Consider the following 41322-nt stretch of genomic DNA (forward strand, 5'->3'; position numbering starts at 1 on the left):
ATCCTGCACCCCGAGGCGCATCGCAACCCCTTACCGGATAACTGCAAGTCCCTAACGCTTCTGGTGGGACCGGAAGGGGGCTTCAGTGATGAGGAGGTCACGGCTGCAGTTGATCAGGGCTTTTGCGCCCTGCAAATGGGACCGCGCATCCTGCGCACCGAAACCGCGCCGCTGGTGGGCCTCGCCCTGGCACAGGGACGTTGGGGTGATATCAGCCTGTGATGCTTGCGACCATGGATAGCTTCTCGTAGATTGAGTGTTTAAACACCGAGACAACGGCATGAGCATCAAATTAGGCGTGGTGATGGATCCCATCTCCGCCATCAGCTACAAAAAAGACAGCACCATGGCCATGCTGTGGGCAGCAGCTGATCGCGGCTGGACGCTTTACTACATGGAGCCTGGCGATCTCTCCCTGGATCAGGGCGCTCCTTTAGGTCGCATGGCCGAATTGCAGGTGTTTCGAGACCCTGATCACTGGTTCGAAATAGGCGAGGCAAGTCATCGCTCCCTGGCGGATCTGGACGTGATCCTCATGCGCAAGGATCCACCCTTCGACAACGAGTACGTCTACGCCACTTACATTCTTGAGGCCGCGGAGCGTCAGGGCACACTTATCGTCAATCGCTGTCAGTCCCTGCGTGACTGCAACGAAAAAGTATTTGCCACCCAGTTTCCCCATTGCTGTCCACCGGTGCTGGTGAGCGGCGACACCGCCCAGCTCAAGGCCTTCCATCAAACCCACGGTGATGTGATCTTCAAGCCCCTGGATGGCATGGGCGGTACGTCGATATTCCGTGTCAAGGAGGACGACCCCAACCTCAACGTCATTCTCGAAACCCTCACAGAGCTGAACACTCAGACAATCATGGCGCAGCGCTATCTCCCGGAAATCAAAGAGGGAGACAAGCGGATTCTCATGATAGAGGGCGAGCCCATTCCCTACGGTCTCGCGCGGCTGCCCATCAAGGGAGAAACCCGTGGCAACCTTGCTGCCGGCGGGTCCGGCCGCGCACAGCCGCTGTCCGAACGGGATCTTTGGATTGCAGCCCAGGTGGGCCCTTCACTGGTGGAAAAAGGGCTCATTTTTGTGGGCCTCGATGTCATTGGTGATTACCTCACGGAAATCAATGTCACCAGCCCCACCTGTATCCGGGAAATTGATGCCGCCTACGACACAGACATTGCCGGCAAACTCATGATTGCTATCGAAAAACGCCTGGCAAACCGCGGCTAGGGAATGACCACTGCGGTAGCCGATGGCAACGACCGACTCATGCTGGCGGTACTTATCGCCAGCACGCTCCACGTGCTGCTGATCTTTGGCGTGAGCTTTGATGTCTGGCGGGGTCAGCAAGCGCGCCACCAGGTAGAAGTCACCCTGGTTCAAACTCCTGGCCGACGTCCCGTCACTGCCGACCATATTGCCCAGGCGGATCAGACCGGGAGCGGCTCAGAAGCGCTCAGAGAGCGCGCCTCCGGTGCGCAAAGCGTCTTGCCACAAGCTATTGCCCAAAGCGCCCAGCGCCAGACTACTGCGAATGCGGGTCGCGAAAGGCTAGCGGCGCCGGCGATAACCTCCAGCAGCGGGGAGCGCAAGGTCGTGGATCGCAGCGGTGAGAAGCAAAACCTTGAAGACCTCCCGGAAGCTGAGAGGGAGCTCGCCCGCCTGCAACAGAAGCTTGCCCAGTTGCAGGCAGACCTCAATGTGCAGCGCCAGCAATACTCCAACCAGCCCCGGGTAAGACGCCTCACTGCGGTATCTGCGCGGGCCGCGGTGGATGCCGCCTATCTCGCAGACTGGCGCTCCCGGGTAGAGAGTGTCGGTAACCAGTACTACCCGGAGGCGTCCCTGCGCTACGGCATCTACGGGAGCCTGGAAGTGCTGGTGACCGTGCGCAAGGACGGCAGCCTTGAAGGCATCGAGATTTTGCGGTCGTCAGGCTATGCGGTACTGGACGAAGCGGCCATGCGCATCGTGCGTCTTGCCGCCCCCTACTCGCCCTTTCCTGATGAGTTACGCTCCACCACGGACAAGTTGGAGATCGTGCGCACGTGGCAATTCGAGCAGAACCCGCTAAGCTCAAATTAGCGTTATTTTGCAGCCAAACCATTCAGCACGGGACACTTGCTCAAGGGCATCGCAGGAGGTAAACGCTTGAAAGTATCAAGCAGTGACAGCCTTCGGGACCATTTCCTCCTGGCGATGCCAGGTCTGGACTCGGGGCTTTTCAGCGGCAGCATCACCTATATCTGTGAGCACGGCGAAGCCGGCGCCATGGGTATCGTGATCAACCAGCCCCTGGACCTGTCTCTCGGTGAAATCTTTGATCATCTGGAGATCGACTGCGCGTCTCCGTTCCACGACCAGCCCGTGCTCGCTGGCGGGCCGGTGCAAATCGATCATGGTTTTGTGCTCCATCCCAGGGGAGAGCAGTCCTGGGACTCTTCGCTAAGGGTGACGCCCGAGGTACAGCTCACAACCTCCCGGGACGTACTCACTGCCATTGCTGCCGGCGAGGGGCCCGATGATTTTGCGGTGGCGCTAGGCTACGCGGGATGGTCTGCCGGCCAGCTGGAAGAAGAAATTGCCAATAACAGCTGGCTTACCCTGCCGGCAGACAAAAGCATCATTTTTCATACCGCTATCGGGGACCGGGTCGCAGCTGCCGCCGCGGCGCTGGGCATCGATATGAATCTCATGAGTGCAGAGGCGGGTCACGCCTGAACACTGCCAACACTCCCCGTCGGGTTCTCGCCTTCGACTATGGACTGCGCCAGATTGGCGTGGCCGTGGGCAATTCAGCCCTGGGGACCACCCAGCCCCTGGCGATTCTCAAGGCCCGCGATGGTCAGCCCAACTGGACCGAGATAGCCGCGCTCTGCAAAGAGTGGGAACCGGATCTGCTGCTCATCGGGGACCCGCTGAACATGGATGGCACAGTGAGTGAGTTTGCCCAGCGCGCGCGAAAATTCGCCAGACGCCTGGAAGGACGTCTGGGTATCGCCATAGAGATGGTCGACGAGCGCCTAAGCAGTTTTGAAGTAAAGCAGCAGCAAAAAGAAGCGGGACACTCTGGCGATTATCACGAAAGCCCCGTGGATGACCTGGCTGCGGAACTGATCTTAAAGGACTGGCTGCGTAAGCTGTAGTACAACTATCGAAGGTTCAGCGATCAACCAGCAGGTCTACAGTGTAGTCGTAGCTGCTCTGCTGTTTATCAAACATCTTGATGCCCAGACGCACCTCATTTGCCGAATCCGCACAGCGAATCGCCTCTTCGGCGGTCACATCGCCGGCACAGTAACTGGCGAGGAGAGACTGATCGAGTGTTTGCATACCCTGCTCCGTCGACTTGGCCATGACTTCCTTGATGAGATGTATCTGACCGTTACGGATGTGGTCGGCAATCAGGGGCGAATTGAGCAGCAGCTCCATCACGGGTACCCGTCCCTCTCCCGTTGCCCTGGGCAACAACTGCTGCGCGATCATAGCGTTGAGGTTCAGGGAGAGATCCATAAGCACCTGGTCATGACGCGCCACGGGGAAAAAACTCAAAATGCGGTCGATGGCCTGATTGGCGTTATTGGCGTGGAGGGTACAAAGACAGAGGTGACCGGTTTCCGCGAAGGTCAGGGCCTGGGCCATGGTTTCCGCTGACCGGACCTCGCCAATCAAAATCACATCGGGCGCCTGACGCAGGGCATTCTGCAACCCTGCCTCGAAGGTGTCCGTGTCGATCCCCACTTCCCGCTGGGTTACCAGACAGCCAGCGTGGTCGTGCAAAAACTCAATGGGGTCCTCAATGGACAGAATGTGTCCACGGCTGTTGCGGTTGCGATGCCCCACCATGGCCGCAAGAGACGTCGATTTACCCGTGCCGGTCCCCCCGACAAACATCACCAAACCCCGTTTGGCCATGGCGAGCTCTGTGACAATCGGCGGTAGACCCAGCTCCGCAATTTTGGGGATTTCGTCCTTGATGCGCCGCAGCACCAAGCCATGCTGTCCCCGCTGCACAAAAGCGCTGGCGCGGAATCGCCCGAATTTGTCGGAGTGCACGGCATAGTTGCACTCCTGATTGCGAAGAAACTCCTGCTGTTGAGAAGGGGACATGGTTTCCAAAACGATGGACCGTGTCTGGTCTTCGGTGAGTCCGTCTTTACCAACGGACCGGATTTCTCCATCCACCTTAATTGAGGGCGCGGCACGTGCAGTGATAAACCCGTCCGATGCACCGGCCTCCACCATCTTGGCCAACAGCTCGTCAATTTGCATCAGCTACACTCCCCCAGTCATCGGTGTCAGGTACCCATGAACGCACGGTGATTTAGAAACTCCCCGGCATGCGGGCTTTCTCCCGCGCAACGTCGCGGGTAATCACCCGCTTGTCCACCAGTTCCTTGAGACTTTGATCCATAGTCTGCATACCCACGGCGTGACCGGTCTGGATGGCAGAGTACATCTGTGCGACCTTGTCCTCACGAATAAGGTTTCGAATCGCCGAGGTGGCGCGCATGATTTCATGAGCCGCCACGCGGCCCCCGGAGGTGCGCTTCATCAATGTCTGTGAGACCACCGCCTGCAGGGACTCTGAGAGCATGGAGCGAACCATGGATTTCTCTGCCGCAGGGAAGACGTCAATCACGCGGTCGATGGTCTTGGCTGCCGAGGTGGTGTGCAGGGTGCCAAACACCAGGTGACCCGTCTCTGCGGCGGTGAGGGCAAGCCGAATGGTTTCGAGATCACGCATCTCGCCCACAAGAATAATGTCCGGGTCTTCCCGCAGCGCACTGCGTAGCGCCTCCGCAAAGCCCAGGGTATCCCGATGTACTTCCCGCTGGTTGACCAGGCACTTTCGGCTCTCATGGACAAATTCGATAGGATCCTCAATGGTGAGAATATGCTCGTACTTGTGGTCGTTGATAAAGTCGATCATGGCAGCGAGCGTTGTGGATTTACCGGAACCGGTCGGCCCCGTCACCAGAACCAGCCCCCGGGGCATCATGCTGATATCCCGAAACACCTGTCCCATGCCCAGATCTTCCATGGTGAGCACCTTGGAGGGAATGGTCCGGAACACGCCGCCAGCACCGCGATTCTGGTTGAAGGCATTCACACGGAAACGCGCCACACCGGGAACTTCGAAGGAGAAATCTGTTTCCAGAAACTCCTCAAAGTCCTTGCGCTGCTTATCGTTCATGATGTCATAGATGAGTTCGTGCACCTGCTTGTGCTCGAGGGGCGGCAGGTTGATGCGTCGCACATCGCCGTCGACACGAATCATGGGAGGCAATCCGGAGGAGAGGTGTAAGTCCGAAGCACCCTGTTTGGCGCTGAACGCCAGCAGTTCAGTAATATCCATAAGCCGCCCCTACACTCCCTGTTTGGACTGGTGAACGTCGACCTAGTGGAAACGACTGGCAGCGATAGTGTCGCCGCAGGCCAGCTCCGCTACCATAGCGGTATGGACAACGATCTTATCGCCGCCAATATAACAAAGGTACTTCAACAGGTAAGTAGTGCGGTGGAAAAATACCAGCGCCCTGCGAACAGCGTCAGAGTCATGGCTGTGAGTAAAACCCGGCCTGCAGAAGCCGTGCGCCAGGCAGCGGACGCCGGCCTGACAGATTTTGGTGAAAATTATCTGCAGGAGGCTCTGGAGAAAATCGAGAGCTGTGCAGATCTCGGACTCACCTGGCACTTTATCGGCCCTATTCAATCGAACAAGACACGCCCTATCGCCGCGCACTTTGACTGGGTGCACAGCGTCGATCGCGAGAAAATCCTCCGCCGCCTAAGCGAACAGCGAGACTCCTTGTTGGCACCCCTCAACGTGTGTATACAGGTCAACGTGTCCCGGGAAGAGAGCAAGTCCGGCATAGCGCCACAGCAGTTGGCGCCGATTCTGGCCCTGGGCGCAGAGTTGCCAAATGTTCGCCTGCGGGGTCTTATGGCCATCCCCGCACCCGCTGAAAATTTTGCGGCACAGAAAGCGGCCTGCGACAGCCTCGCGGCTTTGTTCGAGGAAGCCCGGCGAGAGCACCCGACCCTGGATACCTTGTCCATGGGTATGTCGGCAGATTTGGAGGCTGCAGTCGCAGCAGGGAGCACCATGGTGCGCATCGGTACGGCCATCTTCGGTGCACGGCGGTGATGAAGCACCCCGTGGCCAGGATGTATACTGTCGCGCCTTAATTCACAGCTATTCAAGGCATTTCCGTGAGCGAATTTACTACGGCATTTATTGGTGCCGGTAATATGTCACGCAGCATTATCGGCGGACTGGTCGCCAGCGGCGTTGACCCCCGATCAGTGAGCGCCAGCAACCCGAGCAAGGGGCCCCTCGAGGAGCTTGAAGCCCTCGGACTCACACAGCTCGGCCACAGCAACGTGGATGTTGCCTGGAGCGCTGATGTGGTGGTGCTCGGCGTCAAGCCAAAACTCATTCAGGCCGTCTGTGAAGAGCTGTCACCAGTGATTCGCGACGATCATCTGGTGGTTTCAGTAGCAGCAGGCGTTACCGCAGATAACCTTTATCGGTGGCTGGGCTCAAAAAGCGATGTTGTGCGCTGTATGCCCAACACCCCTTCCCAAATCGGCGCCGGAGCGAGCGGCCTGTTCGCCCTGGCATCGGTGGGAGAAGCCAATCGCCAGCGCGCAGAAGAGGTCATGAGCGCCGTAGGCGTGGTCCGCTGGGTCGATGATGAATCGCTGCTCCACGCGGTCACCGCCGTCGCCGGATCCGCCCCGGCATATTTCTTTCAGTTTATGGAAGCCATGATTGCCGAGGCCGGACGTATGGGTCTGGATGAAGAAAGCGCGCGTACACTCTGTGCCCAAACCTGTATCGGTGCCGGTCGCATGCTCGCAGAGGGAGACCTTGATGCCGCAGAGCTGCGGCGCCGGGTATGCAGTCCCAACGGCGCCACCGAGCGTGCCGTGGAGGCCTTTAGCGCTGGTGGCCTGGACAAACTGGTGAGCCAAGCCATGGAGGCCTGCGCTGCACGTTCCGAGGAGCTGGGGCAGGAATTTTCCTGAGCCTTTCAAACAACCGGCGAGCGCAGCTGCATTTGCCAACGGCCGTCATAAACAGCGGATAACTATGAACGCATTTAACGAAATCACAATTTACCTGGTTCAGACACTTCTGGGCATCTACCTACTGATCATGCTCATGCGTTTCGTACTGCAGCTGTCGCTGGCAGATTTCTACAACCCCATATGCCAGTTTCTGGTACGTGCAACAAACCCCCTGGTGGTGCCTCTGAGGCGCATCATTCCCGCACGGGGCCGACTGGACTTTGCCTCCTTCGTGTTGGCGATCGTGATTCAGCTGCTGGGCATTGTCGCCATGCTCCTGCTTAACGGCGTGGGTTTACCGCCGGTAAGCCTGCTGCTGGCCTGGTCCGCGGTGAGTGTTATTGGCCTGCTGGTGAAGATCTACTTTTTCGCCCTGCTGGGCATGATCATCCTCAGCTGGATTGCGCCAGGCACCTCCAACCCCGCCGCCTACCTTATGTTTCAGATTACCGAACCGGTCATGGCCCCCTTCCGGCGCGTGTTGCCCGCCATGGGTGGCATGGACTTCTCGCCGATCCTGCTTTTTATCCTCATCAATATTATTCAGATTGCCCTGCGCAATTTTGCCGCGGGCCTGGGGCTCCATCCCGCGTTGGTGATGGGTATCTAAGGCCGGGAATACACCGTGCAGAAAAGCTCTGTTGGCATTGTCAGTCCCCGCATCGAGCGCTTCGAGGAGCCGCTGCACTTTGCAGGCGGGGGCAGCCTGCCGGCCTATGAACTGGTTTTTGAAACCTATGGCGAACTCAATGAATCGGCTAGTAATGCCCTACTGATTTGCCATGCTCTTTCGGGGCACCACCACGCTGCGGGCTATCACAGTGAAACAGATCGTAAACCGGGGTGGTGGGACGCCTGTATCGGCCCGGGGAAACCCATCGATACGCGGCGTTTTTTTGTGGTGTCGCTCAATAACCTTGGCGGCTGCCATGGGTCCACGGGCCCTGCAAGTGAGAACCCTAAAACCGGCAAGGCTTTTGGTCCTGAATTTCCCCAGCCCCAGGTGGATGACTGGGTAGATGCCCAGGCACGCTTGGCAGATCGACTCGGCATTGATTGCTGGGCCGCGGTCGTGGGAGGCAGCCTCGGCGGCATGCAGGCCATGGCCTGGTCCCTGCGCTATCCCGAGCGCCTGCGCCACTGCGTAGTAATAGCCGCCGCCATGAAACTGAGCGCGCAAAACATTGCCTTTAATGAGATTGCCCGAAGAGCGATCATGTCGGATCCGGATTTTTCCGGTGGCTACTATCTTCGTGAGGGCAAGCAGCCCACCCAGGGGCTGGCCCTCGCCCGCATGGTGGGTCATATCACCTATCTGTCTGACGATGCTATGGCCTCGCGCTTTGGCCGGGAGCTGCAGCCTGGAAGCGGCGACGATACGGAGGACGGCGCACCGCAGTTTCAGATCGAAAGCTATCTTCGCTATCAGGGGCAGCAGTTTTCCTCGGTGTTCGACGCCAACAGCTATGTACTCATGACCCGCGCCCTCGATCAGTTTGACCTGGCTGCCGCCTACGGCGGAGACGCTGTTGCCGCGTTTGCAAAGGCGAGCTGCGATTATCTGGTACTGTCTTTCTCCACGGACTGGCGGTTTTCTCCAGCGCGCTCAAGGGAGATCGTCGACAGCTTACTCGCCGCAGAGCGCCCGGTGAGCTACGCGGAAATTGAAGCCGACGAGGGACACGATGCCTTCCTGCTCCCCGTACCCCGCTATCTTGCGGTGCTCAACGCCTATCTGAAAAGGGTGCAGGCCTGATGCGCCAGGACCTTACTCACATTCTCCGCTGGATAAAATCCGGGGCCAGTGTGCTCGATCTGGGCTGCGGAGACGGGCAGTTTCTGGCGCTCATTCAGAAGGAGCGCCGTGCCCGGGTCATGGGCATCGAAATTGATCCGGATGCGATTACCGCGGCCATGGGGCGAGGACTCAATATTATCGAGCAGAACCTCGATGGTGGTCTGGCAAACTTTCCCGACCAGAGTTTTGACATGGTGGTCATGGCGCATGCGCTGCAGGCGGTGCAATACCCCGATCAGGTTTTGGAGGAGATGCTTCGCGTAGGGCGCGAATGCGTGGTGACCTTTCCCAATTTCGGGCAATGGCGCAGTCGTTTGCACCTGGCTACCCGGGGACGCATGCCCGTGTCGCGATTCATGCCCTACAGCTGGTATGACACACCCAACATCCACTTTTGCACGGTGCGGGATTTCGAAACCCTCTGCGACCACCGGGGCATCAAAATTCTCGGGCGGGATATGATCGGGGGCAATGATCGCGGTACGAGTCTCGCCCGGCGCTGGCCCAATCTTTTTGCAACAACGGCGATCTACCACATCAGCCGATGACTCGCAGGAGTGCTCGACCCATGAACAAACTCCCTTCCTTTTCGCTCAGGTGGCTAGCCCACCTGTCCGTGCTCTGTCTCGCCGTCTGCGGATCGGTCCAGGCACAGCTTTCTGAGCGCTTCGGTGACTACGAGCTGCATTACAGTGTTGTTAATACCACGTTCATAGAACCCCAGGTGGCCGCGCAGTACGGGCTGGCCCGGGGCAGCCGCCGAGCCATTATCAACGTCTCCCTCCGTGAGCACCTGGAGGACGGCAGCACCGTGGCCAGAAAAATGAATCTGGATGGACGGAGCTGGGACCTCACCCAGGCCCAGGTGGATTTTGACTTTATTGAAGTGCGTGAGGGACCCGCTCTGTATTACATCGGCGAATTCAAATTCATCAATCGCGAGTGGCGCTTCTTTGACATCAGCTTTACCCCCGAAGGTTCTGAAGAAACCCTGAACATCGATTTCAAACAGCAGATGTACATCAATGACTGATGCACCCTCAGCTCCGTCAGCACCATCTTGGCTCTCGGGAGACATCGTGGTGGCCAGTGGTAATCAGGGAAAAGTCGCAGAACTTGCGCGACTCTTCGGCCATTTACCGGTGAATCTGAGGCCTCAATCGGAGTTCACCGTCGTTCCTGCCGAAGAAACCGGGCTGACTTTCGTGGAAAATGCCATTCTCAAGGCCCGTGCGGTGGCGGCGCAGACAGGCTTACCGGCGCTGGCCGACGACTCCGGGCTAGAGGTGGACGCGCTCCGGGGAGCTCCGGGTGTGCGCTCGGCCCGCTATGCCGAAGGCAGTGACGGCGATGATGAGGCCAACAAGAGCAAACTGCTATGGGCCATGTCTGATGTGGCAGACAATGCCCGCCAGGCGCGTTTTCATTGCGTACTTGTCCTGTTGAGGCACCCGGAGGACCCCGTGCCCCTCATCGCCCAGGGTCGCTGGGAAGGCGTGATTCTTCGCGAGGCCCAGGGCGAGGGCGGCTTCGGCTATGACCCGCTGTTTTTTGTTCCCAGCCACGGACTCAGTGCGGCGGAGCTGGACTCCGCCGACAAAAACGCCATTAGCCACCGCGGTGTGGCCGCCGCCGAGATGCTGACTCTCCTTGGCGCAGGCTGAGTCGGCGCCAGTCCATGGAAGCACCTCAGCTTGGCCTCTACGTGCATCTTCCCTGGTGCGAACGTAAGTGCCCCTACTGTGATTTCAATTCCCACGAGGCGTCGGACATACCCGAAGCGGCCTATGTGGACGCCCTCATCGCCGATTTACGGGCTGAGATCGCGGATCAGCGTCGGGATATAGAAACCGTCTTCATTGGTGGGGGCACGCCCAGCCTGTTCAGTGTCGAAGCAATCAGCCTGCTTATGGATGCGGTGCAAAGCGCCGGACTGGCACCGGGGGCGGAGGTCACCATGGAAGCCAACCCCGGGAGCGTCGAGGCAGGCCGACTTAAGGGCTATGCGCAGGCGGGGATCACGCGCTTTTCCCTGGGCATACAAAGCTTTAACGATGGCGCCCTGAATGCCCTGGGCCGCATTCATGATAGCAACCTGGCGCGCAACGCCGCGGCGGCGGCCCGAGAGTCCGGCGCAAGGAGCTATAACATCGATCTCATGCACGGTCTCCCGCATCAAACCCTGGAACAGGGGCTGGATGATATTCGCTCTGCACTGGCACTGAATCCACCCCATCTGTCCTGGTATCAACTCACCATCGAACCCAACACGCGCTTCTACTCGCAACCGCCAACGCTTCCCGAGGACTCGATTCTTGGCAGCCTTGAGGAGGAGGGCAGCCGTCTTCTTCAATCAGCAGGCTTTCATCGCTACGAAATTTCGGCCTGGGCGCTGCCGGGGCAGGAGTGTCAGCACAATCTCAACTACTGGCGCTTCGGCGACTACCTGGCCATCGGTGCCGGCGCCCACGGCAAGCTCAGTACGGCGGAAGGCAGGGTTTTTCGCTACGCCAAAACCCGTCAGCCGGGTGACTATCTGGCGACCGGAGGGACTGAGCGTCGCAGTTTACGGGTCCTGGACGATGCCGATCGCCAGGGGGAGTTTGTGCTCAATGCCCTGCGCCTCGCCGAAGGATTCAGCCTGACGCTCTTCGAAGCCCGTACGGGTCTCAATGCTAGCCGAATTGGGCATATTATCGACGGGCTCGTGGATCGCGAATTGCTGGCACTGGACGGAGAGCAGGTGCGCACCACTGAGCTGGGAAGACGTTTCCTGGACGATGTGGTGGCGGCTTTCTTTCCCGGGGACCCGGACTAGAACCTAGTCTTCAGACGGGCGGCGATACAGTAAATCCCAGACGCCGTGACCCAAACGCCGACCTCGGAGCTCAAACTTGGTACGGGGCCGCTCTTCAGGGCGGGGCACAAAGCCGCCGTTTTCGCCACAGTTCTCCAGCGCTGGGCAGTTATCAAGTACCTCCAGCATATGCTCGGCATAGGGTTCCCAGTCGGTAGCCAGATGCAGGACTCCCCCGGGGCTCAGGCGGCTGACCAGAAGCTCAGTGAATTCGGGCTGAATAAGACGACGCTTGTTGTGACGCTTTTTATGCCAGGGATCAGGGAAGAATATCTGAATGCGCTGCAGGGAATCCGGAGCGATACAGTTTTCCAAAACGTCCACGGCATCGTGGCACATCGCCCGGACATTGCTGAGGCCCATCTCCTGGACCCCGTGGAGCAGTCGCCCTACACCGGGTCGGTGAACTTCTACACCCAGGTACTGGCTTGAGGGTCGGGCGGCGGCCATGTCCAGCAGCGACTGGCCCATGCCAAAGCCGATCTCCAATACCCGTTCACCGGGGCATCCAAAAAGCGCATCGAAGTCTAAAAGCTCGGGACGATAATCGATGCCCCACTGGGACCAGCCCTCATCAAAGCCGCGCTGCTGAGCCTCCGTCATGCGTCCGGCTCTCAATACAAAGCTTTTGATGCGCCGCCGGGGATGCTGCGGAGTATCAGTCATAAACTTACTGGCCCAGGAGCTGCCACCCGGCGGCAGCCATACAGGCCCAGGCCGCGATAAACGCCAGACCGCCAAGAGGTGTCACCGCGCCCCACCAGCGCACGCCACTTAAACTCAAAATATACAGGCTTCCGGAAAACACCAGGATCCCGAGCACAAAGAGTACGACGCTGGATTTAAGGAGCATGGAGGCAGGAAATTGGAGGAGAAGCAGTCCCGCAATCAAGAGCGCGAGGCTGTGATAGAACTGGTATTGCACGGCGGTCTCGAAGACCCCAAGGGAATAGCTGTCGAGACGGTCCCGGAGGGCGTGGGCACCAAAAGCACCAAAGGCGACGCTTAACAGGCCACCCAGGGCTCCCAGGAAAAATCCAAGCTGTGCCATAAAAAACTCCGGCGCTATTGCATCACGGACGCAGTGCCTTCAAGCAACCAGCACCTTGCGGATTTTTTTCATGGCGGCCTGCTCAAGCTGACGAATCCGCTCCGCGGACACGTCGTATTCTGCGGCCAGCTCATGCAAGGTGGCTTTATCGTCGGTGAGCCAACGCTGGGCAAGAATATTGCGGCTGCGCTCATCCAGCTCGGCAATAGCTGCGTGAAGCTGGGCCTGGCTATCCGCCTGCCACTCACTGTTCTCGACATCAGTGGCCGGATCTACGGACTGATCCTCAAGATAGTACTGCGGTGCCTGCCAGCCTTCTTCGTCGTCAGCCCCTAGCGGCGCGTCGAAGGCAAGGTCGTGGCTGCTCAGTCGTCCTTCCATGCGATGCACTTCCTGCACATCCACACCAAGATCGTCGGCAACGGCTTTTGCCTCATCAGCGCTCAACCAGGCCAGACTTTTCTTGGCGCCACGAAGATTGAAGAACAATTTGCGCTGGGCCTTGGTCGTGGCGATCTTCACGATGCGCCAGTTACGCAGAATGTATTCGTGTATTTCAGCCTTGATCCAGTGCACCGCAAAGGACACCAGACGCACGCCCTTGGTGGGGTCAAAGCGTTTCACCGCCTTCATGAGGCCCACGTTACCCTCCTGAATCAGATCCGCTTCCGCCAGACCGTAACCGCGGTAACTGCGGGCTATGTGTGCCACAAAGCGCAGGTGAGACATGACCAACTCGCGGGCAGCCTGCACGTCACCGTCGTAAAACAACTTTTCGGCAAGCTCATGCTCCCGATCAGCGCTGAGTACAGGTACTTTGGCCACGGCCTGCACATAGGCAGCGAGGTTTGCACCGGGTACCATCTGATCAACGGCCAGCATTTGCTTACCGGACGCTGCGGTATCGCCCAGGTCATCATTGCCGAGGTAGCTATCGAAATCACCTGCGGCACCTGCTGTCATCGTTGTTGTCATCGCATTAGTCATCGCATTAGTCATCGCATTAGTCATCGCGTTGGTCATAGCTGTTGTCACGGTTTACTCCATAACGGGGGCACGGATTCTAGCACTCTAGAGATTAGACTGCTAAACCCGGAAAAGTTCCCTTTTTCCTACGTCTTATACGATTTTGTTATATCTGCGGATCAGGAGATTAGCGGGGCTCTATGGCTGTGAGATGCCGGGCTACGGCCAGCCATGCACCCCCCAGCCCAAGGAAGGCGCCGACCAGCACCAGCTGCAGGCTATCCACGATACCAAGGCCCCGAAGTACAAAGGCACTCTGGTAAGCGGCCGACAGCGCATTCACCGGCGACGCGAGAACAAAGGTCCCCGCGGCGACCAGTAACGCGGCCACCACGCCTCCGCCCAGACCAAACCACAGTCCCGTGTAAAGAAGGGGACGTCGCACGAAGGCGTCGCTGCCACCCACAAGCTTCACAATCACTATCTCGTCCCGCCGACTCTCGATGGCCAGGCGAATGGTGTTGCCCAGTACCAGCACCACCGCGGCGAGGAGGAGCAGCGCCAGTAACTGTACGGCCCTGCGCCCCAGGGTCATGAGCGACTGAAGGCGCTGTAGCCAGAGCGTATCCAGCAATGCCTCCTCCACCGCTGGCAGGCCCTCAAGCTCCCCACGCAAATCACCGAGCGCCTCCGGCGCTGCGGGCCGGGGGATGACAAGGAGAAGATGAGGTAGCGGATTTTCGGGCAACCCCTGAGCCAGCTCCCCCATACCCGAACGCTCCACGAACTCCGCCAGCGCCGCGTCGCGGTGAACAAATTCGGTGCTTTGGATGTCATCGCGTAGTGCCAGATCCAGCGCCAGCCGGGAAGCGTCATTGGCCTGCACGTCGCCCTTGAGAAACAGCGACAGCTGCGCCGGTCGCTCCAGATGATCGCCCAGCTGCGATACGTTGTCCAATACCACCCACAGACCACTGGGAAGGGCGATGGCGATCCCGATCACCAGCCAGGTCATGCAACTGGACAGCGGCTGTTGCAGGACCTTTGCCAGGCTTTCCGCCGCGGACTGACTGTGATGGCGGCGCCAGCCGCGCCAACGCTCCGCCCAGCGAATCCTCCGGGGCCGGGCATTACCCGCGGCTCCTGCCGTTTTGCGGCTTCTAAGGGCCATCGATGGCAACCCCCGGCGACACCAGCCGTCCGTCTTTCAGGGTCAGAATACGGTGGCGCAAGCGGGATATGAGCGCAAGATCGTGACTCGCGATGAGTACCGTCACGCCCACCTGACTGAAGTCCACAAAGAGCTGCATGATTTCCGCGGACAGCTGAGGGTCGAGATTACCCGTGGGCTCGTCGGCGAGAAGAATGGAGGGACGCCCTACCACCGCACGGGCGATTCCCACGCGCTGCTGTTCACCGCCGGAGAGGCTCATGGGCATGGCCTGCACACGATCCAGCAGACCCACCTTATCCAGAGCAGCGTTAACCCGCCGATCAATATCTCGATATTCAAACCCCGCGATCTGTAGAGGCAGCGCCACATTATCGTAGACCGGCCTGTCCATCAGCAGCTTGTGGTTTTGAAACACCACACCTATGGATTGCCGATGCCGGGGTATGTTGCGCCGGCTGAATTTGGACAGGTCGGCGCCGCCCACCACAACACGGCCGCGGCTGGGCCGTTCCATAAGCATGATGAGACGCAGCAGGGTACTTTTGCCCGCACCGGAGTGACCGGTGAGAAACACCAGCTCTTCGGGGTCTATGGAAAAACTGACTTCGCGCAGCGCATCATGGCTGTTATCGTAGCGTTTGCTGACGCGCTCGAAGCTGATCATGGTTTTGTCATAGCTTTTCTATTTCGGCTTTGTCACAACATCGGTCAATCGCGATCAAACAACGCCTGAATAAACTCCTCGGCAACAAAAGGCCGAAGATCCTGGGCTGACTCACCGACGCCGATAAACCGAATGGGGAGTCCCAGACGCCGCGCGATGGCGAAAATCACGCCACCCTTCGCCGTGCCGTCCAGCTTGGTCAGCGTCAGCCCGGTAACACCCACCGCCTCACGAAACTGTGCGGCCTGGGCCAGGGCGTTTTGTCCTGTTCCCGCGTCGAGCACCAGCATCACCTCATGGGGAGCCTCGGGGTTGAGCTTGCCCATCACCCGCACCACTTTGCTGAGCTCATCCATAAGATGACTTTTATTGGACAGGCGACCGGCGGTGTCGGCGATGAGCACATCCACGCCCCGGGCCGTCGCCGCCTGTAAGGCATCGTAAATCACCGAGGCACTGTCGGCGCCGGTATGCTGGGCTATCACCGGCACATCGTGGCGCTCGCCCCAGTGCTGAAGCTGCTCCACGGCAGCGGCCCGGAAGGTGTCCCCTGCGGCCAGCATCACAGAACGACCCTCGTCCTGAAAGCGCCGGGCCAGCTTACCGATGGTCGTGGTTTTACCCACACCGTTTACGCCTACCATCAAGATCACGAAAGGCGCCCCCGCGCCCATAGCCATGCTTTTTTCGCAAGGAAGCAGGATGCTCTGCAGCTCCCCGCGCAGCGCCTGCATCAGGGCTTCCGGGTCAGAGAGCTCCTTGCGCGATACCCGGTCCGTAAGATGCTCAATAATCTCACTGGTCGCCTCGATACCCACATCAGCGATGAGGAGCTGAGATTCCAGTTCCTCCAGCAATTGCGCATCGATGGTTTTGCGGCCCAGAAACAGATTGCCAAAGCCCGCGGCAAGACTGTCGCTGGTGCGGCCCAGTCCCCGCTTGAGGCGCCCAAAAAACCCGGGGCCTGAGCTATTGTCGGTGTCCTTGGATAACTCGTCTGCAGTAACCACCGGCTCTATCGATGGGGCGTCGGACGCCTCCGGTTTATCCCCTTCAGGCTTGGATTTAAAAAACTTCATTGATAGGAACGTCTGGCTCGGGCGTGTGTGGTTATCGGATGTCTATCGTATCATCGCGAGGATTCATGCTGCGATGGGACAGGCATTTTGGGAGCAACAAAAAGTACGGGGAAGCTGCGGATTATTGCCGGCGAGTGGCGCGGGCGAAAACTCCCCGTGGCCGACCTTCCGGGCCTGCGACCTTCCACCGACCGCAGTCGCGAAACCCTGTTTAACTGGCTCGCACCCGAGATCGCGGGCGCGCGCTGTCTTGATCTATTTGCTGGCACCGGAGCCCTGGGGCTCGAAGCGCTATCCCGGGGAGCCGCCTATTGCCAGTTTGTGGAGCAGCAATCGCAGGCTGCAAGGCTTCTTGATGACGCCTTGAAGTTATTCGGAGCCAGCAACCGGGGCAGGGTATGGCAGGGCGACGCCCGGCAGTTTCTCAACGGCGCAGACACCGGGAACTATGACCTGGTGTTTCTGGATCCACCATTTGCCAGTGACCTACTGCAGCTGGCTCTGGATGAACTGGAAGACAGCGCTTTGCTGGCAGCGGACACCCTCGTCTATGTGGAGTACGCTCCCGATCATGCCCCTTCGATACCCGTTCATTGGGAGCAACAGCGAAGCAAAAAGAGCGGCGGCGTTGTTTACGCGCTGCTTCGTGCGGCGCAGCAGGGAACAAGGGGTTGATTGAGGGGGCGAAGTCGATTGTTTAGTATCCCCTCTCCTGGGACAGCGGAAACCTACTGTGGACAATCGAACTATTATTTACCCCGGGACTTTCGATCCCATCACCATCGGCCATGTGGATCTGGTGGAACGGGCGTCAAAGCTGTTCGACCGGGTGGTGGTTGCCATCGCTTTCAGCGAAAAAAAAACGCCCCTTTTCAGTCTCGATGAACGTGTTGATTTATGCAGCGAGGCGCTTGCGGGCATCGATGGCGTGGAGGTGAAGGGCTTCAGTAACCTGCTTACCGATTTTGTCATCAGCGAAAACGCCCGCTGTGTCTTGCGCGGTCTCCGTGCGGTTGCTGATTTTGAATACGAATTTCAGCTGGCGAACATGAATCGCGCGCTATATCCGGAATTCGAGAGTATTTTCCTGACCCCCAGCGAGCACCTGTCTTACATCTCATCGTCGCTGGTGCGAGAGATTGCGGCCCTCAAGGGGAACATTACTCCCTTCGTGCCGGAAAACGTAAGCAATGCTCTGGAGTGGAAGTTTCCGCACTAGGGTTTATTGCCAGAAGCAAAAGGCTCCTGCTGGCGGCTCGAGGCGCTGCGACCAGCCGCGCCCAGCGTGGAGCAATCGGCTTACTGCTGCGCCATTGCCGCCTGCTCTGCCTCTTCGGCCTTGCGTTGCCGCCGTCGTTCCGCATCCTTATAGCTGTAGCCGGACACACGGCATCCAAGGCAGCGCACGAAGGTTTCTTTCGCAGGTCCCAGAACCAGGTTCTCCGCCGACTCCGATACCGAACCTGCCATCGCGGTAAATGGCAGGGAAACCACAAACGCTGCACCACCCACCGCGGTCATCACCAGCCCAATGGGTCGCGCGACGACGAGATCGCCAGCCATGGCAAAGGCATTCGGTTTTTCATCGATGGAGCTCTGGGCAAATCCCGATGGCGCCAACATAAGCGCAACGAGGACAAGACCTATCTGACGTTTTACTTGCGATATATGAGCTAACACGTTGTTTCCTCCGCAATAGGGACTAGCTGAGCCCACTGCAAGTGTACCCAGATCAACGCTGACAGGCTATGCAATAAACACTGGCACGCTGATCGATCACCTTATCCCGAAGGACGCCACCACAGCCCTTGCAGGCCTCGCCGGAGCGACCGTAAACGAATAGCTGCTGAGCAAAGTACCCCGGCTTACCATCCCCACCTACAAAGTCGCGGAGGGTAGTTCCGCCTTTATCTATGGCGTTAGTTAGTACTTGCTTTATGTGATCTGATAAACGTTCATAGCGGGCCAGGGATACGCGCTGTGCAGCGCGGTCTGGACGGATTCCCGCAAAATAAAGTGCCTCGCTGGCGTAAATATTACCGACACCCACCACCGTGGCTCCATCCATGATGAATGGCTTTACAGCAACTTTTCGCCCTCTGGAGAGCTCAAACAGCCGCCTGCCGTCAAAAGCCTCAGAGAGAGGTTCAGGCCCAAGACGGGCCAGGGGGGTGAACTCTGTCCCGGACTCAAACCACTGAAAACTGCCAAAGCGGCGGGGGTCGTTGTAGCGCAGCACCGCGCCGCTATCGAGCTCAATATCAATGTGATCATGCTTGGCGGCAGGCTGGGGGCTCAGCAGCACCCGCAGGGAACCGGACATACCGAGATGCACCAACAAAGTCCCCTGTTCCAGACGGAACAGAAGGTATTTGGCGCGACGCTCGAGTTTCTGAATCCGCTGCCCCCGAAGTATCGCCGGGAGCTGCGCCGGTACCGGCCACCGCAGGCGCGTATCCCGAAGCACCAGGTCGGTAACCCGGCGTCCCTCGCAGTGAGGGAGGAGACCACGCCGGGTTGTTTCAACTTCGGGTAATTCCGGCATTGACTGAGCGACCTCCCAAAGAACTATCGATAAAAATCATACTGTAGATACAAAAAACCCCGGCAGATGCCAGGGTTTTGGAGTCGCGCTGCAATGATGCACACGCACAGGGCAAAACGCTTACTTGATTTTGCCTTCTTTATACATGACGTGCTTGCGCGCCACGGGATCGTACTTTTTCATTTCCAGCTTGTCCGGGGTGGTGCGCTTGTTCTTGTCCGTGGTGTAGAAATGCCCGGTACCTGCGCTGGAGTTCATGCGAACTTTTTCTCTCATGATGCTGCCTCTCTAAACTGTTTCAGTGAGCCGCGTGGCGAACTCAGACTTTTTCGCCGCGCGCGCGGAGTTCACCCAGCACGGTATCGATACCTTTTTTGTCGATAATGCGCATGCCCTTGCTCGAGACGCGCAAACGCACAAAGCGCTTTTCTGACTCAACCCAGAAACGATGCTGATGCAGATTGGGAAGAAACCGACGGCGGGTACGGTTCTTTGCGTGAGATACATTGTTACCGGTGACCGGACGCTTACCGGTGACCTGACAGACTCTGGCCATGATTTCCTCGCTGGACCCGAGCCGAAACAAACCGCAGATTGGTCGTTTACTCAGGCAAAAGCTCTAGTTTTCAATAAGTTACGCGATTTGGAGCAATTAGACGACGGCTCCCCAATCCGCGGAGCGCGACTTTATACCAGAAGCACCCCCATCGGGCAAGCGAAAACCTCATAACAACCCACACTCCGCAAAGGAGTAACAACTGCCTCGACCGATGATGAAATGATCCAGGACGCGAACATCCACCAGAGCGAGGGCGTCGCGCAGACGTCGGGTGATGTGGCGATCGGCGCTTGAGGGGTGAGTGAGTCCCGACGGGTGATTATGCGCCAGGACCACGGCGGCGGCCCTGTGGTGAAGGGCCCGAAGCACCACCTCCCGGGGGTAGACAGCAGCGCCGTCGAGAGTGCCCGAAAACACATCCTCACAGCACAGAAGGCGATGCTGGGAATCAAGAAACAGACAACAGAACACCTCCCGGCTGCGAACGCCCAGGTGGTGCTGCAAAAATAGACGAATGTTCTCGGGGCTGGTCATTACATCCCGCCGGGTGAGGGGCTGTCGGGCGCAGCGTCCGGCAAGCTCCACCGCTGCGAGCAAACGCGATACCGATGCCGGGCCCAATCCCCGCTCCTCCAGCAGCACCCGCCGGTCCGCAGCAAAAAGCCCGGCGAGCCCGTCGGCACGCTGCAATAGTGTTGCCGCATAACGTGTCGGACATGTGCCACCGCCCGCCCGATGGAGGAGTAAGGCCAGCAACTCGGCATCGGACAAAGCCTGCGCACCCCGACCCAGCAGTTTTTCCCGGGGTGATTCTCCACAGGGCGCTTTACAATCAGACATAACCCACCCCTCCCTGGGCGCTCCCGGCTATCGGGTCCTGGCTAATGGCTACTATTTATTTACCACCACCTTTTGCAGCCTGTGTGCAATCCGTGTCATCCACAGGCGCAAATGGTATCTTTTGAATTGCTGCATTTTCCCAAGGTACCCAGGCAAATGGGACATCTAAACAATCGCAGGGTGCTTCTGGCAGTATGTGGTGGCATCGCCGCGTATAAATCAGCAGAACTCTTGCGCAAACTGCAGGATGAAGGAGCCGAGGTTCGGGTAATCATGACTCGCGGCGCCCAGGAGTTCATTACTCCCCTGACACTGCAGGCGCTCTCGGGCCATAGCGTGCATCACAGTCTTCTCGACGAGGAGGCAGAGCGCGGCATGGGACATATCGAACTCGCCCGCTGGGCGGACCTGATGATTATTGCGCCGGCCACAGCCGACGCTATGGCACGTCTAGCCGCCGGTCGTGCCGACGATTTGCTTACCTCAGTAGCGCTGGCGACCGCCGCACCCCTGCTGGTAGCCCCCGCCATGAATCAGCAAATGTGGAAAGACCCGGCGACACAAAGCAACCGGGGAACACTCGCAGAGCGGGGGATGCATTTTGCAGGGCCCGGTAGTGGTGACCAGGCCTGCGGTGACGTGGGGCCCGGGCGCCTGCTGGATCCGGCATTGATTGCCGAGCATGCAGGCTCACTGTTTGAAAGCGGCGTTTTGGCAGGGCAGCGGGTAGTGATCACCGCCGGCCCCACACGGGAGCCGCTGGACCCCGTCCGCTATATCTCGAATCACTCTTCGGGGAAAATGGGCTACGCCCTTGCCCGCGCCGCTGTGGATGCGGGTGCCAGCGTTGATCTCATATCGGGACCGGTGGCGCTACCGGCTCCGGAGCGCGTGCAACTCCACCGCGTAGGCACCGCACAGGAGATGCTGGACGCGAGCCTGAGCCTTCTGGACAGCTGCGACATATTTATTGGCTGTGCTGCTGTGGCTGACTATCGACCCGCTACGGCGGCGGAACAGAAGATTAAGAAGTCCGACGACGAGGTAGCGTTACAGCTGGTAAAAAACCCCGATGTCCTCGCCAGCGTGGCCGGCCACTCACCCAAACCTTTCAGCGTTGGCTTTGCCGCAGAAACAGAAAAACTGCGGGAACACGCACTGGGCAAGCTGGAACGAAAAAGCCTGGATATGATCGTGGCTAATGATGTGAGCGACAGCAGTATCGGCTTTAACAGCGAAAACAATGCGGCTTTACTGCTGTGGCGAGATCACGACGGTGTCAGTGAGCGCGAGGTGGAGCAGTGCTCCAAGGACGTCCTGGCAGCCGTGGTAATAGCGCAGATCGCCACGCTCAAAGGATAAGCTCGCTTTGGCTTCCCCAGGAGGAGATTCCCAGTGGACCTGGGAAAGACTATGATGGGTTTATCAATAATGCGCCCCGCGCAGCTGACGCTAGGAACGGCTAGACTATGCTGAAACTCCCCGGGAAGAAAAACCCGAAGCCGGGCAAACCCACAAAAGCCACGTCGGACGAACAGCGAAATACCCAGGGCGTCAGCGCCCGCGGGAATACGCTGAGAAGCGCGCTGCTCCTCGGGTTTTCGATAATTCTGGTGCCGCTTCTCTTTGCCACCGCGTACCTGGCATTGCTTCACACCCCTCTGGAAAAAGCCGCGCTCATAGAGCGCGTGGCTGATAACTACGCATCGCAGCAAGCGCGCTATATCGGCGACAGTGTCGCAGCCCTGCGGTCACGGGTTGAATCAGCCGTGCGCTCACCCCTGGCACTGCAAGCCATCGCGGAACAAAATCCCGCGGATATCCGCCTTGTGGAACAGGCTATGCTGGATTACTTTCCCCAGGCGGTGAGCCTCCGCCTGCTCCCCCTCAGCGACATGGGAACGGCCGATCTTGCCGGCGGCTTTGAAGGACTTCGCAATCATATCGAGGTCGATCTGGTGCGAAGGGTAAGCAACAACGAACCCGCAGAACCCGAGGCCTACCAGTTTGAAGGGCAGTGGCTTGTGTCCTTGGCGCAGGTCGCAACACATCCGCGCATGACATCACGACGCGCCGTGGTGCTGCTCACGCTGGATGCCAGCACCTTTGAAGCCATGCTGACGCACCCCGAGGGCATGGTGGGCGAATTTGTTCTGGAGCAACGGGTCTACAGCGAAGGCGCGGACCGGAATATACGTATCGCCAGCCAGGGCTCAGGGTCCGATGTTACCGCGAGTAAAGCGGAGGTTAAGGAGACACCCTGGCGGATTATTTTTGTGCCATCGTCTGCGCTGGTGGCCGATCTCAGCAGCCACGTCAGCCCGCCCTACGGGGTTCTGGGTATACTGATGCTATGTTGTGTTGTTGGTTTTGTCTTCGCGCTGCAACGCAGCAGTAAAGCCCTGGATGCTGAATTGGAGCGCATCATCGATGGTGCCGAGCATCGCACGCCTATGGATGTGCACATTCCTCAGCTGGTGCCCCTGGCAAAAGATCTACGCAAGCTCACACTCCGCCGGGCGCGCATGGGGAACACCAGCAATATCGTGCCCGCGGTAGATACCCACGGCGCAGCATCTACCAATACCGCCATGACCTCGGTGGACGGACCGGCTACCCAGGGACTATCGCCGCATATATTCCGGGCCTACGATATCCGCGGCGTTGCGGACACGGACCTTGACGACGAAACGGTATACCGCATCGGTGGCGCCATCGCGACCATAGCCGGAGAGCTCGGAGAGCAGACCCTGTGCGTGGGATACGATGGCAGGGCGAGCAGCAGCCGTATAAAAGGGGTCATCGAAAGAGCTATTTTGCAGGCCGGGCGGGACGTTATCGATATCGGTCTGGTGCCCACGCCGCTGCTGTATTTTGCGACATCATTGCTGGATGCCAAATCCGGAGTGATGATTACAGGTAGCCATAACCCTGCCGAGTACAACGGCATGAAGATTGTTCTCAAAGGGCAGACCATTGCCGAAGGCACCATCGAAAAGATTCGCAACCTCGCCCAGACCGGGCGTTTCAGCAAAGGTACGGGACGCGCCATTCAGCGCGACGTGGTCAGCGAGTATCTGGATGAAGTGGTCAGTGATATTGCTATCGCGGTGCCCCTCAAAATTGTTGTGGATGCAGGCAACGGCGCTACAGGGCACATCGCACCGGCACTGCTGGAGGAACTGGGCTGCGAGGTGATTCCGCTATTTTGCGACGTGGACGGGCGCTTTCCCAACCGCTCACCGGACACCGGCAACGAGGACAATCTGACCGCGCTGGTTCGCGAGGTGCTGTCCAACGCAGCGGACTTTGGGGTGGCCTACGACGGAGACGGTGATCGCGTAGTCGTGGTCACCGGCGGCGGCCAGATCATTCGCAGCGACACCCTGATGATGATATTTGCCCGCGACGTGTTAACCCGCAATCCGGGAGCAGACGTGGTTTTCGACGTGAAGTGCAGCCGCAACCTGGCGCAGTTAATTACCGGCCTCGGCGGTCGACCGGTGCTATGGAAGACCGGACATGCGCTCATGAAAGAGAAAATGATGGAAACCGGCGCTCTCCTTGGGGGCGAATTTTCCGGGCATATTTTCTTTGGCGAACGTTGGTATGGCTTCGACGATGGCATGTATGCCACAGGGCGGCTGGCAGAAATTCTTTCGTCCCAGGACCAGAGCATCGATGACTTCATAGCGGACCTGCCCATCGCCGTGAGCACGCCGGAAATTATCATTCCGGTCCCCGATGACGAAAAGTTTGCGCTTATGCAAAAGTTCATTGAGTCCGCGCGCTTCGCTGATGGAAAACCTAATAATCTGGACGGACTCCGCGTCGACTTTCAGGATGGCTGGGGTTTGCTCCGCGCTTCCAATACCGGACCGGCGCTCACCGCGCGCTTTGAAGCAGGCGATGAAGCGGGTCTTGAGAAAATCCGCGGGCTGTTCCGAGAACAGCTAGCCGCGGTAGCACCGGACCTGAACATTCCGTTCTAGAAGCATTATTTGGACGCTCCAGCGCTCCCCAGTAAGGAAACAACATGTCGCTGACACCGGACTCCGCCATGAACACCGCGCGTGTTCTCACCGAAGCCCTTCCCTATATCCAACGTTTCACCGGTCGCACCATTGTGGTGAAGTTCGGTGGCAATGCCATGGTCGATCCCGCGCTCCAGGAGAGCTTTGCCCGGGATATCGTGCTTATGAAGCTTGTAGGGATGAACCCGGTGGTAGTGCACGGCGGCGGGCCACAGATAGGTGAATTGCTGAAGAAACTCAGTATCGAAAGCGAGTTTATTGAGGGCATGCGCGTGACCGACGCTCAGACCATGGACGTGGTGGAGATGGTCCTCGGCGGCAGCGTTAACAAAGAGATTGTCTCTTCTATCAGTCGAAACGGCGGCAAGGCCATCGGCGTATCGGGTAAGGACGGTCGCCTCATCCGCGCCCAGCGCATGCACGTTACCCGCCAGACACCGGGAATGGATGCCGCGGAGATCATCGATATTGGTCAGGTGGGCGAGGTAAGCCAAATTGACCGGGAGATTCTCGACGTCATTCTGGACAGCAACTTTATCCCTGTCATCGCTCCCGTAGGCTCCGACGACGAGGGCAATACCTACAACATCAACGCAGACCTGGTAGCGGGTAAAATCGCCCAGGTCATGCAGGCAGAAAAACTCATGCTGCTGACGAACGTTGAAGGTCTCCTTGATGCAAACGGAGCCGTGCTTACCGGCCTGTCTACGGCGAAGGTAGACGAGCTCATCGCCGACGGCACAGTGCACGGCGGAATGCTGCCCAAAATCGGCTGTGCCCTGGACGCGGTAAAGTCCGGCGTAGCGTCGGCGCACATCGTGGACGGCCGGGTGCCCCATGCTGTGCTGCTGGAGATTTTCACTGACGAAGGAATGGGCACGAAAATCACACCCCGCGGCGAAGATTAGCGCTCCCGTCCTCCCAGTTTTACCCGGGCGTATTGCCCCCATGGTGGGCAGTCGCTAGGATGCTGTTTCCAGCCTTCCTACGAGTTTCCCATGCCGAGAAATGTCCAGCGCCGTCAGCAGATCCTCGAGGCCTTGGCACAGATGCTCGAAGACAACCCCGGTGACCGCATAACCACAGCCCGACTCGCCGCAAGGGTCGGTGTTTCCGAAGCCGCGCTGTACCGCCACTTCCCCAGCAAAGCCAAAATGTTTGAAGAGCTGATTCAGTTCATCGAAGACACGCTGTTCCAGCGCATTGCACTGATTCTTCAGGAGGAAGGCGAGGCCGTTGCCCGCTGCAATCACATTCTTTATCTACTGATTACCTTTGCGGAACGCAATCCAGGAATCAGCCGCCTGTTGACCGGTGAAGCCCTCACTGGTGAAACCGAACGTCTTCGCCATCGTGTAAACCAGGTTCTGGACCGGGTAGAAACCCAAATTCGCCAGGTACTGCGTGAAGCCGAGCTACGGGAAGCGCTACGGCCCATGCTGCCGCTGCCCGAAGCGGCAAATCTGCTGTTCTCCTGTGCTGAGGGGCGTATCTCCCAGTTTGTACGGAGTGAGTTCAAACGCAGCCCCAGCGAGGGCTGGGACCAGCAGTACAGCTTCCTCATGGGACATTTCTTCCGCGAGGTGCCTTCCGGCGGCAGTGGGACCGGAACGGCCGCAGTGGAGGAAGAAGTAAAAGCGGGAAGCGGCACAGCGTACGCCGGCGAGTCTTCTGCTGTTGATGCAGCGTCATCCGACGGTGAGGATGCGACGTCCTCCGGAAGAGAAAGCGCCGGCGGCGGTTTTTCCTAGGGTAGGTTTTTCAAGGTCAGTCCCAGCGAAAGTTTTAAGCGGAGATTACCCTTAACCTATGTTTAGCCTATGTTTAGCCTGTGTTTATACGGGGTGTTGAGCCGGCATCAGTTCTCAGCGGACATCGTTTTTCGCATCTCAACAATATCCAGGAGCTTGCTGAAACGCTCCACGTCCTTCTGATAATCAGCCTCGACGGAGGCGATCTCGTCCTGACGGTCGGCAACCGCCCGCTCCGTCGATCCAATCTCCGCCTGCAGATCATCGATGGCAGCGAGGTGCTCTACATTCACGACGTTACCCTGACGCTCCTGATCCGCCGCCAGAGCCTGGTAGTTCTCAACCTGCTGCTTTAAGGAGCGCAGTTTTCCTTTGAGAATGCTCACGCGGATACGCAGATCTCTGAGCTCTCGGTCCCGGGCTGCCTCAATGTCTTCGATGGTGCTGTAACGCAGGAGCAGTGATTCGTCCCAGCGACGCATACGCTCGGCTTCTTCAGCCGCTTCACGCGCGCTCCGCGCCTCGCTGTCCAGGCCTTCGCGCTCGCCCTCATTCAAAGTTCGGGGCACAACGGCCACCAGCGCACCGCTGGGGCTGAGAATATCGTAGCCGTTAGCCACAAACTCCGGTGGTACCTGATAGGCAACCACGGCGTGGCCTTCCGCGTTGGTGTAGCGGTACATCTGACGCTCTTGCGCTGCCACGCTACGGGCAAACAAGGTAACGACGAGCAACAACCCCACTGCGGCACCGGTACTTTGAATCGGCTTCATTTAGCTAATATATGCCGGCAGGACAGGCACCACAAGTCAGACCCCGTAGCGCTCCCGGTAGCTTCGCAACGCTTCCAGCGCGCCGTCGGGGACATCCATGGCGTCCGGACCCGTGTCCTGCAGGTACACAATAAGATCCTCCATGGCGATAATGTTGAATACCGGTACTCCCCAGCGCTGCTCAATCTCCTGAATCGCAGAAAAGTCCCCCTTACCGCGCTCCTGCCGATTAAGACCAATTACCACCCCAGCAAGTGCCGCGCCGGCAACGTTGATCATATCGATGACCTCAGCCACAGCGGTCCCTGCGGTAATAACATCATCAATCACCAGCACCCGGCCTTGAAGTTCGGCGCCTACCAGAACACCCCCTTCTCCGTGGTTTTTGGCTTCCTTGCGGTTATAGGCAAAGGGCACATCGCGACCGTGATGATCGGCAAGGGCCACTGCCGTAGTCGTTGCCAGCGGTATGCCTTTATAGGCAGGGCCCAGAAGCACATCGAATTCGACGCCGGAATCCACAATGCACTGGGCGTAGAAACGTCCCAGAGCGGCAAGAGCGGCACCGCTGTCAAAGGCGCCGGCATTGAAGAAATAGGGGCTTTTACGCCCCGATTTCAGGGTGAACTCGCCAAACCGGAGGACATCGCAACGTCGTGCAAGGTCAATAAACTCGCGTTGGTAAGCTTGCATAATAAGTCTGATTCCAGGGAAGAAAGTGAGAGGAAAGTTGATCTGACAGTGTATTCTGTCATCTGGCCTTTCGGTATCATAGCGCCTCGCAATATCAGAGGTTTGCAATGAGAATCATAAGCTTCAGCGCAGACGGGCTGCGTGAAGCCGCAGAACGGGGGTTTTACGACTGGCTGTCCCGCCAGGACGCCGACTTCATCTGTATTCAGGATATCCGCTGTTCTGAATACGATTTACAGGATGACGTCTTTTTCCCAAGCGACTACAACGCCTACTTTTTTGACGACGTTAACGGCAAGGATAACGGCGTCGCTATCTATTGCCGCACCCTCCCCAAAGCCATCATGACCGGTCTGGGGTTCGCAGATTTTGATATGCAGGGCCGCTATATTCAGGCGGATTACGGCGACCTGTCCATCGGCTGCCTTCTGGCACCTGTTGCCAACGATGGTGTTATTGAAGAGCAAACAAACAAAAACGAGTTTTTCTCGCTCCTTGGCGCCCATTTGGAAAAAGTCCGCAATAAGCGTCGCAAATTCGTTATCTGCGGAAACTGGCGTATGGCCCACAGAGCCGCCGATATGCAGAACAGCGCAGAAAACAGCAATCGCTCCGGGTTCCTCCCCGAAGAGCGCCAGTGGATGGATACCCTCCTGGAGAACGGTTACAGAGATGCATTCCGCCAGGTAAGCACCGACAGTGACGCCTTCAGCTATTGGCCCGACGAACGGGGCGAGGACGGATGGCGTATCGATTTGCAAATCATCTCAGAGGATCTGCAGTACAGCGTGGAACACGCGGCGATCTATACCGGTGAAATCTTTTCCCGTCATGCGCCGGTCATTATTGATTACGACATCGACCTGTAAATCAGGATAACGCCCCGCTGGCACGGCGGGGCATTTCAGATCCGCTAGGGGTTCTTTATAAAACCGCCGCAGGCGCTCTATAACACCGCCGCAGGCGCTCTGTAAACCCGGCCAAGGCGCTTAACCCACCGCCAGCGCCGCTCGCTGGCAATCGATGAGCGTGGCAATGCCACCGCTCGCCAGATCGAGCATCTTATCCAGATCGGTGCGGGAGAAAGGCGCGGCTTCCGCGGTGCCCTGCACTTCGATGAATTCTCCGCCCTCGGCCATGACCACGTTCAGGTCCGTATCGGCCTTGGAGTCCTCGGGATAATCCAGGTCCAATACCGCTTCCCCCTGGTACACACCCACGGACACCGATGCAACAAAATGGCGAAGGGGGTCGGTGCGGATTTTCTTATCCCGCTGGAGACCGTTAATGGCATCCACCAAAGCCACAAAGGCGCCGGTGATCGACGCGGTGCGGGTACCGCCATCAGCTTGAATCACATCACAGTCGAGGGTGATTGTGTGCTCGCCAAGCTTTGACAAATCCACCGCGGCACGGAGAGACCGCCCGATAAGTCGCTGAATCTCCTGGGTGCGACCACCCTGTTTGCCTCGCGCAGCTTCGCGCCCCATGCGCGAGCCGGTGGAGCGGGGCAGCATGCCGTACTCCGCAGTAATCCACCCGGAGTTTTTACCGCGCAAAAATCGCGGGACGCTGTCTTCAACGCTAGCGGTGCAGATGACGCGGGTATTACCAAAGCTCACCAACACCGAACCCTCGGCATGGCAGGTAAATTGGCGCTCGATACTGATGTCGCGCAGTTGGTCGGGGGCCCGGCCACTGGGTCTTGGCATTGCGAAGATTCCTTGTTTTTGGGAAAGGTCGCAGTATACGCTGACGCGACGAATGCTGAGACCCCAAGGACCGAAATGACACTGCATAGCATGACCGCTTTCGCCAGAGAGGCCGAAACATCGCCCATCACCCTGATTGTAGAACTGCGCAGCGTCAACCACCGCTACCTCGATTGTCATTTCAAGCTGCCGGACAGTCTTCGGGCCCTGGAAACCCGCCTCCGTGACACCATCGCCAAGACCATCAGGCGAGGCAAGGTTGATTGCCAGATAAGAGTCGTGGACAGCGAAAGCAAAGATACCCTGGAGATCAACGAGGATCGCCTTGCAACGGTTCTGGCAGCGCTGGACAAGGTCGGCAAACTGTCGGACTCCATCGCTCCTACGGATGCCCTGGCACTGTTGCAGTTCCCCGGTGTTTGCAACGCCGAGCGCGTTGAGGAATCGGCGATACAGAGCACGGCGTGGTCGCGCTTTGAAGCCGCCCTTGCCAACCTTCAGGAAAGCCGCGCCCGGGAAGGTCAGCAGCTGGAAGCCTTCCTGCGGCGCCGCCTCGACGCTATCGAAAAAGAAGTCGCCGCCCTTCGCGAGGCGCTGCCGGCGCTGCGAGCGCGCCAGGAAGAGAGGCTCCGGCGTCGCTTGGAGGAACTTGAGCAGCCCTTGGATGAGGGTCGGATCGAGCAGGAACTGGTAATGCTTCTGCAAAAAGCCGACGTGGACGAGGAACTGGATCGTCTGGAGGCTCACATCGAAGAAACCAAGCGTATTCTCGATAAGGGGGGCCCCTGTGGCCGGCGCCTGGACTTCCTTATGCAGGAACTCAACCGCGAGGCCAACACGCTGTCTTCCAAGGCAACCACAAGCAGCACCACCCAGAGCGCCGTGGAGCTGAAAGTGCTCATCGAACAAATGCGTGAGCAGGTACAAAACATCGAATAATCAGCGTCGGCCCTGTCGCAATAAAGGGTGCGCTACCGTAACCTTGTGTCCGAGTTTATCTTCCGTTAAGGCAAAACCCGTCCCGGGCACTGACGTCACTATGCATCCACAATCAGGCACTTTGTTCACTATTTCTGCACCGTCGGGGGCCGGCAAAACCAGTCTCGTAAGAGCCCTGGTCGATGCGGAGCCCACACTGCAGGTCTCCGTGTCCCACACCACGCGTCCGATCCGACCGGGAGAAATGGATGGCGTGAATTATCATTTCTGTGATCGCCCGGCTTTTGAGAACATGCTGAAAGAGAGTGCTTTTCTCGAACATGCGGAGGTTTTTGGCAATCTTTACGGAACTTCGCAACACTTTGTCGAACAACAACTCGCTGCTGACGCCGACGTCATTCTCGAGATTGACTGGCAGGGGGCCCGGCAGGTCAAACGCCTACTACCGGCAAGTTGCTCTATCTTTGTCCTGCCTCCCTCAGAAGAAGCTCTGCGGGAAAGGCTCAGCCAACGAGGCCAGGACGACGCAGGGACCATAGAGCGTCGCATGGCCGCTGCGGTGTCAGAAATGTCCCACTACGTCGAAGCTGATTACCTGGTGATTAACGATGTATTTGAGGAGGCACTGCTTGAGCTTCAGGCCATTGTTCGCTCCCAGCGACTGCAAACCCCCAAGCAGGCCCATCGTCACGCCGTCCAACTCAAGGACCTGCTCGGGTAGGCTCGCCGTGACAACAGCATCCCGGCATCCCTAGCGCTTCAGAAACGTCCCGGGGAGACTTGAAGATTACCGCTTTGACGGGGCTATTTTTTGCTTGTTTTGGGCTATAATGTCCGGCTCTTCGGTGTGCGCGCTTGTGTGCTCCGACTCAGGCAGATTTGTTGACGTTCGTTGTTCTGGCATTGTGTGCTCGTCTTGCTCGCTATCATCCCATCATAGAAAGGGTTGAAAGAGCGATAAAAGAAACGCCCAAGATGTGCCAACAGCTTGTTTCTCTGACTGTCCTGAGAATTTGTTTAAACCATAGATGGGAAGAAATATGGCACGCGTAACAGTAGAAGATTGCCTCGAGTCCGTAGATAACCGCTTTGAGCTGGTCATGGTGGCAAGCAAACGCGCCCGTCAGCTCGCCACCGGTGGCAAGGATCCTCTCGTGCAGGAAGAGTCCGACAAGCCTACCGTAGTCGCTCTTCGCGAGATCGCCGAAGGCCTGGTCACGCCAGATATGCTGAATCGTGAAGACGAGCTGGACGCCGAGGAAGAACTCGCCGAAGTGATGGGTGCAAGCGAAAGCTTCTAAGCTCCTGCCTGATAGCAGCCGCTACGACGGTAGCGCGCTGTCATCGGACGCGCGCCGGACCATTTCTGGACGCGCATGCCAGTTTCCCGACTGCTACGCAGTAGCAGATAAAGGGGCAGGGTCCGCAGAGGCGTGGAACGCCGCCTGATATGCAGACCATCGACTCCCTCGACGCCAATCTTCGATCCTATCTCGATGATCAGCAAAGCACCCTGGTGCGACGCGCCTATTACTTCGCCGAACAAGCGCACTTTGGGCAGCAGCGACGCAGTGGTGAGCCCTACGTAACCCACCCCCTTGCCGTTGCCGGCATCCTCGCTGACATGCACATGGATCATCAAAGCCTTATGGCGGCGATGCTCCACGATGTCATTGAAGATACGGGGATCGATAAGGACGCCATCGAATCCCAGTTTGGTGAAGCCGTGGCCGAGCTGGTGGACGGCGTGAGTAAACTCACGCAAATTGAGTTCGATACCCTCGAAGAAAAGCAGGCCGAGAACTTTCAGAAGATGGCTTTAGCGATGGCGCGAGATATTCGCGTAATCCTCGTCAAGCTTGCCGACCGGCTGCACAACATGCGCACTCTGGGCGTACTACCCACCGCCAAGGCGCGGCGCATCGCCAAGGAAACCCTGGATATTTACGCGCCCATCGCCATGCGGCTCGGGATGAATTCCGTGCGTATGGAGTTTGAAGACCTGGGCTTCACCGCGCTTTATCCCATGCGCGCCCGCCGCATCGAAGCCGCGCGGCGCTCGGCCCGGGGCAACCGCATTGAGCTCGTCGACAAGATGCGCAGCCAGATTGAAAACGCATTGGCCCAGGATGGTTACGAAGCCACGGTCATAGGTCGGGAGAAGCACCTCTACAGCATTTACAAAAAGATGCGTGCCAAAAAGAAGTCCTTCTCCGAAATCATGGACATCTATGCCTTCCGCGTAGTGGTGGACTCCGTGGACAGCTGCTATCGCGTCCTCGGCTGTATTCACTCGCTGTACAAACCTGTCCCGGGTGAGTTCAAGGATTACATCGCCATTCCCAAAGCGAACGGCTATCAGTCCCTGCATACGGTGACCATGGGAATGCACGGCGTGCCCATCGAAATCCAGATCCGCACCCGGGAAATGGAAGATATGGCCAATAACGGGATCGCGGCCCACTGGCTGTACAAAACCGATTCCGACACCGTCAATGGCTCCCACGCCAGGGCCCGCCAGTGGGTACAGGGCCTGCTGGAGATGCAGCAACGCGCGGGTAACAGCCTTGAGTTCATCGAAAACGTCAAAATTGACCTGTTCCCCGATGAAATCTACATCTTCACACCCAAGGGGAGCATCATGGAGCTGCCCCGCGGCGCTACCGCCGTGGACTTTGCCTATGCCGTGCACACAGAGCTGGGCAACACCTGCGTGGCCTGTCGAATCAATCGACGACTGGCTCCTCTGTCCGAACCCCTGCAGAGCGGCCAAACGGTGGAAGTCATCACCGCAGCGGGAGCGCGACCCAATCCCTCTTGGTTTAACTACGCGATAACCGCAAAAGCACGGAGCAACATCCGCCACTATCTGAAGCACCAGACCCAGGAAGACGCCGCGGCGCTCGGTCGTCGGCTGTTGGATAAGTCCCTTGCCAGTTTCGATCTCAATGTCACCGAGTTGTCAGAGGCTAGACTGAGCAGTTATCTTGAGAGCGCCGGCCTGACTACCCTGGATGACCTTCTGGCTGAGCTTGCCCAGGGCAAGCGACTACCCGGCGTGGTCGCAAGCCAACTTGCAGGTGAAACGAGCACCGAAGGACCCACACCGCAGCCGGGAAGCGACTCTCCGCTGGCGATACGGGGCACCGAAGGTTTTATGGTGAGCTACGCCCGCTGTTGTCGGCCGCTGCCGGGCGATGCCATCGCGGGCTATATCAGCTCCGAGCGTGGCGTTATTGTGCACCGGGAAGGTTGCCGGAATCTTGCGGACATTCGAGAAAAGCCCGAACAATGGATCCCCCTGCGTTGGGATGATCAAGTCAGCGGCGAGTTCCTCGCTGAATTACGCATTGAGACCGAAAACCGCCGTGGCGCCATTGCTACCATCGCAACGCGTATCAACAGCATGAACGTCAATATCGACAAGATCAGTTCTACCGATAAAGACTATCAGTTCACCTATGTTGATCTGGACTTACATGTCGAGAGCCGTGTGCATCTTGCACGCATCATGCGCCGTCTTCGCAGTATCGACAGCGTGCGGCGTGTCAGCCGTGTGCAAAACTAGTCTTACTCTCAAGCCCCCAAAACACAGCACCCAGTAAAAAGGAGTCACCCGTGAGCAACCGCGCCATTATCGCGACACCCAAGGCCCCTGCAGCCCTCGGACCCTATTCCCAGGCGGTGAAAGTCGGGAATACCGCCTGGCTGTCAGGGCAGATTCCCCTCAATCCGGAGACCATGGAGGTCGTTGAAGGCGATGTTACGGCCCAGGCAAAGCAGGCGTTCAGCAACCTGGCGGCGGTTGCAGAGGCCGCCGGTGGCAGCCTGAATGATGCTGTAAAGATCAATATTTCCCTCACCGATATGCAGGATTTTGCAGCGGTGAATGCGGTCATGGAGACCTTCTGCAACGAGCCTTATCCCGCGCGGGCCTGTGTCGAGGTGGCCGGTTTACCCAAGGGCGTGTCAGTGGAGATCGAGGCTATTCTCGCGCTCTGAGTGTGCCATCCAGCGATGGAGCACCGCCCCATAGCCCTTCCGGTAATCGGGAAACTGCAGCGCATACCCGCTACGGTGCAAACGCCCGTTGCGAATGCGCTTGTGCACCGGCGGATCACCGTGAGGGGCAGGACTCGGAGTCTCACAGGGTACTCCGAGTTCGTTGCACAACCACGCCTCCACTTCCTGGAGGGCAGCCGGGGCATCATCAACAAGATTGATGATCGGGGCATCTACCATGGCCTTCCCATCAAGCACCGCCGCCATAAAGCCCGCCACGTCATCGCGGTGGATGCGATTGCTGTACCGGGGTGGCGACGGAGGCGTAAGCCTGCCTGCAGCGATGCGCTTCAGCAAGGGGCCGGGGCCATTCCCATAGAGCCCGGCAGCCCGCAACACCACACTGTTTTCCACCCCCGCAAGAAAGCTTCGCTCCGCCGCAAGAATGGCTGCTGCATGGGGGTCTTGGTCAGCGGTAGGGCTGTCCTCGTCGACCCAGCCGCCGTGCGCCTCGCTGTACACCCGTGTGCTGGACACAAAAAAGGCGCGTTCGGGCACATGATTACCAAGGCCCGCCACAATCCCCGCCATGGCATCCGCAAAGCCCGCCTCATACCCCCTGGCACTGCGGTCCGAAGGGCTCAGCGCAATAACCAGAGCATTGGGCCGGCGCTCGGCAAGAACGTCCAGGCTGTGAGCATCACGAAGATCAATAGCAATACTTTCCACACCCTCAGGCACCGCATTTGCCGTGCGTCGGAGCCCCAGACAATGCCATTTTGCCATGGGCAGCAGTTGACTAAGGCGCTCCCCAAGATCACCAAATCCTACGATCGCGATGGTTTTCTGCTGCACGGCTACTCCTTCTCTCCCATGATTCAGACCGGCTGTTTTTACGGGCAGAAAAAACGCTACCCATGAGTGGGATTGTCACACAAAGCCTCGAGTCCCTGCGCGGCGTAGGACCCAAAATGGCGGAACGCCTCCAACGCTATGGCATCAGCAATGTTGAGGACCTGCTGTTTCATTTGCCCCTGCGCTATCAGGATAGAACACAGGTAACGCCCATCGGCGCGTTGCAGGACGGCGCGGAGGTGGTGATTGAAGGCGATGTCGCCCTGGTAAGTGTGAGTGGCGGGGGACGACGACGTTCGTTAATGGTGAAATTACAGGACGGTACGGGCACCGCCACGCTGCGCTTTTTCCACTTTTCCCAGGCACAGCAAAACGCCCTGCAAAAAGGTGATCGCCTACGCTGTTTTGGCACGGTGCGCCGGGGCCCCCAGCAGGCGGAGATGATTCATCCGGAGTACCGAAGAAGTGCCAGCATCAGCGACAACGAAGAATCACTAACGCCCATTTATCCCAGCACCGAAGGTATCAGTCAGGGTCAGTGGCGGAAGCTCTCCGATCAGGCGTTGAGCGTTCTCGCAAAACATCCGCCAGAAGAGTTACTACCGGTTCGTCAGGACGACTACGGCCTGAGTTCCGCCCTGCGTTTTTTGCACCGTCCACCGCCCGAGGCAGACCAGCAGGCCCTGCGGGACGGCTGTCACCCCGCTCAGCTTCGCCTCGCTCTGGAAGAGCTCGCCGCACACCAGCTGTCCATGCACGAAATGCGCGCCCGAAGTCGCGAGCGTGCTGCCCCGGTGTTAAATGATACACAGCAGCTCAGTCAGCGGTTTATCGATGCTCTACCCTTTGAACCCACTGCGGCCCAGCACCGGGTAATGGCGGAGATCAATGCTGATCTTGCCATGGAGAAGCCCATGCTGCGCCTGGTGCAGGGCGACGTAGGGTCAGGAAAGACTGTGGTGGCCGCTGCAGCAGCGCTCATTGCTATCGCGAGCGGTTACCAGGTTGCGGTTATGGCACCCACGGAACTTCTTGCAGAGCAGCATCGGCGCAACTTCGCGGCGTGGTTTTCCGCATTGAACATTTCACAAATGTGGCTGGCGGGGAGCGTCAAGGGACAAAAACGACAGCAGGCGCTGGCAGCGATTGAAAGCGGCGAGGCCTCCCTGGTCATTGGCACCCACGCGCTGTTTCAGGATGGGGTGGAGTTTGCGCGCCTGGGTCTTGTGATCGTCGATGAGCAGCACCGCTTCGGCGTTCATCAGCGACTGGCCCTGAGCGAGAAAACCGGGGGTGCGTGGCGTGCCCACCAGTTGATCATGACCGCGACCCCCATTCCCCGAACGCTGTCCATGGTCGCCTATGCGGATCTGGACTGCTCCATCATCGATGAACTCCCACCGGGGCGACAGCCGGTAGGTACCGTTCTCATCGACAACCAACGACGCCAGGAAATCATTGAGCGCGTTGCTCTCGCCTGCAGGGATGGTCGCCAGGTCTACTGGGTATGTACTTTGATTGAAGACAGCGACACCCTGCAGGCCCAGGCGGCGGAGTCGAGCTTTGCGGAGCTGGCGGAAGCTCTGGACGGTATAGCCGTAGCCATGGTCCACGGCCGCATGAAGGCAAAAGAAAAAGACGCCGTCATGAGTGCTTTTAAGGCCGGAGAATTTCAGCTTTTGGTAGCCACCACGGTGATCGAAGTGGGCGTCGATGTACCCAATGCCACGCTCATGATTATCGAAAACCCCGAGAGACTGGGGCTGGCGCAATTGCACCAGCTGCGGGGCCGCGTAGGGCGGGGAAGTGCCGCCAGTCACTGTGTGCTCCTCTATCAATCACCCCTGGGACAGCAAAGCCGCTCCCGTCTGCAGGTGATGCGGGAGAGTAACGATGGTTTTTACATCGCCGAGGAGGATCTACGCCAGCGGGGACCGGGCGAGGTTCTGGGTACCCGCCAGACCGGGCTTATGGAGTTCCGGGTAGCCAGGCTTCCCGAGCACGAGCACCTTCTTGAGGAGGTGCAGGAAATCGCCGAAGCACTTCAGCAGCAACATCCCCGGTGGGTGCAACCCCTGATCCGTCGTTGGGCAGGAGACCGCCAGGCCTTCGCAAACGTCTGAGGATTACAAGAATCCCACTCAGGCCATAATAGGCGGTAGCTGCTTTTGCAAAGCCATCTTCTGTTTGGTGGCCTCACCAGTCAACGCAAACCCCAGTAAATCCCCCGCTTCGTTGCGGTACTCACCCTGAGTGTTGGTTCCATCAATGGTGAATTGCCACTCGCCCTCGGCATCAGCCGCAGGGGGCGCCACCACCGTGGGACAGGCAGGCACCTTGATGGTGACCGGCATCGCGGGGTAACTCACCTCCGTTGGCTCTCCCGCCAGGGTTTTACCCAGGGCGCGGGCGGCGGCCATGAGCGGTGCAACATAAACCAGTACGTGGCCCTCTACCTCGGCGCAATCACCCAAAGCATACACGTCCGCCGCGCTGGTCTTTAGCATGCGGTCGGTAACGATTCCCCGGTTGACGCTGATGCCCGCGCTTTTTGCGAGGTCGATGTTGGGACGGACACCCACCGCCGACACGACGATATCCGCATCAAGCATGCTGCCATCGCTCAAAGAAACCTGAACGGTGTCAGTGCTCCCGGCGGGGAAATTGACCTCGGTAACCAGGGGGCCAAAATGAAAGCGGGCGCCCTTGGCTTCAAGCCCGGATTGCAGGGCGCGGGCGCAGGGTTCGGGCAGAAGCGTAGGCAAACAGTGCTGAAGGGGATCGATAACATCCGCCTCAAAACCACCGTTGAGCAGATCGTTGGCAAACTCACAACCAATAAGCCCGCCACCGATGATGGCAACACGCTTCACCGCGAGGCGCTCCATGGCCGTGCGAAAGTCATCGTAGTCCATGAGATCGTTTACCGAATACACACGCTCCAGGGCATTCCCGGCGAGGGGAGGCCGAATCACGCTGGCACCGGTAGCGAACACCAGTGCGGTGTAGTGCACCTCGGTTTCACGATCGGCCAGGCGCAAAACCTTGCGCGCGGTGTCTACGGCCTGGACACGGGTCATGGTCCACACACTGGCATCAAGATTGGCGGCCATGGTGCCCGCATCACTCTGGGTGAGCGCGGCAGCATCAGTGTTTTTAGTGTAACCGGTCGATAGCATGGGCTTGGAATAGGCTCTGCCATCGTCTTCGGTGATCAACAATAGCGGTGTGTCGCTATCGTGCTTACGGAACTCCCGGGCAATGCCATAGCCGGCAAGCCCCGTACCGATAATCACCACGGGTGCGGGCTGGGTCTCACTGCCGGGCGTTTGGTGATGGGGTGCATCTTCTTCCACCGCCTCTTCAATGCGCTCAAAGTCTTCTTTACCCACGCCGCAATCCGGGCACAGCCAGTCTTCAGGCACATCCTCCCAGCGCGTGCCCGCCACTATGCCATCATCGGGCCAGCCCTTGGCCTCATCGTAAATAAGCCCACAAACGATACATTCCCACTTACGCATGCCAGACCCACTCCTTTTACGAGGCACTACTTTTTTGAAGGGCCGGAAGATTAACACGCCCTGCCGTAAGGCTGAAAAGGCGCTTTGCGACTTGCATGGTAGCGAAACATCACGCATTCTCGCCCTCCCCACCAACTTGATATCTATGACTCTGCAAGCAAACCGCAGCGCAGGCGTCCCCCATTGGCGACGTGAAGAAAAGATCTCCGGGCCCCTGCTGGCACCGGTGCGTAGCTGGTTGCTTGACGATGGGTCGCTCACCCAGCACCTCATGAATACCGGCAAAGCCTTTTCGCTGGAGCGTTGGCGTCAATGTTGGGAAACCCCAAAACCCGATGAGCGGAAGCTGCTCAATATGGCGCATCGCGAATTGGCAATGGTTCGTCAGATAGTAATGCGCCTGGACGGTGAGGCGGTGGTCTACGCGCGCTCCGTATTCCCCGTAAGCACCCTGGACGGCCCCTTGCTGCGGCTACGGAGACTGAAAAACAAAAGTCTCGGCAGCTTTTTGTTCTCCCGACCGGATATGCGGCGCAGTCCGTTTCAGATTGCGTTGCTTGCCGGCGATGACCCTTATCTGCCGGATCAGCTCCATCAGCAGGGTGACGCCTGGGCGCGGCGCTCCTGTTTTCAGGTGGCTGGCAAACCACTGTTGGTGAGCGAAGTGTTCCTCGAGGGGTTCCCCCGCTGGAAATCAGCCACCCCGCTTCATCGCTCCCGAAGGGGGCAGGTGAGCGTTACAATAGGTTCAAACAAAAGCAACGACGAGATCCAAAGCGCTTCATGAGCACCACTGTGCCATCTAAAACGTCATCCGAGACGCCCTCCAAAAACCGGCAGACGAGCAAGTTTTCGGCGCTGCTGCAGCTGATTCGCTGGGATCGCCCCATCGGTACCCTGCTATTGCTGTGGCCCACGCTCTGGGCGCTGTGGATCGCTGCCGAAGGTGTTCCGGATCTCAAGCTTCTGGTGATCTTTGGCCTGGGCACGCTGCTTATGCGCTCCTCCGGCTGCATCATCAACGATTTAGCCGACCGAAACCTTGATGGCAGCGTTACCCGCACCCGTAATCGCCCCCTGGTCACCGGGGACGTCACCGTAGGGGAAGCACTGGCCTTCTTTGCAGTGCTGTGCCTCATGGCCTTCGGCCTGGTGCTCATGACCAACTTTATGACCATCATGCTATCTGTACCGGCGCTGGCACTCGCTTCCTGCTACCCGTTGATGAAGCGGTACACCCACCTTCCCCAGGTGGTGTTGGGACTGGCGTTTTCCTGGTCAATCCCCATGGCCTTTGCCGCACAGCAAAACAGCCTGCCCCCCGCGCTGTGGTTGCTGTTTACCGGTAGCGCACTGTGGACCGTGGTCTATGACACCAAGTACGCCATGGTCGATCGCAGGGACGACCTGGAGATCGGCATCAAGAGCACCGCCATCCTGTTCGGGGAATCCGACCGCAGCGTTATTGCCGTATTACAGGTACTGTGCCTCACCGCGTTGGCATTGGCGGGCAGGGAGTTCGATCTGGGTTGGCCCTACTTCCTGTCCCTGCTGGTCACCGCCGGTCTGTTTGGCTATCACCTGTACTTGATTCGCGAACGCGAAGAGGCCGCATGTTTCCGCGCATTTTTGCACAACAACTGGGTAGGTCTGACCATTTTTCTGGGTATCGTTGCCAACTATGCCTTAGTGGCTTAGGGCTATGCGTTCGCGGCCTAGGGCTATGTGTTAGCGGCTTAGAGCTGCCTACGTCATGAGCCTCGCACTGGAGGTTCTCAGCAGCGTTGGGCAGGTATCCGCCACTGAGTGGGATGCCCTGCGGCGCGATGACTACCCCTTCTTTCGCCACGATTTTCTGTTGGGCCTGGAACAGGCCGACTGCACCACCACCGCAGCGGGGTGGACCCCGGCGCATTTGCGGCTGAAGGATCAGGACCGCACCCTCGCAATCCTGCCTTCGTGGTTAAAAAGCCACTCCTACGGCGAGTATGTGTTTGACTGGGCCTGGGCAGATGCCTGGCGTCGCATGGGCCTTGAGTATTACCCCAAGCTGATAACGGCTGTGCCGTTTACGCCGGCAACCGGTCCACGCATGCTCCATGCCGCAGATCTGGATCCGGATGTTCTCTGGTCAACGTTTCGGGAGCAAATGCCCGGGCTGGCGGTGAGCCTCGGCGCTTCTTCCTGGCATGTGCTTTTCCCCCGGGAGGACGATGCGCAGGCCCTGGCGGCAGCGGGACTGCACACCCGTCACCAGGTACAGTTCCACTGGTACAACCGCGATTACAGCGACTTCGACGACTTTCTCGGCACCTTCTCCAGTCGCAAGCGCAAATCACTGCGAAAGGAGCGCCGCCGGGTCAGCGAACAGGGGCTCACTCTGAGTATGCGAGACGGCACAGAGCTCTCAGAAGAAGACTGGACA

47 protein-coding genes are annotated in these 41322 nt (G+C 58.5%); 29 read left to right on the forward strand and 18 right to left on the reverse strand.

What is annotated here, in order from left to right; all coding sequences use genetic code 11:
* The 5 genes from ACTG3T_RS08920 to ruvX all read left to right on the forward strand — a co-directional run.
* Window positions 1-222, forward strand: a 222-nt coding sequence (locus tag ACTG3T_RS08920) for an RsmE family RNA methyltransferase (RefSeq protein WP_439101919.1), incomplete at its 5' end; no start/stop codon positions are given.
* Window positions 223-280: 58 nt separating this feature from the next.
* Window positions 281-1237: a glutathione synthase gene (gene gshB, locus ACTG3T_RS08925; protein ID WP_439101920.1), complete on the forward strand. Its 957-nt coding sequence runs from the start codon at window positions 281-283 to the stop codon at window positions 1235-1237.
* A 3-nt stretch (window positions 1238-1240) separates the two neighbouring features.
* A complete protein-coding gene (locus tag ACTG3T_RS08930) occupies window positions 1241-2092 on the forward strand; it encodes an energy transducer TonB (protein WP_439101921.1) in 852 nt (283 codons plus the stop codon).
* A 66-nt stretch (window positions 2093-2158) separates the two neighbouring features.
* Entirely contained in the window at window positions 2159-2728 is a 570-nt protein-coding gene (locus ACTG3T_RS08935) for a YqgE/AlgH family protein (RefSeq protein WP_439101922.1), read from the forward strand.
* Complete coding sequence (gene ruvX, locus ACTG3T_RS08940; protein ID WP_439101961.1) at window positions 2725-3153, forward strand: Holliday junction resolvase RuvX; 429 nt, start codon at window positions 2725-2727, stop codon at window positions 3151-3153. The genes ACTG3T_RS08935 and ruvX overlap by 4 nt, the downstream gene beginning before the upstream one ends.
* Window positions 3154-3169: 16 nt before the next feature.
* Here ruvX and ACTG3T_RS08945 read toward each other — a convergent pair whose 3' ends face one another.
* Both ACTG3T_RS08945 and ACTG3T_RS08950 read right to left on the reverse strand, forming a co-directional pair.
* Window positions 3170-4279 carry a PilT/PilU family type 4a pilus ATPase gene (locus ACTG3T_RS08945; protein ID WP_439101923.1) on the reverse strand — a complete coding sequence of 370 codons (1110 nt, stop codon included), beginning with the start codon at window positions 4277-4279 and terminating at the stop codon, window positions 3170-3172.
* 52 nt (window positions 4280-4331) lie between these two features.
* Window positions 4332-5366, reverse strand: coding sequence for a type IV pilus twitching motility protein PilT (locus tag ACTG3T_RS08950; protein ID WP_439101924.1), 1035 nt, complete (start codon window positions 5364-5366; stop codon window positions 4332-4334).
* A 30-nt stretch (window positions 5367-5396) separates the two neighbouring features.
* Between ACTG3T_RS08950 and ACTG3T_RS08955 the strand changes: the two genes are divergently transcribed.
* From ACTG3T_RS08955 to hemW, 8 genes are all read left to right on the forward strand, one after another.
* Window positions 5397-6158, forward strand: coding sequence for a YggS family pyridoxal phosphate-dependent enzyme (locus ACTG3T_RS08955; protein WP_439101925.1), 762 nt, complete (start codon window positions 5397-5399; stop codon window positions 6156-6158).
* Window positions 6159-6223: 65 nt separating this feature from the next.
* Window positions 6224-7042: a pyrroline-5-carboxylate reductase gene (proC, locus tag ACTG3T_RS08960; RefSeq protein ID WP_439101926.1), complete on the forward strand. Its 819-nt coding sequence runs from the start codon at window positions 6224-6226 to the stop codon at window positions 7040-7042.
* A 64-nt stretch (window positions 7043-7106) separates the two neighbouring features.
* The gene (locus ACTG3T_RS08965) at window positions 7107-7694 is read left to right on the forward strand and encodes a YggT family protein (protein WP_439101927.1); all 588 of its coding nucleotides are present in this window, start codon (window positions 7107-7109) and stop codon (window positions 7692-7694) included.
* A 15-nt stretch (window positions 7695-7709) separates the two neighbouring features.
* Window positions 7710-8840, forward strand: a complete 1131-nt coding sequence (gene metX / locus ACTG3T_RS08970; RefSeq protein ID WP_439101928.1) for a homoserine O-succinyltransferase MetX — start codon at window positions 7710-7712, stop codon at window positions 8838-8840.
* Complete coding sequence (gene metW / locus ACTG3T_RS08975) at window positions 8840-9430, forward strand: methionine biosynthesis protein MetW (RefSeq protein ID WP_439101929.1); 591 nt, start codon at window positions 8840-8842, stop codon at window positions 9428-9430. Before metX ends, metW begins: the two co-directional genes overlap by 1 nt.
* A gap of 20 nt (window positions 9431-9450) precedes the next feature.
* A complete protein-coding gene (locus ACTG3T_RS08980) occupies window positions 9451-9915 on the forward strand; it encodes a DUF4426 domain-containing protein (RefSeq protein WP_439101930.1) in 465 nt (154 codons plus the stop codon).
* Window positions 9908-10546: an RdgB/HAM1 family non-canonical purine NTP pyrophosphatase gene (gene rdgB, locus ACTG3T_RS08985; RefSeq protein ID WP_439101931.1), complete on the forward strand. Its 639-nt coding sequence runs from the start codon at window positions 9908-9910 to the stop codon at window positions 10544-10546. The genes ACTG3T_RS08980 and rdgB overlap by 8 nt, the downstream gene beginning before the upstream one ends.
* A 14-nt stretch (window positions 10547-10560) precedes the next feature.
* Window positions 10561-11700 (forward strand): radical SAM family heme chaperone HemW, encoded by a 1140-nt coding sequence (gene hemW / locus ACTG3T_RS08990; protein ID WP_439101932.1) that lies wholly within the window; start codon window positions 10561-10563, stop codon window positions 11698-11700.
* 3 nt (window positions 11701-11703) lie between these two features.
* Here the strand turns inward: hemW and trmB are convergent, their stop codons facing one another.
* From trmB to ftsY, 6 genes are all read right to left on the reverse strand, one after another.
* On the reverse strand, window positions 11704-12405 hold the full coding sequence (gene trmB, locus ACTG3T_RS08995) for a tRNA (guanosine(46)-N7)-methyltransferase TrmB (protein WP_439101933.1): 702 nt from the start codon (window positions 12403-12405) through the stop codon (window positions 11704-11706).
* Between the two features lie 4 nt (window positions 12406-12409).
* Window positions 12410-12790, reverse strand: coding sequence for a DUF423 domain-containing protein (locus tag ACTG3T_RS09000; protein ID WP_439101934.1), 381 nt, complete (start codon window positions 12788-12790; stop codon window positions 12410-12412).
* A 39-nt stretch (window positions 12791-12829) separates the two neighbouring features.
* The gene (rpoH, locus tag ACTG3T_RS09005) at window positions 12830-13672 is read right to left on the reverse strand and encodes an RNA polymerase sigma factor RpoH (protein ID WP_439101962.1); all 843 of its coding nucleotides are present in this window, start codon (window positions 13670-13672) and stop codon (window positions 12830-12832) included.
* Window positions 13673-13943: 271 nt separating this feature from the next.
* A complete protein-coding gene (ftsX, locus tag ACTG3T_RS09010) occupies window positions 13944-14927 on the reverse strand; it encodes a permease-like cell division protein FtsX (RefSeq protein WP_439101935.1) in 984 nt (327 codons plus the stop codon).
* On the reverse strand, window positions 14917-15594 hold the full coding sequence (gene ftsE, locus ACTG3T_RS09015; protein WP_439101936.1) for a cell division ATP-binding protein FtsE: 678 nt from the start codon (window positions 15592-15594) through the stop codon (window positions 14917-14919). The genes ftsX and ftsE overlap by 11 nt, the downstream gene beginning before the upstream one ends.
* A gap of 44 nt (window positions 15595-15638) precedes the next feature.
* On the reverse strand, window positions 15639-16673 hold the full coding sequence (ftsY, locus tag ACTG3T_RS09020; protein WP_439101937.1) for a signal recognition particle-docking protein FtsY: 1035 nt from the start codon (window positions 16671-16673) through the stop codon (window positions 15639-15641).
* Window positions 16674-16760: 87 nt separating this feature from the next.
* On the opposite strand from ftsY, the gene rsmD reads away from it, so the two are divergent.
* A complete protein-coding gene (gene rsmD, locus ACTG3T_RS09025) occupies window positions 16761-17348 on the forward strand; it encodes a 16S rRNA (guanine(966)-N(2))-methyltransferase RsmD (RefSeq protein WP_439101938.1) in 588 nt (195 codons plus the stop codon).
* Between the two features lie 58 nt (window positions 17349-17406).
* Window positions 17407-17892: a pantetheine-phosphate adenylyltransferase gene (gene coaD / locus ACTG3T_RS09030; RefSeq protein ID WP_439101939.1), complete on the forward strand. Its 486-nt coding sequence runs from the start codon at window positions 17407-17409 to the stop codon at window positions 17890-17892.
* Window positions 17893-17972: 80 nt separating this feature from the next.
* Here the strand turns inward: coaD and ACTG3T_RS09035 are convergent, their stop codons facing one another.
* The 5 genes from ACTG3T_RS09035 to radC all read right to left on the reverse strand — a co-directional run bounded on the left by ACTG3T_RS09035 (window position 17973) and on the right by radC (window position 20617).
* Window positions 17973-18353 (reverse strand): hypothetical protein, encoded by a 381-nt coding sequence (locus tag ACTG3T_RS09035; protein WP_439101940.1) that lies wholly within the window; start codon window positions 18351-18353, stop codon window positions 17973-17975.
* Window positions 18354-18405: 52 nt separating this feature from the next.
* Window positions 18406-19218 (reverse strand): bifunctional DNA-formamidopyrimidine glycosylase/DNA-(apurinic or apyrimidinic site) lyase, encoded by an 813-nt coding sequence (gene mutM, locus ACTG3T_RS09040; protein WP_439101941.1) that lies wholly within the window; start codon window positions 19216-19218, stop codon window positions 18406-18408.
* A gap of 120 nt (window positions 19219-19338) precedes the next feature.
* The gene (gene rpmG / locus ACTG3T_RS09045) at window positions 19339-19494 is read right to left on the reverse strand and encodes a 50S ribosomal protein L33 (RefSeq protein WP_008293439.1); all 156 of its coding nucleotides are present in this window, start codon (window positions 19492-19494) and stop codon (window positions 19339-19341) included.
* A gap of 43 nt (window positions 19495-19537) precedes the next feature.
* A complete protein-coding gene (gene rpmB / locus ACTG3T_RS09050) occupies window positions 19538-19774 on the reverse strand; it encodes a 50S ribosomal protein L28 (protein WP_008293438.1) in 237 nt (78 codons plus the stop codon).
* Window positions 19775-19942: 168 nt separating this feature from the next.
* Complete coding sequence (gene radC, locus ACTG3T_RS09055) at window positions 19943-20617, reverse strand: RadC family protein (protein WP_439101942.1); 675 nt, start codon at window positions 20615-20617, stop codon at window positions 19943-19945.
* Between the two features lie 156 nt (window positions 20618-20773).
* On the opposite strand from radC, the gene coaBC reads away from it, so the two are divergent.
* From coaBC to slmA, 4 genes are all read left to right on the forward strand, one after another.
* Window positions 20774-21979 carry a bifunctional phosphopantothenoylcysteine decarboxylase/phosphopantothenate--cysteine ligase CoaBC gene (coaBC, locus tag ACTG3T_RS09060; protein WP_439101943.1) on the forward strand — a complete coding sequence of 402 codons (1206 nt, stop codon included), beginning with the start codon at window positions 20774-20776 and terminating at the stop codon, window positions 21977-21979.
* Window positions 21980-22086: 107 nt separating this feature from the next.
* A complete protein-coding gene (locus tag ACTG3T_RS09065) occupies window positions 22087-24609 on the forward strand; it encodes a phosphomannomutase/phosphoglucomutase (RefSeq protein ID WP_439101944.1) in 2523 nt (840 codons plus the stop codon).
* A 44-nt stretch (window positions 24610-24653) separates the two neighbouring features.
* Entirely contained in the window at window positions 24654-25559 is a 906-nt protein-coding gene (argB, locus tag ACTG3T_RS09070) for an acetylglutamate kinase (RefSeq protein ID WP_439101945.1), read from the forward strand.
* A 90-nt stretch (window positions 25560-25649) separates the two neighbouring features.
* On the forward strand, window positions 25650-26402 hold the full coding sequence (slmA, locus tag ACTG3T_RS09075; RefSeq protein ID WP_439101946.1) for a nucleoid occlusion factor SlmA: 753 nt from the start codon (window positions 25650-25652) through the stop codon (window positions 26400-26402).
* A gap of 107 nt (window positions 26403-26509) precedes the next feature.
* On the opposite strand, the gene ACTG3T_RS09080 is transcribed toward slmA, so the two are convergent.
* Both ACTG3T_RS09080 and pyrE read right to left on the reverse strand, forming a co-directional pair.
* A complete protein-coding gene (locus tag ACTG3T_RS09080; protein WP_439101947.1) occupies window positions 26510-27175 on the reverse strand; it encodes a hypothetical protein in 666 nt (221 codons plus the stop codon).
* Between the two features lie 36 nt (window positions 27176-27211).
* Window positions 27212-27868, reverse strand: a complete 657-nt coding sequence (pyrE, locus tag ACTG3T_RS09085; RefSeq protein ID WP_439101948.1) for an orotate phosphoribosyltransferase — start codon at window positions 27866-27868, stop codon at window positions 27212-27214.
* Window positions 27869-27975: 107 nt separating this feature from the next.
* Between pyrE and ACTG3T_RS09090 the strand changes: the two genes are divergently transcribed.
* The gene (locus ACTG3T_RS09090; RefSeq protein WP_439101949.1) at window positions 27976-28737 is read left to right on the forward strand and encodes an exodeoxyribonuclease III; all 762 of its coding nucleotides are present in this window, start codon (window positions 27976-27978) and stop codon (window positions 28735-28737) included.
* Between the two features lie 120 nt (window positions 28738-28857).
* Here the strand turns inward: ACTG3T_RS09090 and rph are convergent, their stop codons facing one another.
* On the reverse strand, window positions 28858-29580 hold the full coding sequence (gene rph, locus ACTG3T_RS09095; protein WP_439101950.1) for a ribonuclease PH: 723 nt from the start codon (window positions 29578-29580) through the stop codon (window positions 28858-28860).
* A 75-nt stretch (window positions 29581-29655) separates the two neighbouring features.
* On the opposite strand from rph, the gene ACTG3T_RS09100 reads away from it, so the two are divergent.
* From ACTG3T_RS09100 to ACTG3T_RS09120, 5 genes are all read left to right on the forward strand, one after another.
* Window positions 29656-30519, forward strand: a complete 864-nt coding sequence (locus ACTG3T_RS09100) for a YicC/YloC family endoribonuclease (protein ID WP_439101951.1) — start codon at window positions 29656-29658, stop codon at window positions 30517-30519.
* 100 nt (window positions 30520-30619) lie between these two features.
* Entirely contained in the window at window positions 30620-31240 is a 621-nt protein-coding gene (gene gmk / locus ACTG3T_RS09105) for a guanylate kinase (protein WP_439101952.1), read from the forward strand.
* Between the two features lie 319 nt (window positions 31241-31559).
* Window positions 31560-31820 (forward strand): DNA-directed RNA polymerase subunit omega, encoded by a 261-nt coding sequence (gene rpoZ, locus ACTG3T_RS09110; protein WP_405273704.1) that lies wholly within the window; start codon window positions 31560-31562, stop codon window positions 31818-31820.
* 149 nt (window positions 31821-31969) lie between these two features.
* Window positions 31970-34087, forward strand: coding sequence for a RelA/SpoT family protein (locus tag ACTG3T_RS09115; RefSeq protein ID WP_439101953.1), 2118 nt, complete (start codon window positions 31970-31972; stop codon window positions 34085-34087).
* Between the two features lie 50 nt (window positions 34088-34137).
* Window positions 34138-34521, forward strand: a complete 384-nt coding sequence (locus ACTG3T_RS09120; protein ID WP_439101954.1) for a RidA family protein — start codon at window positions 34138-34140, stop codon at window positions 34519-34521.
* On the opposite strand, the gene ACTG3T_RS09125 is transcribed toward ACTG3T_RS09120, so the two are convergent.
* The gene (locus ACTG3T_RS09125; protein ID WP_439101955.1) at window positions 34489-35376 is read right to left on the reverse strand and encodes an NAD-dependent epimerase/dehydratase family protein; all 888 of its coding nucleotides are present in this window, start codon (window positions 35374-35376) and stop codon (window positions 34489-34491) included. The genes ACTG3T_RS09120 and ACTG3T_RS09125 overlap by 33 nt on opposite strands.
* Window positions 35377-35438: 62 nt before the next feature.
* Between ACTG3T_RS09125 and recG the strand changes: the two genes are divergently transcribed.
* Window positions 35439-37499: an ATP-dependent DNA helicase RecG gene (gene recG / locus ACTG3T_RS09130; RefSeq protein ID WP_439101956.1), complete on the forward strand. Its 2061-nt coding sequence runs from the start codon at window positions 35439-35441 to the stop codon at window positions 37497-37499.
* Between the two features lie 18 nt (window positions 37500-37517).
* Here recG and ACTG3T_RS09135 read toward each other — a convergent pair whose 3' ends face one another.
* Window positions 37518-38897 (reverse strand): FAD-dependent oxidoreductase, encoded by a 1380-nt coding sequence (locus ACTG3T_RS09135; RefSeq protein ID WP_439101957.1) that lies wholly within the window; start codon window positions 38895-38897, stop codon window positions 37518-37520.
* Between the two features lie 145 nt (window positions 38898-39042).
* Here ACTG3T_RS09135 and ACTG3T_RS09140 point away from each other — a divergent pair, with 145 nt between their 5' ends.
* The 3 genes from ACTG3T_RS09140 to ACTG3T_RS09150 form a co-directional block, all read left to right on the forward strand.
* Window positions 39043-39684: a chorismate--pyruvate lyase family protein gene (locus ACTG3T_RS09140; protein ID WP_439101958.1), complete on the forward strand. Its 642-nt coding sequence runs from the start codon at window positions 39043-39045 to the stop codon at window positions 39682-39684.
* Window positions 39681-40595 carry a 4-hydroxybenzoate octaprenyltransferase gene (gene ubiA, locus ACTG3T_RS09145; protein WP_439101959.1) on the forward strand — a complete coding sequence of 305 codons (915 nt, stop codon included), beginning with the start codon at window positions 39681-39683 and terminating at the stop codon, window positions 40593-40595. The genes ACTG3T_RS09140 and ubiA overlap by 4 nt, the downstream gene beginning before the upstream one ends.
* Before the next feature lie 55 nt (window positions 40596-40650).
* On the forward strand, window positions 40651-41322 hold a 672-nt coding region (locus ACTG3T_RS09150), incomplete at its 3' end, for a peptidogalycan biosysnthesis protein (RefSeq protein ID WP_439101960.1).

Source organism: Congregibacter sp. (genome assembly GCF_965660375.1).
GTDB lineage: Bacteria > Pseudomonadota > Gammaproteobacteria > Pseudomonadales > Halieaceae > Congregibacter.

Coding starts and splice junctions, on each gene's coding strand:
- gshB (WP_439101920.1), top strand. CDS start 281: ATGAGCATCAAATTAGGCGTGGTGATGGATCCCATCTCCGCCATCAGC.
- ACTG3T_RS08930 (WP_439101921.1), top strand. CDS start 1,241: ATGACCACTGCGGTAGCCGATGGCAACGACCGACTCATGCTGGCGGTA.
- ACTG3T_RS08945 (WP_439101923.1), bottom strand. CDS start 4,279: ATGCAAATTGACGAGCTGTTGGCCAAGATGGTGGAGGCCGGTGCATCG.
- ACTG3T_RS08950 (WP_439101924.1), bottom strand. CDS start 5,366: ATGGATATTACTGAACTGCTGGCGTTCAGCGCCAAACAGGGTGCTTCG.
- ACTG3T_RS08965 (WP_439101927.1), top strand. CDS start 7,107: ATGAACGCATTTAACGAAATCACAATTTACCTGGTTCAGACACTTCTG.
- metW (WP_439101929.1), top strand. CDS start 8,840: ATGCGCCAGGACCTTACTCACATTCTCCGCTGGATAAAATCCGGGGCC.
- ACTG3T_RS08980 (WP_439101930.1), top strand. CDS start 9,451: ATGAACAAACTCCCTTCCTTTTCGCTCAGGTGGCTAGCCCACCTGTCC.
- rdgB (WP_439101931.1), top strand. CDS start 9,908: ATGACTGATGCACCCTCAGCTCCGTCAGCACCATCTTGGCTCTCGGGA.
- hemW (WP_439101932.1), top strand. CDS start 10,561: ATGGAAGCACCTCAGCTTGGCCTCTACGTGCATCTTCCCTGGTGCGAA.
- trmB (WP_439101933.1), bottom strand. CDS start 12,405: ATGACTGATACTCCGCAGCATCCCCGGCGGCGCATCAAAAGCTTTGTA.
- ACTG3T_RS09000 (WP_439101934.1), bottom strand. CDS start 12,790: ATGGCACAGCTTGGATTTTTCCTGGGAGCCCTGGGTGGCCTGTTAAGC.
- rpoH (WP_439101962.1), bottom strand. CDS start 13,672: ATGCTGGCCGTTGATCAGATGGTACCCGGTGCAAACCTCGCTGCCTAT.
- ftsX (WP_439101935.1), bottom strand. CDS start 14,927: ATGGCCCTTAGAAGCCGCAAAACGGCAGGAGCCGCGGGTAATGCCCGG.
- ftsE (WP_439101936.1), bottom strand. CDS start 15,594: ATGATCAGCTTCGAGCGCGTCAGCAAACGCTACGATAACAGCCATGAT.
- ftsY (WP_439101937.1), bottom strand. CDS start 16,673: ATGAAGTTTTTTAAATCCAAGCCTGAAGGGGATAAACCGGAGGCGTCC.
- mutM (WP_439101941.1), bottom strand. CDS start 19,218: ATGCCGGAATTACCCGAAGTTGAAACAACCCGGCGTGGTCTCCTCCCT.
- rpmG (WP_008293439.1), bottom strand. CDS start 19,494: ATGAGAGAAAAAGTTCGCATGAACTCCAGCGCAGGTACCGGGCATTTC.
- rpmB (WP_008293438.1), bottom strand. CDS start 19,774: ATGGCCAGAGTCTGTCAGGTCACCGGTAAGCGTCCGGTCACCGGTAAC.
- radC (WP_439101942.1), bottom strand. CDS start 20,617: ATGTCTGATTGTAAAGCGCCCTGTGGAGAATCACCCCGGGAAAAACTG.
- coaBC (WP_439101943.1), top strand. CDS start 20,774: ATGGGACATCTAAACAATCGCAGGGTGCTTCTGGCAGTATGTGGTGGC.
- ACTG3T_RS09065 (WP_439101944.1), top strand. CDS start 22,087: ATGCTGAAACTCCCCGGGAAGAAAAACCCGAAGCCGGGCAAACCCACA.
- argB (WP_439101945.1), top strand. CDS start 24,654: ATGTCGCTGACACCGGACTCCGCCATGAACACCGCGCGTGTTCTCACC.
- slmA (WP_439101946.1), top strand. CDS start 25,650: ATGCCGAGAAATGTCCAGCGCCGTCAGCAGATCCTCGAGGCCTTGGCA.
- ACTG3T_RS09080 (WP_439101947.1), bottom strand. CDS start 27,175: ATGAAGCCGATTCAAAGTACCGGTGCCGCAGTGGGGTTGTTGCTCGTC.
- pyrE (WP_439101948.1), bottom strand. CDS start 27,868: ATGCAAGCTTACCAACGCGAGTTTATTGACCTTGCACGACGTTGCGAT.
- ACTG3T_RS09090 (WP_439101949.1), top strand. CDS start 27,976: ATGAGAATCATAAGCTTCAGCGCAGACGGGCTGCGTGAAGCCGCAGAA.
- rph (WP_439101950.1), bottom strand. CDS start 29,580: ATGCCAAGACCCAGTGGCCGGGCCCCCGACCAACTGCGCGACATCAGT.
- ACTG3T_RS09100 (WP_439101951.1), top strand. CDS start 29,656: ATGACACTGCATAGCATGACCGCTTTCGCCAGAGAGGCCGAAACATCG.
- gmk (WP_439101952.1), top strand. CDS start 30,620: ATGCATCCACAATCAGGCACTTTGTTCACTATTTCTGCACCGTCGGGG.
- rpoZ (WP_405273704.1), top strand. CDS start 31,560: ATGGCACGCGTAACAGTAGAAGATTGCCTCGAGTCCGTAGATAACCGC.
- ACTG3T_RS09115 (WP_439101953.1), top strand. CDS start 31,970: ATGCAGACCATCGACTCCCTCGACGCCAATCTTCGATCCTATCTCGAT.
- recG (WP_439101956.1), top strand. CDS start 35,439: ATGAGTGGGATTGTCACACAAAGCCTCGAGTCCCTGCGCGGCGTAGGA.
- ACTG3T_RS09135 (WP_439101957.1), bottom strand. CDS start 38,897: ATGCGTAAGTGGGAATGTATCGTTTGTGGGCTTATTTACGATGAGGCC.
- ACTG3T_RS09140 (WP_439101958.1), top strand. CDS start 39,043: ATGACTCTGCAAGCAAACCGCAGCGCAGGCGTCCCCCATTGGCGACGT.
- ubiA (WP_439101959.1), top strand. CDS start 39,681: ATGAGCACCACTGTGCCATCTAAAACGTCATCCGAGACGCCCTCCAAA.